The organism is Candidatus Accumulibacter sp. ACC005 (genome assembly GCF_907163215.1).
GTDB lineage: Bacteria > Pseudomonadota > Gammaproteobacteria > Burkholderiales > Rhodocyclaceae > Accumulibacter > Accumulibacter regalis.
In genome coordinates, this window is record NZ_CAJQUB010000004.1 from 340308 (window position 1) to 397978 (window position 57671).

General features: G+C 62.4%; 53 protein-coding genes, 1 tRNA gene and 1 pseudogene (2 of these 55 cut by a window edge). 35 read left to right on the top strand and 20 right to left on the bottom strand.

Annotation, left to right across the window (positions count from 1 at the left end):
• The 17 genes from rpsB to QZ613_RS04565 form a co-directional block, all read left to right on the top strand.
• Positions 1-678, top strand: partial view of a 30S ribosomal protein S2 gene (gene rpsB, locus QZ613_RS04485; protein WP_043565399.1) — the 3' portion only. The gene continues 66 nt to the left of window position 1, outside the view; the window shows 678 of its 744 coding nt (coding positions 67-744); its start codon lies beyond the left edge, outside the window; its stop codon occupies positions 676-678.
• 111 nt (positions 679-789) lie between these two features.
• Positions 790-1683, top strand: a complete 894-nt coding sequence (tsf, locus tag QZ613_RS04490) for a translation elongation factor Ts (RefSeq protein ID WP_043565401.1) — start codon at positions 790-792, stop codon at positions 1681-1683.
• Between the two features lie 41 nt (positions 1684-1724).
• Positions 1725-2447 carry a UMP kinase gene (gene pyrH / locus QZ613_RS04495; RefSeq protein ID WP_291867886.1) on the top strand — a complete coding sequence of 241 codons (723 nt, stop codon included), beginning with the start codon at positions 1725-1727 and terminating at the stop codon, positions 2445-2447.
• Between the two features lie 11 nt (positions 2448-2458).
• A complete protein-coding gene (gene frr / locus QZ613_RS04500) occupies positions 2459-3019 on the top strand; it encodes a ribosome recycling factor (RefSeq protein WP_043565501.1) in 561 nt (186 codons plus the stop codon).
• Positions 3020-3041: 22 nt separating this feature from the next.
• The gene (gene uppS / locus QZ613_RS04505) at positions 3042-3839 is read left to right on the top strand and encodes a polyprenyl diphosphate synthase (RefSeq protein WP_043565403.1); all 798 of its coding nucleotides are present in this window, start codon (positions 3042-3044) and stop codon (positions 3837-3839) included.
• A complete protein-coding gene (locus QZ613_RS04510; RefSeq protein WP_043565404.1) occupies positions 3832-4671 on the top strand; it encodes a phosphatidate cytidylyltransferase in 840 nt (279 codons plus the stop codon). The genes uppS and QZ613_RS04510 overlap by 8 nt, the downstream gene beginning before the upstream one ends.
• Positions 4668-5873, top strand: coding sequence for a 1-deoxy-D-xylulose-5-phosphate reductoisomerase (ispC, locus tag QZ613_RS04515; RefSeq protein ID WP_291981627.1), 1206 nt, complete (start codon positions 4668-4670; stop codon positions 5871-5873). Before QZ613_RS04510 ends, ispC begins: the two co-directional genes overlap by 4 nt.
• Positions 5870-7237 carry an RIP metalloprotease RseP gene (rseP, locus tag QZ613_RS04520; protein WP_291867895.1) on the top strand — a complete coding sequence of 456 codons (1368 nt, stop codon included), beginning with the start codon at positions 5870-5872 and terminating at the stop codon, positions 7235-7237. Before ispC ends, rseP begins: the two co-directional genes overlap by 4 nt.
• Positions 7238-7241: 4 nt before the next feature.
• A complete protein-coding gene (gene bamA / locus QZ613_RS04525) occupies positions 7242-9524 on the top strand; it encodes an outer membrane protein assembly factor BamA (protein ID WP_291867897.1) in 2283 nt (760 codons plus the stop codon).
• 51 nt (positions 9525-9575) lie between these two features.
• Positions 9576-10058, top strand: coding sequence for an OmpH family outer membrane protein (locus QZ613_RS04530; protein ID WP_043565502.1), 483 nt, complete (start codon positions 9576-9578; stop codon positions 10056-10058).
• Between the two features lie 29 nt (positions 10059-10087).
• Positions 10088-11119, top strand: a complete 1032-nt coding sequence (gene lpxD / locus QZ613_RS04535) for a UDP-3-O-(3-hydroxymyristoyl)glucosamine N-acyltransferase (protein WP_043565411.1) — start codon at positions 10088-10090, stop codon at positions 11117-11119.
• A 5-nt stretch (positions 11120-11124) separates the two neighbouring features.
• Positions 11125-11574: a 3-hydroxyacyl-ACP dehydratase FabZ gene (gene fabZ / locus QZ613_RS04540; protein WP_043565413.1), complete on the top strand. Its 450-nt coding sequence runs from the start codon at positions 11125-11127 to the stop codon at positions 11572-11574.
• 8 nt (positions 11575-11582) lie between these two features.
• Positions 11583-12353 (top strand): acyl-ACP--UDP-N-acetylglucosamine O-acyltransferase, encoded by a 771-nt coding sequence (lpxA, locus tag QZ613_RS04545; protein ID WP_043565504.1) that lies wholly within the window; start codon positions 11583-11585, stop codon positions 12351-12353.
• Entirely contained in the window at positions 12350-13537 is a 1188-nt protein-coding gene (lpxB, locus tag QZ613_RS04550) for a lipid-A-disaccharide synthase (RefSeq protein ID WP_043565414.1), read from the top strand. Before lpxA ends, lpxB begins: the two co-directional genes overlap by 4 nt.
• Positions 13515-14117 (top strand): ribonuclease HII, encoded by a 603-nt coding sequence (gene rnhB, locus QZ613_RS04555; protein ID WP_291867905.1) that lies wholly within the window; start codon positions 13515-13517, stop codon positions 14115-14117. Before lpxB ends, rnhB begins: the two co-directional genes overlap by 23 nt.
• Positions 14114-14902, top strand: a complete 789-nt coding sequence (locus QZ613_RS04560) for an RNA methyltransferase (protein ID WP_043565416.1) — start codon at positions 14114-14116, stop codon at positions 14900-14902. The genes rnhB and QZ613_RS04560 overlap by 4 nt, the downstream gene beginning before the upstream one ends.
• 98 nt (positions 14903-15000) lie before the next feature.
• Positions 15001-15091 (top strand) — tRNA-Ser (locus QZ613_RS04565).
• 109 nt (positions 15092-15200) lie between these two features.
• On the opposite strand, the gene QZ613_RS04570 is transcribed toward QZ613_RS04565, so the two are convergent.
• The 7 genes from QZ613_RS04570 to QZ613_RS04600 form a co-directional block, all read right to left on the bottom strand.
• A complete protein-coding gene (locus QZ613_RS04570; RefSeq protein ID WP_291981630.1) occupies positions 15201-17996 on the bottom strand; it encodes a PilC/PilY family type IV pilus protein in 2796 nt (931 codons plus the stop codon).
• Positions 17997-19103: 1107 nt separating this feature from the next.
• Positions 19104-20978, bottom strand: coding sequence for a hypothetical protein (locus tag QZ613_RS04575; protein WP_291981632.1), 1875 nt, complete (start codon positions 20976-20978; stop codon positions 19104-19106).
• A gap of 30 nt (positions 20979-21008) precedes the next feature.
• Positions 21009-21677, bottom strand: coding sequence for a hypothetical protein (locus QZ613_RS04580; RefSeq protein ID WP_291981633.1), 669 nt, complete (start codon positions 21675-21677; stop codon positions 21009-21011).
• The gene (locus QZ613_RS04585; protein ID WP_291981635.1) at positions 21668-22687 is read right to left on the bottom strand and encodes a PilW family protein; all 1020 of its coding nucleotides are present in this window, start codon (positions 22685-22687) and stop codon (positions 21668-21670) included. Before QZ613_RS04585 ends, QZ613_RS04580 begins: the two co-directional genes overlap by 10 nt.
• A 39-nt stretch (positions 22688-22726) precedes the next feature.
• Positions 22727-23176 (bottom strand): type IV pilus modification protein PilV, encoded by a 450-nt coding sequence (gene pilV / locus QZ613_RS04590; protein WP_291981637.1) that lies wholly within the window; start codon positions 23174-23176, stop codon positions 22727-22729.
• Positions 23176-23751 (bottom strand): GspH/FimT family pseudopilin, encoded by a 576-nt coding sequence (locus QZ613_RS04595; RefSeq protein ID WP_291864520.1) that lies wholly within the window; start codon positions 23749-23751, stop codon positions 23176-23178. The genes pilV and QZ613_RS04595 overlap by 1 nt, the downstream gene beginning before the upstream one ends.
• A 5-nt stretch (positions 23752-23756) precedes the next feature.
• Entirely contained in the window at positions 23757-24203 is a 447-nt protein-coding gene (locus QZ613_RS04600) for a type IV pilin protein (protein ID WP_291864508.1), read from the bottom strand.
• A gap of 196 nt (positions 24204-24399) precedes the next feature.
• Between QZ613_RS04600 and QZ613_RS04605 the strand changes: the two genes are divergently transcribed.
• On the top strand, positions 24400-25239 hold the full coding sequence (locus QZ613_RS04605; protein ID WP_291981639.1) for a TonB family protein: 840 nt from the start codon (positions 24400-24402) through the stop codon (positions 25237-25239).
• Positions 25240-25281: 42 nt separating this feature from the next.
• Here the strand turns inward: QZ613_RS04605 and ispH are convergent, their stop codons facing one another.
• From ispH to QZ613_RS04630, 5 genes are read right to left on the bottom strand one after another with little or no spacing between them, the layout of a single operon-like run.
• Positions 25282-26205 carry a 4-hydroxy-3-methylbut-2-enyl diphosphate reductase gene (gene ispH / locus QZ613_RS04610; protein WP_291981641.1) on the bottom strand — a complete coding sequence of 308 codons (924 nt, stop codon included), beginning with the start codon at positions 26203-26205 and terminating at the stop codon, positions 25282-25284.
• Between the two features lie 8 nt (positions 26206-26213).
• On the bottom strand, positions 26214-26675 hold the full coding sequence (locus tag QZ613_RS04615) for an FKBP-type peptidyl-prolyl cis-trans isomerase (RefSeq protein ID WP_043565425.1): 462 nt from the start codon (positions 26673-26675) through the stop codon (positions 26214-26216).
• A 46-nt stretch (positions 26676-26721) separates the two neighbouring features.
• Positions 26722-27237, bottom strand: a complete 516-nt coding sequence (gene lspA, locus QZ613_RS04620; protein ID WP_043565427.1) for a signal peptidase II — start codon at positions 27235-27237, stop codon at positions 26722-26724.
• Entirely contained in the window at positions 27224-30088 is a 2865-nt protein-coding gene (ileS, locus tag QZ613_RS04625) for an isoleucine--tRNA ligase (RefSeq protein WP_291981643.1), read from the bottom strand. The genes lspA and ileS overlap by 14 nt, the downstream gene beginning before the upstream one ends.
• A gap of 8 nt (positions 30089-30096) precedes the next feature.
• A complete protein-coding gene (locus QZ613_RS04630; protein ID WP_043565430.1) occupies positions 30097-31020 on the bottom strand; it encodes a bifunctional riboflavin kinase/FAD synthetase in 924 nt (307 codons plus the stop codon).
• A 305-nt stretch (positions 31021-31325) separates the two neighbouring features.
• Here QZ613_RS04630 and QZ613_RS04635 point away from each other — a divergent pair, with 305 nt between their 5' ends.
• The 10 genes from QZ613_RS04635 to QZ613_RS04680 all read left to right on the top strand — a co-directional run bounded on the left by QZ613_RS04635 (position 31326) and on the right by QZ613_RS04680 (position 40935).
• Positions 31326-33803 (top strand): heavy metal translocating P-type ATPase, encoded by a 2478-nt coding sequence (locus QZ613_RS04635; protein WP_291864493.1) that lies wholly within the window; start codon positions 31326-31328, stop codon positions 33801-33803.
• A 6-nt stretch (positions 33804-33809) separates the two neighbouring features.
• Complete coding sequence (ccoS, locus tag QZ613_RS04640; RefSeq protein WP_291864490.1) at positions 33810-34052, top strand: cbb3-type cytochrome oxidase assembly protein CcoS; 243 nt, start codon at positions 33810-33812, stop codon at positions 34050-34052.
• Positions 34053-34348: 296 nt separating this feature from the next.
• Positions 34349-35776, top strand: coding sequence for a cytochrome-c oxidase, cbb3-type subunit I (gene ccoN, locus QZ613_RS04645; RefSeq protein WP_291864487.1), 1428 nt, complete (start codon positions 34349-34351; stop codon positions 35774-35776).
• A 12-nt stretch (positions 35777-35788) separates the two neighbouring features.
• Complete coding sequence (gene ccoO, locus QZ613_RS04650; RefSeq protein WP_043565435.1) at positions 35789-36403, top strand: cytochrome-c oxidase, cbb3-type subunit II; 615 nt, start codon at positions 35789-35791, stop codon at positions 36401-36403.
• A gap of 4 nt (positions 36404-36407) precedes the next feature.
• Positions 36408-36602 carry a CcoQ/FixQ family Cbb3-type cytochrome c oxidase assembly chaperone gene (locus QZ613_RS04655; protein ID WP_043565437.1) on the top strand — a complete coding sequence of 65 codons (195 nt, stop codon included), beginning with the start codon at positions 36408-36410 and terminating at the stop codon, positions 36600-36602.
• Complete coding sequence (gene ccoP / locus QZ613_RS04660; RefSeq protein ID WP_291981646.1) at positions 36599-37507, top strand: cytochrome-c oxidase, cbb3-type subunit III; 909 nt, start codon at positions 36599-36601, stop codon at positions 37505-37507. Before QZ613_RS04655 ends, ccoP begins: the two co-directional genes overlap by 4 nt.
• 150 nt (positions 37508-37657) lie before the next feature.
• On the top strand, positions 37658-38479 hold the full coding sequence (locus QZ613_RS04665; protein WP_043565441.1) for a DUF3313 domain-containing protein: 822 nt from the start codon (positions 37658-37660) through the stop codon (positions 38477-38479).
• A 338-nt stretch (positions 38480-38817) separates the two neighbouring features.
• Positions 38818-40233, top strand: coding sequence for a cytochrome c oxidase accessory protein CcoG (gene ccoG / locus QZ613_RS04670; RefSeq protein ID WP_291981709.1), 1416 nt, complete (start codon positions 38818-38820; stop codon positions 40231-40233).
• Positions 40230-40787 carry a FixH family protein gene (locus tag QZ613_RS04675; protein ID WP_043565443.1) on the top strand — a complete coding sequence of 186 codons (558 nt, stop codon included), beginning with the start codon at positions 40230-40232 and terminating at the stop codon, positions 40785-40787. Before ccoG ends, QZ613_RS04675 begins: the two co-directional genes overlap by 4 nt.
• A 7-nt stretch (positions 40788-40794) precedes the next feature.
• Complete coding sequence (locus tag QZ613_RS04680; protein ID WP_291981648.1) at positions 40795-40935, top strand: DUF3149 domain-containing protein; 141 nt, start codon at positions 40795-40797, stop codon at positions 40933-40935.
• Between the two features lie 39 nt (positions 40936-40974).
• On the opposite strand, the gene QZ613_RS04685 is transcribed toward QZ613_RS04680, so the two are convergent.
• A complete protein-coding gene (locus tag QZ613_RS04685) occupies positions 40975-41544 on the bottom strand; it encodes an NUDIX hydrolase (RefSeq protein WP_291981650.1) in 570 nt (189 codons plus the stop codon).
• Positions 41545-41838: 294 nt separating this feature from the next.
• Between QZ613_RS04685 and motA the strand changes: the two genes are divergently transcribed.
• From motA to QZ613_RS04705, 4 genes and pseudogenes are all read left to right on the top strand, one after another.
• Positions 41839-42696 (top strand): flagellar motor stator protein MotA, encoded by an 858-nt coding sequence (gene motA / locus QZ613_RS04690; protein ID WP_043565446.1) that lies wholly within the window; start codon positions 41839-41841, stop codon positions 42694-42696.
• A gap of 32 nt (positions 42697-42728) precedes the next feature.
• Positions 42729-43691 (top strand): flagellar motor protein MotB, encoded by a 963-nt coding sequence (motB, locus tag QZ613_RS04695; RefSeq protein ID WP_043565448.1) that lies wholly within the window; start codon positions 42729-42731, stop codon positions 43689-43691.
• Positions 43692-43762: 71 nt separating this feature from the next.
• Positions 43763-44194 (top strand): annotated as a pseudogene (locus QZ613_RS04700) (hypothetical protein); the annotation flags it as partial.
• A gap of 319 nt (positions 44195-44513) precedes the next feature.
• Positions 44514-46058 (top strand): alpha-amylase family glycosyl hydrolase, encoded by a 1545-nt coding sequence (locus tag QZ613_RS04705; protein ID WP_291981652.1) that lies wholly within the window; start codon positions 44514-44516, stop codon positions 46056-46058.
• Positions 46059-46169: 111 nt separating this feature from the next.
• On the opposite strand, the gene QZ613_RS04710 is transcribed toward QZ613_RS04705, so the two are convergent.
• Positions 46170-46778, bottom strand: a complete 609-nt coding sequence (locus tag QZ613_RS04710) for a glutathione S-transferase (protein WP_291864467.1) — start codon at positions 46776-46778, stop codon at positions 46170-46172.
• A gap of 123 nt (positions 46779-46901) precedes the next feature.
• On the opposite strand from QZ613_RS04710, the gene purB reads away from it, so the two are divergent.
• The 3 genes from purB to QZ613_RS04725 are packed head-to-tail and all read left to right on the top strand — an operon-like array spanning position 46902 to position 48921.
• Positions 46902-48272, top strand: a complete 1371-nt coding sequence (gene purB / locus QZ613_RS04715) for an adenylosuccinate lyase (protein ID WP_043565451.1) — start codon at positions 46902-46904, stop codon at positions 48270-48272.
• Positions 48272-48598: a hypothetical protein gene (locus tag QZ613_RS04720; protein ID WP_043565453.1), complete on the top strand. Its 327-nt coding sequence runs from the start codon at positions 48272-48274 to the stop codon at positions 48596-48598. Before purB ends, QZ613_RS04720 begins: the two co-directional genes overlap by 1 nt.
• 2 nt (positions 48599-48600) lie before the next feature.
• Positions 48601-48921, top strand: coding sequence for a DUF2322 family protein (locus QZ613_RS04725; RefSeq protein WP_043565455.1), 321 nt, complete (start codon positions 48601-48603; stop codon positions 48919-48921).
• 60 nt (positions 48922-48981) lie between these two features.
• On the opposite strand, the gene secF is transcribed toward QZ613_RS04725, so the two are convergent.
• From secF to QZ613_RS04755, 6 genes are all read right to left on the bottom strand, one after another.
• Positions 48982-49926: a protein translocase subunit SecF gene (gene secF / locus QZ613_RS04730; protein ID WP_043565457.1), complete on the bottom strand. Its 945-nt coding sequence runs from the start codon at positions 49924-49926 to the stop codon at positions 48982-48984.
• 12 nt (positions 49927-49938) lie between these two features.
• The gene (gene secD, locus QZ613_RS04735) at positions 49939-51816 is read right to left on the bottom strand and encodes a protein translocase subunit SecD (protein WP_043565458.1); all 1878 of its coding nucleotides are present in this window, start codon (positions 51814-51816) and stop codon (positions 49939-49941) included.
• A 63-nt stretch (positions 51817-51879) separates the two neighbouring features.
• Complete coding sequence (gene yajC, locus QZ613_RS04740; RefSeq protein ID WP_043565460.1) at positions 51880-52206, bottom strand: preprotein translocase subunit YajC; 327 nt, start codon at positions 52204-52206, stop codon at positions 51880-51882.
• Positions 52207-52257: 51 nt separating this feature from the next.
• A complete protein-coding gene (gene tgt / locus QZ613_RS04745; RefSeq protein ID WP_291981655.1) occupies positions 52258-53370 on the bottom strand; it encodes a tRNA guanosine(34) transglycosylase Tgt in 1113 nt (370 codons plus the stop codon).
• Positions 53371-53648: 278 nt separating this feature from the next.
• A complete protein-coding gene (gene ppdK / locus QZ613_RS04750; protein ID WP_043565463.1) occupies positions 53649-56381 on the bottom strand; it encodes a pyruvate, phosphate dikinase in 2733 nt (910 codons plus the stop codon).
• Positions 56382-56542: 161 nt separating this feature from the next.
• Positions 56543-57671, bottom strand: partial view of an NAD(P)-binding protein gene (locus tag QZ613_RS04755; RefSeq protein ID WP_043565465.1) — the 3' portion only. 494 nt of this gene lie beyond the right edge of the window; the window shows 1129 of its 1623 coding nt (coding positions 495-1623); the start codon falls outside the window, past its right edge; its stop codon occupies positions 56543-56545.

Here is a 57671-nt window from a genome sequence, read left to right on the forward strand (position 1 = left end):
AACCCCAAGATGGCGCCCTACATATTTGGCGCCCGCAACAAGATCCATATCGTCAACCTGGAAAGGACGCTGGCCAAGTACAACGAAGCCATGACTTTCGTTCGCAAGCTGTCCGCGAACAAGGGCAACATTCTGTTTGTCGGGACCAAGCGCCAGGCGCGCGAAATTATGGCCGAGGAAGCCTCTCGTTGCACTTCGCCGTACGTTGACCAGCGATGGTTGGGTGGAATGCTGACCAACTTCAAGACGATCAAGCAGTCGATCAAGCGCCTCAAAGAGATGGAAGGCATGGTCGAAGATGGTTCTCTGGAGCGCCTGGGCAAGAAAGAGGCACTGATGACCACGCGCGAACTGGACAAGATGCTCAAGTCCATCGGTGGTATCAAGGATATGGCGACCTTGCCCGATGCGCTGTTCGTGATTGACGTCGGCTACCACAAGATCGCCATAACCGAGGCCAGCAAGCTGGGTATTCCGGTGGTGGCGGTTGTCGATACCAACCATTCGCCGGACGGTGTCGACTACGTCATCCCGGGTAACGATGATTCTTCGCGCGCCATCCGTCTGTACGCGCGCGGTGTCGCCGATGCCGTTCTTGAGGGGCGCAGCCAGTTTGTCGAGGAGATCATCGAAGCGGTTTCTGGCGATGAGTTCATTGAAGAGGCCAGCGACGACTGATCGTCGCCTGCTGCGGCCGTGCGGCGTGCTGTCGCCCCCGGCCTGTTTGTCCTGAACTGTTCAGTGAGGCGCGGCCGGCACTTCCGGCCGTGTCCACAAGTGGAGATTGCAATGGCGGAAATTACCGCAAGTATGGTGAAAGAGTTGCGCGAGAGAACCGACGCGCCGATGATGGAGTGCAAACGGGCGCTGACCGAGGCTGCTGGTGACCTTGGCAAGGCTGAAGAAATTCTGCGCGTCAAGCTTGGTTCGAAAGCGAGCAAGGCCGCAAGTCGAATTACCGCCGAGGGTGTGGTGGCAGTTTATCTGTCGGACGACGGCAAGGTTGGTGTTCTGATCGAAGTCAATTCTGAGACCGATTTCGTCGCCAAGAACGACGAGTTTCTGAAACTCGCCAGCGATAGTGCGGCGCTGGTCGCCAGCCACGACCCGGCCGACGTGGCTGCCTTGTCGGCCTTGCCGCTGGGTGACGGGACCGTCGAGTCGACGCGTACTGCCTTGGTCGGAAAAATTGGCGAAAACATGTCGATTCGGCGCTTCGTGCGCATGCAGGCCAAGGGCAGGCTCGCTACCTACATTCATGGTGGCGCCAAGATCGGCGTCCTGCTCGATTTTCAGGGTGGTGACGAGCAACTGGGCAAGGATCTGGCCATGCAGATCGCTGCCGGCAAGCCGAAGGCGCTGGATTCGACGGGGGTCGCCGCTGATCTGATCGAGAGCGAGCGGCGCATCGCTATCGAAAAAGCAAAAGAAGCCGGCAAGCCGGAAGCGATGCTGGAAAAAATTGCCGAGGGCACGGTGCAGAAATTCCTCAATGAGGTGACCCTGCTTGGCCAGGTCTTTGTCAAGGCCGAAGACGGCAAGCAGACGATCGCCCAGTTACTCAAGGCCAAAGGGGCATCGGTTGAGGGTTTCACGCTGTTTGTCGTTGGCGAAGGCATTGCCAAGAGGAGCAACGATTTCGCGGCCGAGGTGGCTGCCCAGGCCGCTGCGGCCCAGAAGTAAGCGAAGACCCGTCGCCACACCGACCATGGAGCTAGACGCCAATGTCCAATAAATCGCCAAGATACAAGCGCATCCTGCTCAAACTCTCCGGTGAGGCCCTCATGGGCTCTGATGCTTACGGCATCAACCGGCAGACGATTTCCGGAATCGTTGCTGAAATCAAGGTGATCGTCGACATGGGCGTTCAGGTCGGCGTGGTGATCGGCGGGGGCAACATCTTTCGCGGTGTTGCCCCCGCCGCGTCGGGCATGGACCGGGCTCAGGCAGACTACATGGGGATGCTGGCGACGGTGATGAACGGCTTGGCCCTGCACGATGCCATGCGCTCAGCCGGAATGGCCTCGCGCGTTCAGTCGGCACTGAACATTGAGCAGGTCGTCGAGCCGTACATCCGTGCCAAGGCCATTCGCTACCTGGAACAGGGTCGGACGGTGATCTTTTCCGGTGGGACGGGAAACCCCTTCTTCACGACCGATACGGCCGCCGCCTTGCGTGGTGCAGAAATCGGTGCTGAAATCGTGCTTAAGGCGACCAAGGTAGATGGCATCTACTCGGCAGACCCGAAGAAGGATCCCCTGGCCATTCGCTACGACCGGATCAGCTTCGACGAGGCGATTGCCCAGAATCTGGCGGTGATGGATGCCACTGCTTTCGCGCTCTGTCGAGACCAGAAGTTGCCGATCAACGTCTTCTCGATTTTCAAGAAGGGCGCTTTGCAGCGGGTTACGATGGGCGAGCATGAAGGCACCCTGGTGTATTGCTGACGGAGACCAAGATGTCCATAGCAGATGTAAAAAAGGCTACAGAGAAGAAGATGCAGAAGTCCCTGGACGCGCTCCGGGTGGACCTCGCCAAGGTGCGCACCGGGCGTGCTCATATTGGGCTACTCGACCACGTCCAGGTCGAATACTATGGTTCGATGGTGCCGATCAATACTGTCGCCAACGTGACCTTGATCGATGCCCGTGCGCTAGGGGTTCAGGCCTGGGAGAAAGGCATGGCGGCGAAGGTCGAGAAGGCCATTCGTGACTGTGACCTGGGGCTCAATCCGTCGTCGCAAGGGGATCTGATCCGGGTGCCGATGCCGGCGCTGACCGAGGATCGGCGGCGCGACTTGATCAAGGTGGTGAAAGCCGAGGCCGAAGGTGCCAAGGTGGCGATTCGCAATTTGCGGCGGGACGCCATTGCAACACTGAAAGAAATGCTCAAGAACAAGGAGTGCTCCGAAGATGAAGAGCACCGCGCTCAGGACGACATTCAGAAACTCACCGACCGTCACGTTGCGGAAATCGATCAGCAACTCAGCCACAAGGAAACCGAGTTGATGGCTATCTAGGGCTAGGGGACCAGTTATAGCAATGGCACTTTTCGCCAGTTCCACTCGCGGAGTTCCGGCAACTTCGGCGGTGCCGCGGCATGTGGCGATCATCATGGACGGCAATGGGCGATGGGCCAGGAAGCGTCTGTTGCCGCGCTTTGCGGGCCATCATCGTGGCGTCGAAACCGTGCGTGCGACGGTCAAGACCTGTCTTGAGCGGGGTGTCGAGTTTCTGACCCTATTTGCATTCAGCTCGGAGAACTGGCGTCGTCCGCAAGAGGAAGTTTCCCTCTTGATGCAGCTCTTCGTAAGGGCGCTGAAGGATGAAGTCAGCAAGCTGCATCGCAACGGGGTTCGCCTGCGGGTGGTCGGCGATCTGTCACGCTTCGATGTGGACCTGCAGGCGCTAATCCGCAGCTCCGAGGAGCGGACGGCAGGCAACACTCGGCTGATCCTGACCGTGGCTGCGAACTACGGTGGGCGCTGGGACATTCTTCAGGCCGTCAACCGCATGGTGCTTAGTGAGCCGGAAAAGATTGGCGAGTGGGCCGAGAGCGATCTCGCGCCACACCTGGCGATGAGCTACGCGCCGGAGCCCGATCTGTTCATCCGCACGGGTGGCGAACAGCGGATCAGCAATTTCCTGCTCTGGCAGCTGGCCTATTCCGAGTTCTACTTCACCGAAATGCTCTGGCCGGAGTTTGATGCAGCCGCTTTCGATGCCGCGCTGGCGTCTTTTCAGAAGCGCGAACGCCGTTTCGGACGAACCAGCGAGCAACTGGTTGACGGTTCTCCGGCGACCAGTGCAGCAGCGACGGGCCGGCGTATAGATGCTTAGGACGCGGGTAATCACCGCGGTCGTCCTGTTCGCCGCTTTCTTTACCGCCCTTTTCTACCTGCCGCCCGCGGGTTGGCTGGTCTTCGTCACGGCGATAGCCGCCGTCGCCGCCTGGGAGTGGGGGGCGTTGATGCGCCTTGCTGCGGTCGCACGGATCGCGCTTGGGGTTCTGGTCGTCGCGCTGTGCGCCTTGCTGAGTGCCGTCGAACCGGCTGCTGTCGGGCTTGGCGCGGGTTTTTCGCAGCCGGCAGCGTGGCGCCTGGGTGCCTTCCTCTATTTGCCCGCGGCCGCTTTCTGGCTCCTCGCGGTACCGATCTGGCTGGGCCGCCGTTGGCTTTTGTCGAACGCGCTGCTTGGCCTGCTGACCGGCATGGTCTTGATCCTGCCGACGTGGCTGGCCCTGGTGCAGCTAAGGCAAGCGGGGGCGCTGGCCTTGCTGGCGATCATGGTCGTCGTCTGGCTGGCGGACATTGGTGCCTACTTTGCCGGTCGCCGTTTCGGGAAACACAAGCTGGCGCCCAATATCAGCCCGGGAAAAACCTGGGAGGGGGCCGTTGGCGGTGGCATCGCAGTCCTCGCGTATGGCTTTCTGTTGTCGTCGAAACTGCCGGTGGCGCTGGCCGAGAAGCCATTTCTGCTGCTCGTGGTACTGGTCGCTCTGACCTCGATCAGCGTCGTCGGCGATCTCTTTGAGTCCTTGCTCAAACGCCAGGCAGGCCTGAAAGATAGCAGTAACGTCTTGCCCGGGCATGGGGGGGTTCTTGATCGTATCGACAGTCTCACTTCGACGCTGCCACTGGTTGCCCTGGTCTGGCTGGTGACTTTTCCATGAATGCGGGCAGCGCCGTGCAACGCTTGACGATCCTCGGATCGACCGGGTCGATCGGGGTCAATACCCTGGACGTCGTTCGTCGCCATCCGCAGCGCTATCAAATGGTGGCCCTGTGTGCGCATCGGCAGATCGATCGCCTGTTCGAGCAGTGCGTCGAGTTTGAGCCGCGCCATGCCGTTGTCGGCGAGGCCGCCCTGGCTGCCGAACTCGCGGCGCGCTTGCTCGCCGTCGGCTCCAGGACCGAGGTTGGCTACGGCCCTGATGCGCTGTTGCGCATGGCGGCGCTGCCCGAGATTGACACCGTCATGGCGGCCATCGTCGGTGCGGCCGGCTTGCCGCCGACCTTGGCAGCGGCCGTCGCCGGCAAGAAGATTCTGCTCGCCAACAAGGAAGCATTGGTCATGGCTGGCGCGGTTTTCATGCGCGCCATTCGTCAGAGTGCCTCCATCCTGTTGCCGATCGATAGCGAGCACAATGCGATCTTTCAGTCGTTGCCGAGTGGTTATTCGGGTGATCCTGACGACGGCGGGGTGCTGGGTCTGTATCTCACGGCCTCGGGCGGTCCGTTTCGTCTGACGCCGGTCGCTGACCTTGCTTCGGTCAGTCCGGAGCAGGCCTGTGCGCATCCGAACTGGGTGATGGGACGGAAGATTTCGGTGGACTCGGCGACGATGATGAACAAGGGTCTCGAGGTGATCGAGGCGCATTGGCTGTTCAACGTCCCGGCCGAGCGCATCGAAGTGGTGATCCACCCGGAAAGCATTGTCCATTCGCTGGTTCAGTATGCTGACGGCTCGGTGATTGCCGAACTGGGCAATCCGGACATGCGTACGCCGATCGCGCATGCGCTGGCCTACCCGCAGCGTATTTCTGCCGGTGTCGAACCGCTGGACCTGTTCAAGGTGGCGGCGCTGCATTTCGAGCGCCCCGACTTGCAGCGCTTTCCCTGCCTTGCCCTTGCCTATCGTGCTCTCAAGGAGGGCGGTTGCGCGCCAACGACGCTGAATGCGGCCAACGAAGTAGCAGTCGAGGCTTTCCTCGACGGGCGCATCGGCTTCACGGCAATTCCCCGGGTGATTGCCGGCGCCATGGACGAGTTGCCGGCAAGCTGCGTGCCAGGCTCGCTGGCCGAAGTCCTGGCCGCCGATCGAATGGCACGCATCGCCGCCGAGCAGTTGGTCGTCGTGCTAGGCCGTCAATGAGTGGCTTTCTGTACTACCTGGCGGCGTTTGCCCTGGTCCTCGGAATTCTGGTCGTGGTGCATGAGTTCGGCCACTATCTCGTCGCCCGTTGGGTCGGCGTCAAGGTGCTGCGTTTCTCGGTCGGTTTCGGCCGGCCGCTGTGGTCGAAGCGCTTGGGGGCGGACGGCACCGAGTGGGCGATTGCCGCCTTTCCCCTGGGCGGTTATGTCAAGATGGTCGACGAGCGCGAAGGCGAGGTTGCTGTCGAAGACTTGCCGCGCAGCTTCAACCGGCAGCCGGTGCTGTCGCGAATTCTCGTCGTTGCAGCGGGACCCGCAGCCAACTTCCTGCTCGCTATCGTGCTCTATTGGGGGCTCTTCTGGCACGGTACCGAGGAGTTCAAGCCACTGCTGGGAGCGCCGGTGGCGGCCAGTGCTGCCGCTGCAGCCGGACTGGAAGACGGCGAGTTGGTGCTCAAGGTCGCCGGGGAAAAGGTTCAGACCTGGCAGGACATGCGTTGGTTGTTGCTGCAGCGGGCGGTCGATCAGGACCTGATCGACCTTGAAGTGATCAATGCCCGCAACGAGATCAGCATCCGTCGTCTCGACGTGTCGCCCGTCCGGCAATCGGGCTGGGACGGTGACGCCCTGGCACGCCTCGGTTTGGGCCTCTACCGTCCGCAACTGCCCGCGGTTTTCGGCACGATCAGTGGCAACAGCGCTGCAGCCGACGCCGGTTTGCGTTCCGGAGACACGGTGCTGGGTGTTGATGGCCAGGCCATCGACAGCTGGGCAGACTTCGTGCGCATCGTGCGCCGCTCGCCGGGGAAGCCTCTTGCGCTCGATCTTCTGCGTGACGGCAAGCAAATGGCGATCACCGTGACTCCGGTCGCGGTCGACGAACAGGGGAAGGAGATCGGCCGCATTGGCGTCGCCGTCAGCGATGGCGACCGGTCGCACGCCGCGTTGATGGTCACCATCAGCTACGGCCCTCTCGTGGCATTGACCAAGGCGGTCGTGGAGACTTGGGAGAAGTCGACCTTCACCCTGTTGATGATCGGCAAGATGATCACTGGCGAAGTATCGTGGCGAAATATCAGCGGCCCGGTGACCATTGCTGACTACGCCGGCCGATCGGCGAGGCTGGGGCTGGACTACTACATCAAGTTCCTGGCGCTGGTCAGCATCAGCCTCGGCGTCCTGAATCTCTTGCCAATCCCGATTCTGGATGGGGGCCATTTGTTGTATTATCTCGTCGAAATCATCAAGCGTGGGCCAGTTTCCGAGCGCAGCATGGAAGTCGGTCAGAAGATCGGCATGGCGCTCCTGTTCATGTTGATGGCTTTCGCTTTCTACAACGATATCAATCGACTGTTTTCCGGCTGAGCTCATGAACAAATCCCTGCTTGCAGGTCTGGTTGCCACCTTGTTTGCGACTGGCGCCACGGCCATGCAACCGTTTACGGTCAAGGACGTTCGTGTCGAAGGCATTCAACGCGTCGAAGCCGGCACCGTCTTCAGCTACCTGCCGGTCAAGGTCGGCGAAACAATGAACGACGACAAAGCGGCGCAGGTCATCAAGACCCTGTTTGCGACCGGATTTTTCAACGACGTCCGCATAGAAGTCGATGGTGACGTGCTCATCGTCGTCGTTCAGGAGCGACCGGCAATTGCGCAGATCGACTTCGTCGGCCTGAAGGAGTTCGATAAGGAGCAGTTGCTCAAGGGCCTTAAGGAAGTCGGCATCGCCGTATCACGCACCTTCGATCGAGCGACACTCGAGAAAGCCGAGCAGGAACTGAAACGCCAGTATCTGTCGCGTGGCAGGTATGCGGTGACCATAACCACGACCATCACGCCGCTGGACCGCAATCGCGTGGCAATCAACTTCGATGTCGACGAAGGTGACGCCGCCAAGATCAGACAGATCAACATTGTCGGCGCGCATGCCCTCAAGGAAAAGGATCTTCTCGGCGTGCTGGAGCTGAAAACGCCAAGCTGGATCAGTTGGTACACCAAGAGCGACCAGTACTCGAAGCAGAAGCTTGCCGCCGATCTCGAAACGCTGCGTTCCTACTACCTCGACCGTGGCTTTCTCGAGTTCAACGTCGAGTCCACCCAGGTTTCGATCAGTCCCGACAAGCAGGACATCTACATCACGATCAGCATCAACGAGGGGGATCGTTATCTTGTCTCATCGGTGAAGCTGGCCGGTGACCTGACCCTGCCGGAAGAAGAGTTCCGGGCGTCGGTCAAGATCAAGCCGGGCGACGTTTTCTCCCGCGAAAAGCTCAACGAGAGTACCAAATCGATCAGCGACAAACTCGGTGCGCAAGGCTACGCGTTTGCCAACGTCAACGCGGCGCCGGATGTCGACAAGGAAAAGCATCTGGTTGCCTTCACGATTTTCGTCGATCCCGGCAAGCGTGCCTACGTCCGGCGGATCAACGTTACGGGAAACACCAAGACGCGCGACGAGGTCGTTCGGCAGGAAGTGCGCCAGATGGAAGGCGCCTGGTACGACGCAAGCCGGGTTGTTGCATCCCGTGAAAGAATCGATCGGACCGGTTACTTCAGCGAGGTTAACGTCGAGACGCCGCCCGTACCTGGCACCATTGATCAGGTTGACGTCAACATCAATGTGGCCGAGAAGTCGACCGGCAATATCTCCCTCGGAGCCGGCTACTCGAGTGCGGAGAAAGTGATTCTCTCGGGCTCGATCTCGCAATCAAATATTTTTGGTAGCGGCAAGTTCCTTGCCCTGCAACTGAACACCGGCAAGTTGAACCGAACTCTCGGAATCAACTACACCAATCCTTACTTTACCGTCGACGGTATCAGTCAGGGTTTCGATCTCTATTACCGCACGCTCAACCCGACCTCTCTCGGCTACGCATTTCAGTCAACGTCATACGGAGGCGGCGTCCGCTTTGGTTATCCGATCAATGAAAAGGAAACGATCAATTTAGGCCTGGCGGTCGATCAAACGACGATCGACATTACGCCGATTACCGCTGCAACGCCGATCCAGTATATCCAGTTCCAGGCCGAGCACGGCGACTCCAATGTCACGTTGCCGGCGACGGTGGCCTGGGTCAGCGACACTCGGGACAGCGCCATCTATCCGACCAAAGGGGGAACCCAACGCGCCGGAATAGAGGTGGCAATTCCCGGGGCAGACCTGACTTTCTACCGAGCAACCTATCAGCATCAGCGCTACTTCCAGATCGTCAAGGATATGGTGCTGATGGTCAATTTCGACTTCGGCTACGGGGGCGGTCTCTCGGGCCAGACCCTGCCGTTCTACAAGAACTACTTTGCCGGTGGCGTCAGTTCGGTACGTGGCTACGATACAGCCAGCCTCGGCCCGGTCGATCCGCAATATCCGGATACACGCCTTGGCGGTACGCGCAAGGCGGTGTTCAATACGGAGATCCTGATGCCGTTTCCGGGCGTCGACAAGTCATTCCGCTTCGGTCCATTTTTTGACGCCGGCAACGTTTTTACCGACAACTATACCTATGCCGAAGAAGGATTACGGAGTTCGGTCGGGCTGGCTGCAGCCTGGATTTCGCCCCTCGGGCCGCTGAAATTCAGCTACGGTCAGCCGATCAACGAGCAAAGTAGTGATAAACTCCAAAAGTTCCAGTTCCAGTTTGGAACGACTTTTTAACTCAGGAGAATAAGCTTGAAGAAGACGATTGCCAGACTGCTGGTTGCGTTGATGGCTTCGCTGCCGGTGTCCTACGCGTCGGCGGTGGAACAACTCAAGGTCGGGTACGTCAATACCCAGCGTCTTTTCCGTGATGCACCGGCAGCGGTGCGAGCGGCCAAAAAGATCGAGCAGGAATTCTCCAAGCGCGACCAGGATTTGCAGCGTCTGGCGAAGCAGGTGCAGGGCTTGCAGGAGACCCTCGAGAAAAATGGTGTGACCATGGCCGAACCTGATCGTCGCGCAAAGGAGAAGGACCTTGGCGAGTTGTCGAGGGAGTTCCAGCGCAAGCAACGCGAGTTCCGTGAAGATCTGAACCTGCGCCAGAACGAGGAGAACGCGGCGATCATTGAAAAGGCCAACAAGGCGATCAAGCAGCTTGCCGAGAATGAGAAATACGACCTGATCGTTCAGGACGTCGTCTGGGTCAGCCCGCGACTCGACATCACCGACAAGGTGATCAAGGCCTTGTCCGATCCCAAGGACGGGAAGTAAGCCTAAGCTCGCCGAGCCACGGAGTTGAGGTGTCAGGAGGCCTGCGGCTAGACGAGATCGTTGCCTGTCTCGGCGGCGTCCTTGTAGGCGATGGCTCGGTCGTCGTCTCGCAGGTTGGTAGCCTGCTTTCGGCAGGCGAGGGGCGCATCGCCTTTCTCGCCAATTCCAGATACCGCCAGCAACTGAAAGCAACGCGCGCGGCGGCGGTGATCGTGCCGCCGCAGTTCTCGCAAGAGACCTCGCTACCGCGAATCGTTCATCCCAATGCCTACGCCTACTACGCGCGCGTTGTTGCCCTGCTCAATCCGATCCGGCAACGTTGCCCGGGCGTCCATCGCGGCGCCGTGGTCAAATCGGACCTGCCGCCATCGTCGAGTGTTGGCGAGAACGTCGTCATCGGCGAGCGCGTTCGCCTTGGCGACAATGTGACCCTCTACCCCGGTTGTGTGATCGGTGATGATGCCGCGATCGGCGACGATTCCGTGCTCTACCCGAACGTCGTGCTCTATGACGCCTGCGTGATTGGCAAGCGGGCGATTATCCACGCCGGCGCGGTTCTCGGTGGCGATGGCTTTGGCTTTGCCAAGGAGGGTGAGCGCTGGGTCAAAATCCCGCAGATCGGTCGGGTCGTGATTGGTGACGATGTCGAAATCGGGGTCAATACTTCAATCGACCGTGGTGCGCTGGACGATACGGTCATCGGCGACGGCGTCAAACTCGACAACCAGATTCAGATTGGCCACAACGTCAGTATCGGCGAGCATGTGGCGATGGCAGGCTGTGTCGGGATCGCCGGCAGCACCCGAATAGGGCGTCGCTGCACGGTCGGTGGGGCGGGCATGATCATCGGTCATCTCGAACTCGCCGACGATGTGCACATCTCGGCGGGTAGTATGGTGACCAAGAGCCTGTCTAGAGCGGGACAATACACCAGCATATTTCCGCTCGAAGGGCACCAGGAATGGTTGCACAATGCAGCACAGATCAGGCGTCTGGCAAGACTCGCCGAGCGGGTCGCCGACCTTGAAAAGAAACTCGAACTGAGGGAGAACGCGCCTTGAACACAATGGATATACACGAAATCCTCGAGCATCTGCCGCATCGCTATCCCTTTCTCCTGGTCGACCGCGTGCTCGATTTCGAGCTCGGCAAGTCTATCCATGCTTACAAGAACGTGACGGTCAACGAACCGTTTTTTGTCGGTCACTTTCCGCATCACCCGGTGATGCCGGGCGTGTTGATCATGGAGGCTCTGGCGCAGGCGGCCGGAATCCTGTCTTTCAAGACCATGGGCGCCAAGCCGGACGCCAATTCCGTCTTCTATTTCGTCGGCATCGACGGCGCACGCTTCAAGAAACCGGTGACAGCGGGTGACCAGTTGCACTTGCACGTACTCATTCAACGTCAAATGCGCGGCATCTGGAAATACAAGGCGGAAGCCCGCGTCGACGGTGAAATCGTCGCCGAGGCCGAGCTCATGTGCGCCAAGCGCGATGTCGGCGGAGTCGGCGGATGACGGGTGCCATGATTCATCAAAGTGCACTCGTCGAGCGCGGCGCGCAACTGGGCAGCAAGGTTTCTATCGGCGCGTATTCAATCATCGGCGAGCATGTTGAAATTGGCGACAACACGGTGATCGGTCCGCATGTGGTGATTTCCGGGAGGACGCGCATTGGTCGGGATAACCGCATCTTTCAGTTCAATTCGCTCGGCGAGGTACCGCAGGACAAGAAATACGATGGCGAGCCGACGCGACTCGAGATTGGCGACCGCAACACGATTCGTGAATTCTGCACTTTCAACCTCGGCACTGCCCAGGATGTCGGCATCACCCGCATTGGCAACGACAACTGGATTATGGCCTACGTCCATGTTGCGCACGATTGCCAAGTGGGCAGCCATACCGTATTCGCCAACAATGCACAGCTGGCCGGCCATGTGCACATCGACGACTGGGCAATTCTCGGCGGCTACACCGGGGTGCATCAGTTCTGCCGGGTCGGCGCGCACACCATGACCGCCGTCGGGACGGTGGTTCTGCAGGACATCCCGCCTTTCGTGATGGCGGCTGGCAACACGGCCAGTCCCTTTGGGATTAACGCCGAGGGACTCAAGCGGCGAGGCTTTTCTCCCGAGGCGCTACTGGCCTTGAAGCGTGCCTACCGGACGCTCTACAAATCCGGGCTGATGCTTGACGAAGCGCGCGCCAAACTGGCTGAAGAGGTGCTCGTTCATCCAGAGATCCAGCCGCTGCTGGATTTCCTCGCGGCATCGAAGCGCGGCATCATACGATGAGCGTAGCAGCGCCGCTGCGGATCGCCATGGTCGCTGGCGAGGCCTCGGGCGACCTCCTCGCCGGTCAGTTGATCCAGGCCTTGCAGGCGAGACTTCCTGGGGCCGTGTTTTTTGGTGTCGGTGGCCCGAAGATGCTTGCCATGGGGTTCCAGGCCTGGCATCCGCTCGAGAAGCTGGCCGTCCGCGGTTATGTCGAAGTGCTCAGGCACTATCGCGAGATTGCCGGTATCCGCCGCGATCTCAAGCGCCGCTTGCTCGCCGATCCACCGGACGTGTTCATCGGCGTAGACGCGCCGGACTTCAACCTGTCCCTGGAAAAGGCCCTCAAGCGGCACGGCGTTGCCAGCATTCATTATGTCAGCCCGTCGATCTGGGCCTGGCGCGGCGAACGCATCCACGCCATCGGTGCAGCCGTTTCGCGGGTGCTGACGCTTTTTCCTTTCGAGACGGCGCTCTACGAGGCGCAGCGCATTCCGGTGACCTATGTTGGCCATCCGCTCGCCGACATGCTGCCTCTTGAGGACGGCCGCAATACGGCGCGGGCGCTGCTCGGCATTTCGCCAAGCGTACCGGTCTTCGCGCTCTTGCCCGGCAGTCGCCAGTCGGAACTGCAGTACATGGCGGAGACCTTTATCGAAACCGCCCGCCGGATGCACGAGCAGATTCCCGAGGCGCTTTTCCTCGCCCCGCTGACGACGCGCGAGACGCGCGTACTGTTCGAAGCCGCGTTGCATCGCCGGGGCGCGAAGCAGTTGCCTATTCGATTGCTGTTTGGGCACGCGCATCAAGCGATGACGGCTGCCGATGCGGTGCTGGTCGCCAGCGGCACTGCTACCCTTGAGGCGGCACTGCTCAAGAGACCGATGGCCATTGTCTACAAGATGGCGCCGCTCTCCTACCGGATGATGCGTCGCATGGGTTACCTGCCCTATGTCGGTCTGCCGAACGTGCTCGCCGGAAGATTCGTCGTTCCGGAGTTCATCCAGGATGAAGCGACCCCCGAGAACCTGGCGCAGGCACTGCTCAATCTCTATGCCGACAAGGCGGCGTGCGAACGGATCAAGGCCGTGTTCACGGATATCCATCGGCAGCTGCGACAGAATGCTGCCGAAAAGGCGGCGGTAGCAATCATTGCCTGCTTGCCAACGGTACTGCGCGGCGATGCCGTTCCTGCTGCCGGCTGAGGGTCTCGTCTGCGGCGTCGACGAGGCTGGCCGCGGGCCGCTGGCGGGGCCGGTGGTCGCCGCCGCAGTGATTCTCGATCCCGGCCGGCCGATCGCCGGCCTGAACGACTCGAAAAAACTTTCGGCCCGCAAACGGGAAGCGCTCGCCGAGCAGATTCGCGGCACGGCGCTGGCCTGGGGCGTCGCCGAAGCAACCGCCGCCGAGATCGATCAGATCAATATCCTGCAAGCCAGCCTGCTGGCCATGCAGCGGGCTGTCGCGGCGCTCACTGGCGCGCAGGGTCGTGTGTCGCCGAGCCGTGTCCTGGTAGACGGCACACATTGTCCCTCGCTGTCGTGTCCTGTCGAAGCCATTCTCGGCGGCGACGGCAAGGTCGCATCAATCGCTGCCGCGTCGATTCTCGCCAAGACATTCCGCGACGCTGGCATGCTCGTGTTGCATGCCAGCCATCCACAGTATGGCTTCGATCGCCACAAGGGCTACCCGACCGCGATGCACCTGCAGGCACTGCGCGAATACGGTGCAAGCGTGCAGCACCGCCGCAGTTACGCGCCGGTGGCGCGGCTCGGCCAGCCATGAGACGGATCGCCTCGCGCGACAATGCCCATTACAAAGCGCTGCTGAAACTTGCGCGCAGCAGCCGTGAGCGGCGCAAGAGCGGGCGCGTGCTGCTCGACGGCATGCACCTGATCGCGGCCTACGAGCAGCACTACGGGACCCCTGAAGAGGTGCTGGTCAGCGAAAGCGGCGCCGAGCGGACAGAAAACGCCCGCTATCTCGAGAGCCGGGCGTCGCTTGCCGTTACCCGAATGGGCGACGCGCTGTTCGACGCCCTGGCCGTGGTGGACACACCGAGCGGGATCATGGCCATCGTCGCCCCGCCGCAGCCGGCCTGCAGTCTTGATCATGATCGGGATGCGGTCCTCCTCGACGGCATTCAGGATCCGGGCAATCTTGGTTCGATTCTGCGCAGCGCCGCCGCCGCCGGTTTCCGCCAGATCCTGCTGTCGGATGATTGCGCGCAGGTTTGGTCGCCGAAAACCTTGCGGGCAGCGATGGGCGCTCATTTCCAGCTTGAACTCCATGAGCACGGCGATCTGCCGGGTTTCCTCACTGCCTTTCGCGGCCAGTCAGTCGCCACCGTGCTCGCCGGATCGAGCAGCCTTTATTCGGCCGCTCTTCGACAACCGCTGGCCTGGGTGTTTGGTAGCGAGGGGCTCGGCGTGAGGCCGGCAGTCGCCGCTGCAGCCGATCTACGATTGTGCATCCCGATGCCCGGTAGCAGTGAATCGCTGAATGTTGCCGCAGCTGCTGCGGTCTGCCTGTTCGAGACGCTGCGCCGCCGCCAGGCCGCTCAGCCATGAGCGGAGGAAAGCCGACCCAAAACAGCATTTCCTGTTGTCCGACCGAGCACGACGCGTTTGGTGTTGGCGTTGCCTTCTGCTAGAATTCGCGGTCTTCCGGAGAGATGGATGAGTGGTTTAAGTCGCACGCCTGGAAAGCGTGTTTAGGATAATATCCTAACGCGGGTTCGAATCCCGCTCTCTCCGCCAGTGAAAAAACCGCAGGCCCTGCTTCCCAGGGCCTGCGGTTTTTTTTTGCCTGATGTGTCCGCTTCGTAGCCGCTTCGCTGCTTTTCCGCTCTTTCAACCCCCTGTCGGACTACTGCTCGGTGACCAGTTCGCGCCAGGACACGCGACGGGTATCGAGTGGGGTCGCCGCTGTTGGTACGGGCGTGCTGACCGTGCTCGGCGCGTCGGTGCGGACCAGGGCCCTGATTGTGCCGTCCAGCAGGCGGACGATGCTTGGCGAGGCGCTGAGGTAGTCGCCAAGGCGCCGAGCCGCCATGCCATCCGTTCCTTCGACGGCTGCCCCGCTGCGGTAGTCAAGGTAGTAGGCGAAGCTCACGCCGACCGGTCTGCAGGCCCCTACGGTTGGCGTGTTGGTGTTGAACGCCAGGGTGCCAAGCTGCAGGCGCATTTCGGTATTCACGCGTTCGCCGAACACCGGAAAGTCGATGTACCAGCCGTCGTGAGTGTTGAAGTCAACGGCGTTGTTCGAGCTGGTCACGATTGAATCGCCACTGGTGCAGTAGGCGTTGCCTTCCGGACAGGTGCCTGAGGTCAGGGTTTGGGCAACGAAAGTTCCCGGCGTGGGTATCGTCTGGGCAGGCGTCAGGGGCCGTGGGCTGCCATAGTCACTATCCAGGAGCCGGTCCTTGATCGCGTACATCGACTGCTTCTGGGTGGTCCCCAAATCATCCGAGCCGAGAAGCTGTCCGGTGGCGACAAACACGACCGGGTGGCTACTGACCTTGCCCAGTTCCGGTTTGGTGGTGATCGGCTGCGCTACGCCGTCCGCATCCTTCAGCGTAGCCAATCGCTGGGCGTCGTAGACCGGTGGGTCGGCGACCAGCGGTATGTCGCCATTCACATCAAAGCGCCACAGGTTGCCGAACTGGTCGCCACCATAGATACGCTGGGTCGTGTTGTTGTTGTCCGGGAAGTTGGCCCAGGCGCTGATTCGCGACAAGCCGCTCGGCGTCGTCGTATCGCCGACACCGGTGCTGATCGTGCGGATCAAGGCGCCGGTACTGGCGTTCAGAACGAACAAATGTCCGCCGCCGTCGCCGGGGGAGATGTTGTTGTACCCGGAGGTCACCATGACTACCCAGGTTCCATCCTTGAGCTTGCTGATCACCGGGTTGCCATAGCTGTAGCCGAGGTTCTCGTTGCTATCCTGGGTGAACTCCCACAGGGCTTTTGGCGCGACCGGATCGGTGACGTCCAGGGCGTAGTAGCCACGGCCACCATTGTTCAGGCCGCCGACCAGGATCGTCTTCCACACTGCGCTCGAGGTCCCACAGTCGCTGATGCAGATATCGCCCATCACCGGCGTGCCATCGACGGTAAATTGGTGCGCGCCCTCGAGGTGGTAGCTCTTGTCGGCAAGTTTGGCAAGCCTGGGGATGACCACGGCAGGGATGTACGCCCATTCTTCGGCACCGCTTGTGGCATTGAAGGCGTGCAGCATGCCGTCGTTGGCGCCGATATAGATCATCCCCGTCCGCGTGTGGTTGGCGGTCCGGAAGGCACCGTACTGCGCGTCGGCGTAGTTCCACGGCGAAGCCTGCACGTACGCGGCCTCGGAGCCGACGATGTCGCCGAGAATGTGCGTTCGCTGCCGGTAGTAAGCGGACGTGTCGATAGCGGATCCCTGGTTGCTGGTGTCGCCACGCAGGAAGTTCACCAGAGGTTCACCGCTGGCAGCGGTTTGTGTCGTCGCCGTCAGGCAGATCGTGCCGGTCGAACAGAACTGCGACAGGTTGCCGGCCAGCGCGTCGGTCGCAAAGTAGGCCCGTTGCGCAGTAGTGAGGTTGGCCCAGGTGAAGAATTTCAAGTTGTTGGCCGCGTCGGCGACGCTTTCGCCACCCGGATTGTAGGTGTAGATCTTGCGGCTGGCATAGCCGTCGGTGGCCACCTTGTTATCCAGCCTTTCCCTGGCAGACCAGCCCGGAGAGACGTGAGCTTCTCCTTCTGCGGGGAGCGCCGAGAGGGCGCCGGTGCTGCCGTTGATCGTTCTCTTGACCACGTCTCCGGACCACTCCCCGACCTTGAATGACACCTCGAAGAAGCCATTGGCGTCGGCGACGAGGTTGGGGCTGACGACCGCAACGGCGGCCAGCGCACCGGCCTGGATTTCGATGTTGGACAGGGCGTCGCTGATCCCGGCGGCCAGAGTCGAAGGGTCGGAGGCACTGAAGTAAATGCCTCGACCATTGACGGCGGCGTGCCACAGGTCGTCGATGTTGGTCTGCTTGTCGCTCTCCGGCTTTGGCCAGTTGCAGGGGCCACTTCGTTGCCACGGGCAGACGCCGGTGCTGGGGTCGGCGGTAAGTCCTTCCCGGATGCTGTAGAAGTCACCCGATGTTTCAGCCCGCGACAGGTAGTTCGGGTTGTACTGCATCAGCCCGGAGGCGCCCAGGCCCAGCGTATAGGTGGTCATGTGCTGGCCGGTCGGTTGTGCGTCGGGATCGTTGTAGCAGACGTCGTTGTAGGTGGTCACCCCACCCGCGACGACGGGCCCGCCGGAGCAGCTGCCGGGGATCGTGACGCTATCGCGCAAGTCGGTTTTCCAGTAGTACTCGGCGACGTCGGCGAGCGTGTCCGGGGTGGGACCCAGCGATGCCACATCGCAGGCGATCTGCAGGTAGTTGTTGCCGGCAACGGGATCCTGGCGGGTGCATTGCGCAACGTTGGTGGGACCGCTCCTCTCGGTGTGGCAGGTAACGCCGACGCCGCCGTTGGTTGCCGCGTCAGGCAGCTCTTCAACGCAGGTGTCGGGCGGGACGAAGTCCACCTGCGGGGGGGGAACGGTGAGGGCGCCGCAAAGGGTGATCAGGCCGGTGTTGCTGGTGCCTGGCGTACATCCGTTGGTGTCCGTCCAGTTGCTGATCAATCGCGTTGAACACTGGACCGCGACAGCGGGCCGACCCGACCGCGGAGCCTCGGTGCAGGAATTCGCATCGGCATAGGCGCTCCAAGCGGTGTATTGACACTGCCTGGCATTCGGGACCAAAGGCGAAGCAGGAGTCGTGGCCGTGCAGCTGGAGGTGGCCGTCCAGTCCGTAAAGACGTACTGACAGAGCGTCGTGGCGCTGGGGACGCAGGTCGCGGCGTTGTTGTAGCCGGTCCAGACCTGCTGACACTCCCTGGCAACCCCTTGCCCGGCTGATTGAGGGACCGGCGTGCACGAGCCGACCTCGGTCCAGGGACCCCAGTCGGTGTAGGAACACTGCGTCTGGATTGCGCCGCTGCTCACCGGGGTGCAAGAGGAAACCGTTTGCAGGGTGCCGTTGACCTGGCACTCCACGGGGGCCGGGGTGGCTGAGGAGACGTCTCCGGTGGGTGCCGCCACGGGGACGCAGGAAGGGTTATCGGTCCACGCGGTCCAGGCGCCGAATTGACATTGGACCGAGTTTGCGACCGGGGTGCAGCCCGAAGCGTCGGCGGCCTGCCAGGCCTGGGCCCAGCTCGTCTGGCAATTCCGGGCGACGACCTGGGTGAAGCTTGGCCCGGTCGATTGTGGCTGGTCCGTACAGCTTCCGGGTCCGGCCCACGGTGTCCACCCGCTCCAACTGCTATACCAGCAGATCTCGGTGGCCGATTCGTTGCACGTGGTTGTCGCGTCCTGCCCCTGGGACCAAACCATCGGGCAGGTAACGAGGTTGCCGGTGTAGTTCGGGCCGCTGGACGCCGTCCCGCTGGCGGTGCAGCTAGTCACGTTGGTGGTAGACGGTGAACTGTAGCGACACTGTGAATCGGTGGTATAGGTGGTCGTCTGGCTATCCGTTCCGGGGTTGTTGATGCGCGTGCCGCCGCTGATCGTCGAGCAGGCGGATACGGCCGTCCAGCCGGTCTGGGCCAGCGTCTGGCAATCGACGCGGTTGGTGCCCGTTGGTGACGGGTGTACAGGAAGCGACATCGCTCCACGCGCCGAACGAGGTTCCGCCATTGCTCGAGGTACGTTGCTGGACCTGCGTCAGCTGCTGCTGGAGGAGGGAGGTCACCATCTGGAGCTGGCCTGTCGCGCGCCGAAGCTGCGAGGTCTGCACCTCGACCCGGTCCCTGCGGATGATTTCGAGAGTCCTCGTTCTGCTCTGTAGCGGACCGGTCCTGCGCTGCAGAAGGGAGGTCCTTTCCTGCCAGACGTAGTTGTTGGCTTGCAGGATGCTGTTGGTGCGCGTCTGCAGTTCGGAGGTCCGCGCGCGCGTCTGCTCGATTCTGGTGTGTGACTGGGTGGCCAGGGTTGGCGTCCGGGTCCGCGTCGTCTGCGTTCTCGTTTCCTGATCCTGCGGACCGCCACCAGTCGAGTTGCGGTCGCTCCTCGAGTCCCGGGCCGTCCTGGTCGCCGATCGCGGAAGCCCCGTCCCAGCGGAAGCCGGCACCCTCGTTCCAGTAGCCGTCGGTTGACAGGATGGTGACGTTCTTCTGACAGTAGTACTGAACCGGATCGACCACGCTCACCCCGTTGAACGTGCTGCCGTTCAGCTGCCCCGAATAGAGGCGGCCTGCGTTCGACAAGGCGACGCGCAGAGGCGTGTTGCGGTTGGGAACGGCGGCAAACAACTTGTCGTACCAAGGCCTTTTTCTGGGCGGCGGTGAACGATTCGACGTTCTGAAAGTCCGAACCGGTATTGTTGTTGATCGACATGTAGCCGATGCGCTGCCGCTGGTCGGTGGGCTCAAAGGACAGGCTGGTGGCCGTTTTCATCGTTTGCATGCGCGTGCGGTAATACGCCCACCAGTTCGCGTAGTTGGTCATTTCTTCCGCATAGGTGCAGGTGGTGTCCCCCGCGCAGTCGGTGCGCTTGTCGCCCTTGGGATAGCTGGTGACGGTCGGGTAGATGATCGTCAGCAGGTTTTCGCCGGGTGCCAGATTGCTGCCGGGTCGGGCAAAACTGGTGGTCGTGAACGACATCGCGTTCGCGTTACTCTGGGTAATTACCGGTGCTGTGCTGTTGTTCAGGGGCGAGGTGACGGTTACGACCCTGCCCGCGGAGACTGCGCGGTAGCCCGCGACTTGACAGGCGCCACTGAGCGCGAAGGAGCAGTCGTTGATTCTGCTCGCGATGTTGGCGGCCATCGTCGTCGAGTTGCTGGTCGCCGTGATTGGCGCCGAGAGGATGATCTGGCCGTCGACGGTGATGTTGCTGATCGATGTGGCGCTGCTGCCGCTGGTGGTGATCGTGCTCGTGCGCGGCGACGGCATGCGCGGGAAATCGTACGAGACATTGGTCGCCGTCGCCGGCGGCGGCGGGCTGGGTTCGATCTGCGTTGCCTGGCACGTGCCGTCAGCGGGAGCGGCGGCGACGGCATCGGCGGCGGTCCGGCACCAGCGAAGCCGCGCCGGAAACGGATAGGCGTCGCTCGCCGCGCTGGCGGCGACGCACACCCTGAGGCTTCGATTGGTGCAGTATTCACCGACCACGGTGGTGAAGTAGTAGGCGTTACCGATCAGGTTGACCATGGCGGCGCTTTGCACGCCGTAGCCATCGTCCTTGACGGCTGTCCAGGCGCTGCTTTGCGCCGAGGTCTGGCTGGGGTAGGTGGTGGTGTCGGCTGCTCCGTCGACGGCGAAATACTTCGGCGGTATGTAACGGACGGCGGGATTGTAGGCGATGCCGTTGAAACCTGGGTTGCGGGTCCAGGAGAGAGGGAGGGGGCGTGCCGCGGTGGGCTCGGCCCAGTCCGGAAGATATTCCTTGGTCATGCTCAGCGAGTCATCGAGGACGAACAGGATGTTGGTCGAGATCTCGATCGACGAGGCGCTGGACATCGGCGCATTGGCGAGTTGAGTGGGCTGGGCCTGCGCGCCGCAGGCAAGGATCAGCAGCGCTGCAGCGGCTATCGCACGCCATTTCAGTGAGTCGGATCGCATGGCAAACTCCTCGTGGGATCTCTGGTAGACCTACAGCGCAACGATCGTCTGGATGTAGGCGACGGTGTTGCGCGGCCCGCGAACGCGGGTGGTGATTCGGTAATAGACCTGGTTGTTGGTGATTGCGGTGACACTGCCGGCGCCGAAGCTGCCGCCGCTGTTGATCGCCGACGGTTGCGTCGCGCAGTTGGCCAGGTGCGGGGCGGCCGGAAGGGTAAGCGGGTCGCAAAGCCGATGAATCACATAACAGACGGTGTTGCCGGCAGCATCGGCGTTGACGTCGGTTGGCTGTGGGTCGGCTGGGCAGGCGACTCCCGGGGTGACTACTGCTTGCGCTTCCAGGGTGGCAATCCAGAAAGCGTCCCATGAGACGCCGGGTGCGGGATCTTCGCGCCTGGCGCGGTAACCGTTGGCCGCGCTGTGGTCGTGCAGATCCGTGTCCCCCAAGCCGTTGTTTCCTTGCAGCCAGTTGTTGAGCGCAATTTCTGTGCTTCGCTCGCCGGCATGCACGGCCGCTTGATGAAAGGACTGGTTGCCGGCAATCAGGTTGGCCGTATCGACCGAGCGAATGAGTGCCACTCCGGCCAGGGTCAGGGCGACCAGGATGATCAGCGCGACGAGCAGAACGACACCGCGCTGGCGGCTGAGGGGGGCGCCGGCGCAGGCTTGGCGGAGGTGGGGGCTTGGCCTTAGGTACATGTTCCCATCCAGGGCAGGTTGCGAATCGGAATGATGGTTTCAAAGACCTTGTAGCGGTAGTTCTGCCAGTTCCCGGCTGCGCTCAGATCGATCGCCGCACCCGCGCTACCTACCCAAGTCGGCGCCGCGGCGGTGATCTGGTCGCGATCGACCTGGCTGTTGCGGGCGACGATGGCGATACGCAGCGCTGAAGTTCTCGCCCAGAGACAGGCCAGAGTCGCCTGGTTGGCGTTCGCCGGGGTCGTTTGATCCCACGAATCGACACCGCTCACCGCCGTCGAGGCGTGCCCGTACTGCGCGCGCAGGCTGACGATGTTGTTGGCGATGGCCACGTAGTTGGTCGCCACGCTGCAATTGGCGGCGAGGTAATCACAGACCGTAAGGTTGCCGCCGCGTACGGCGTAGGCGAGGAATCTCGGGTTGGCGCCGAGATTGAACAGCGTGCCGCCATCGACGGCACCGCTCGCGTCGGTGACCGTGACGTTGGGCGCTGTGACGGCACCCACCGCCGCCAGGGTGAAGGTGCAGCCCGCCGTGGGAGCTGACGGCGCAGCCAGCACGCGCTGCCCGACGGCGTAATTCAAGGCCGTCTGTACCGCCAGTTGCAGGCCGTTGACCGCGGTGATCACGTCGCCCTCCGGCGGGCCCTCGTTGCTTCCGTAGGCGATCAGCAAGGTATCCGTGTTGGCGTCGCCCGCCGGGACGTCGGCGGTCGGCGGATTGACGATGACCGGCGCCAGTTGCCCAAGCGTACGGCTGGCCGGAGCCGGCAGGACGAGAGGACAGCCGAAGGCGTTGACCGCGTTGAAGCCGTAGCCGCCCTGGCGTATGTCGCGCTGTAGCGCATAGAGCGCCATGGCGCCATTGCTTTGCGCGTCACCGCTACCGGTCGTGGCGCGCCGCTGGCCCTCGGCTGCGGCGAAGACCTGCATCATGATGATCAGGCCGAGCATGCCGATGACCATGGCGACCATCACTTCAACCAGTGTGAAGCCTTGCTCGCGCGGCATTGTCGTGGGCGGGAGAGGTGATTGCGCTTTCATGATCGGCTAGGGGTTCCTGACGACTTGCGAAACGACGACGTGACGGTGCCCGGGTACGTCGGTGGCCATCTCCGGGGTGCGCCAGAAGAGAGTGATCTCGACCACTCCGGCACCGTCGACGGTTACCGTCGGCAGGGTCGAAACGACGCCCGACGATGCGCCGACCACGCCGGGCAGGCCTTCGTCGTCGGAGACCTCGGCAAGCCAGGCGTTGTAGGCTGCGCCATCGGTCGCGAAAACGCTCAAGTCGCCATTGCTCACCCACATGCGCCCGATCAGGCGGTTGGCCAGCAGGGCTGCGTCGGTACGGTACTTTGCGTCGCCAGTGAGCTTGATCGACGTGGCCTGCAGGGCGACCAGCGACAGGATGCCCAGCGAGAAGACCAGGATCGCAATCAAGGCTTCAAGCAGCATCACGCCTGCCTGTTCCCGGGGAAGTTTCGAGTGTTTGTTCATCAGCATGCCTGAGCGTCGCCAGCGGGCAAGGCCGGATCGCACATGCGTATCTGGCCGCCGATCGAGACCTCGACGCGCAGGCAGCGCACGGGACCTCCGGCAGCGGCGCAGGCTTCGCCGGCAGCGCTGGTGAAATTGATGGCAATGTTGCCGCCGGGCAGGGGAGTGGGACGACCGAGGCCATTGAAAACCACCGAAGACTGCCCTGCGGCCACCGTCGTCGCTGCGCCGCCGCTTTCAGCGCCCCGACGCAACTGGATGATGCGTGGTGCGGTGGCGTCGGACGGATCGACGTTGCACTGGCCGACCGGTGAGTCGACACTGACGATCCAGTTGGGGCCGGCGGTGCTCAGCGCGCAGGCGCCGGTGGTGGTATCCACCAGATAGAAACCGACCGTCGTATTGCGGCGCACGGCCTCGGCGCGGGCCAGCTGAAGGCCGTTCAGCGCCGATTCGGCCGTCGTGCGTACCCTGGCGTTGCGCATCCAGTCGCTGAACGCCGGAATTCCGAGACTCATCAGTATGCCGAGAATGGCCATGCCGACGATCAGTTCGATCAGGCTGAAACCGCGCATGGCGTTCAACAGCCACCTCTACCGGTGACCCAACAGGCCAACGGAGCCGTTCCCCAGCCGCTCTGGACGGCGGTCGTCGCCTTGACGTTGGCGTGAGTGAGTGTGTAGGTGAAGCCGGTCATCGAACTCTTGCCGGTAGCAGTCAAGGTGTAGGTCGAGGCGGTGAGCGTCGGGCAGGAGAAGTCGAAATAGCGGCTGGAGGTGCTGTCGTTGCTGCATGCGGGCGAACTGACCTCCGGGTCGGAACCGGACGCGGCGCGGAAATACGTATGATTGTCCTGAAAGAACTGCTCCATGCGTACCCGCTTTTCGGACAGCCCGGAGGTGGCCTGGGTGATCCGCGAGCGGGTCAGGTAATCGGCGTAGTTGGGAATGGCGATGGCAGCCAGGATGCCGATGATGATCACGACGATCATGATCTCGATCAGGGTGAAGCCAGCGTGTCTTTTCACAGCGTTTTCTTTCCTCAAGGACGGCAAGATCGGGCGGGCGGAACGCAAAGGCAACTGCTGCCATGATAGTCGAGGGTCAGCGAGGTGCCAATGCGGGGCGATATACGGCGTCTGGCAGCGGACGAGTGGCAGCGCTGGTCTCGCGTCGGGCGCCTAGAATCCTGCTGCTGCCAGCTTCGGCATCCTCTTGCAGAGAGTGGATTTCTTGACATCGGTCTTCTCAGACAGCCTGGCAGGGTGGCCAGGACGGCGCCAGCTGCCGCTGGCGCTGGGCGCGTCCCTGCTCCTTCATTTGGGCGCGCTGGCGGTCCTGCAACGCACGCTCGGTCCGGCAGCCGACGTGGCGCCGGTGTTGGGCAGTGCAGCGGCGGTGACGAGCGGCGTGCTGGTCACCCTGCGCGGGTCGGCAAAGCAGGGCACGCAGGACATCGCTGGAGCGCCTGACGGCAGCCCAGGCAACGAAGCGACCGAAGCCGGCGCCACCCGTGCAGCGGGCGAAGAAGGAACGATGGCCGGTGAGGGCAGCGAGCAGCCGGCGGCGACGCAGTCGGTCGAGTCGCCGGTCGCCGCGTCCGCAGCACGGCTCGTGGCGCGGGGCCAGCGCCGGCTGGCCGAGTCCTTGCCGCCGTACCCTGCGCAGCCGTTCGTGCCGGCGTCGCCAACCGGTCCTGCGTATTTCCGAGCTTCCGAACTGACGGTTGCGGCGGCACTGCTTGACGAGCCCTTGATCAATCCCCCCGCTGACGGCGCTGGCGATGCGCTTCTTGGCGGCACGGTGGTGCTGAGCGTCTTCCTTGCTGCCGATGGCGCGGTGGCGCGCGTGGAAGTGGCGAGCAGCAGCCTGCCGCCGGCCTATGGCGACGCGGCGGTCGCCGCTTTTTCCCGCCTGCGCTTTCGCCCGGGTGAAATTCAAGGGGTTGCGGTCAGCAGCGAGAGCCGCTACGAGGTCGAGTTCAAAGGTGGCGAAGCCGGCAGCAGCCATGCCAGCGACCGCAAGGCCATCCCTTCGTCGGCTATTGCGGCGAAGCCTCAGTAGCGGCTGGGTGCCCGTCCGCCTATCACGGCGCGCAGGCCAGGCTCACTCCTGCAGCTCGCGCGGCAGCGCGAAAGTGACATTTTCCTCGGCGCCGTCAAGTTGTTCGAGCCTGCTGCTAGCGCCCGCGGAGAGTCGATCGACGACGCTTTGCACCAACACTTCCGGTGCCGACGCGCCAGCGGTGACGCCGACACGGTTGGCGCCACTGAGCCAGGCGTCGTCGATCTGTTCGGCGTGGTCGACCAGGTAGGCACGACTGCCGATCAGTTCCGCCACTTCGCGCAGGCGGTTCGAGTTGGAACTCGACTCGCTGCCGACGACGACCACCACGTCGCTCTCCCGGGCCAGTTGCTTGACGGCGTCCTGGCGGTTTTGCGTGGCGTAACAGATGTCGTCTTTCTTCGGGCCGATGATCGCCGGGAAGCGTTCCCTGAGCGCGGCGATGACCTGTGCGGCGTCGTCGATCGAGAGGGTGGTCTGGGTGACATAGGCGAGCCGGGCAGGCGTTCTTACCTGCAGTTGCCGCGCGTCGGCGACGGTTTCCACGAGGTACATGCCGTCACCGCTTTGCCCCATCGTTCCTTCGACTTCGGGGTGTCCCTTGTGGCCGATCATGACGATTTCCCGGCCATCGTTGCGCATCCGCGCGACTTCCAGGTGCACCTTGGTGACCAGCGGACAGGTGGCGTCGAAAACCTTGAGGCCACGCCCTTCCGCCTCCTCGCGAACCGCCTTGGAGACGCCGTGAGCGCTGAAAATCACCGTGCTGCCGCTGGGTACGTCGGCCAGCTCGTCGACGAACACGGCGCCCTTGCTGCGCAGATCGTCGCAGACGAACTTGTTGTGTACCACTTCGTGGCGAACGTAAATCGGCGCACCAAATTTTTCGAGGGCGCGCTCGACAATGGCGATGGCGCGGTCCACTCCGGCGCAGAAGCCGCGGGGATTGGCGAGAATGATCTGCATGCTGGGCCTCACATGATGGCGATAATCAGGACTTCGAAGCGCACCGGTTTGCCGGCCAGCGGATGGTTGAAGTCGAAGATCGCGCTGCTGTCGGTGAGTTCGCGCAGGAAGCCGGCAAAGTCGCCGGCGCCGTCGGGCGAGCTGAACTCGATCAGCGAGTTTACCTTGAGTTCGACCTCGGGAGGCAGCGCGCTGCGCGCGATACGTTCGATAAGGCGTGGATTATGGGGGCCGAAAGCGCCTTCCGCAGGCAGCTCGAATACCCGGCGCTCGCCCGCTGCCAGGCCGATCAGACAGTTCTCGAGGGTCTCGGCAAGCTGGCCGCTGCCCATCTGCAGGGTCGCCGGCGAGAGATCGAAAGTGCTCACGTAATCGGTGTTTTCCAGGTCGGAGAGGCGGTAGTGCAGCGTCAGATAGCTGTCGTGGCCGACGCTGAGCGCACTTTCCGGCGCGATTGGCGAGTGTTTCATGGGCTTCCTGTCGTCGTTGCGGCAGCGCCGCGGTCACGGTCGTGCCTCAAGTGCGTTTGCCGTGTCCTGATCGCGCGGCACGGTCGTCACTGTCGTGCTTGCCGAACAGCTGGTCGATAATCATCAACACGGCGCCGATGCTGATCGCCGCATCGGCGATGTTGAAGGCCGGCCAGTAGAAGCCGGCGGCGTGCCATTGAACGAAGTCGACGACCGCGCCGAAGCGCAGCCGGTCGATGACGTTGCCGAGCGCACCGCCAAGGATCAGGGTGAGGGCCAGCGAAATCCTGAACTCACCGCTGTGGCGTGGCAGGATGCTGACGATCCATGCCGAGATGGCCAGCGCCATGAGCGTGAAGAACCAGCGCTGCCAGCCGCCGGCATCGGAGAGGAAACTGAACGCCGCGCCGGCGTTGAAGGTCAGCACCCAGTTGAAGAACGGTGCGACGTAGATCGAATCGCCAGGCTGCATCCGGGCCAGGACCAGCCACTTGCTGAGCTGATCGAGGACGATGATGACGCCGGCCAGCCATAGCCAGCGGTCGACGTTACGCGAAGGCACGTACTTCACCCTCGCCGTCAAGGTTGCTGACGCAGCGGCCGCAGAGGCCGGGCCGCTCGGTGTGGCTCCCGACGTCGTCGCGGACGTGCCAGCAGCGTTCGCATTTGGCGGCCGCCAGTGGGGCGCAATGCAAGCCCTCGTCGGCGCTGTCGCTGACCTCGATCGCCGTGGCCTGCGAACAGATCAGGACAAAGCGCAGGTCGTCGCCGAGCGAGGCGAGGATCTCGTACTTCTCGCCGGCGCAGTGCAGGCGTACCTCGGCCTGCAGCGACGAGCCGATCTTTCCGGCGCTGCGCAGCTCCTCGAGGGCGCGCATGACGTCAGCGCGATAGGCACGGATTTTCCGCCACTTGTCGAGTAGCTCGCCTTCGTCCGCCGGCTCCGGCAGCGCTTCCCAGGTCTGCAGCATCACCGACTGCGCGGCGTCACCGGTCTGAATCTGCCAGATCTCTTCGGCGGTGAAGGAGAGAACCGGGGCCATCAATTTGACGAAGCTTTGCAGGATATGCCAGAGAGCGCTTTGCGCTGAGCGCCGCGCCGGCGAACTGGCGGCGGTCGTGTACAGACGGTCCTTGAGGATGTCGAGGTAGAAGCCGCCAAGATCTTCGGAACAGAAGGTCTGCAGCGACTGGACGACGCGGTGGAACTCGAAGCGAGCGTAATCGGCTTCGCATTGCGCCTGCATTTCGCGCGTCATGGCCAGCGCGTAGCGGTCGATTTCGAGCCACTGTTCGACCGGCAGCAGGTCGCGCGGGGCGTCGAAGTCGGCGGTGTTGGCGAGCAGGAAGCGCAGCGTGTTGCGGATTCGCCGGTAGGACTCGACGACCCGTTTGAGAATCTCGTCGGAGATCGACAACTCGCCAGAGTAGTCTGTGGCGGCGACCCACAGGCGGAGGATTTCGGTGCCCAGGGTGTCGGCGATCTTCTGCGGGGCAATCACGTTGCCTTTCGACTTGGACATTTTCAGGCCCTTGCCGTCGACCACGAAGCCGTGCGTGAGCAGGGCGTCGTAGGGTGCACGGCCGTCCATCGCACAGCCGATGAGGAGCGAACTCTGGAACCAGCCGCGATGCTGATCGGACCCTTCGAGGTAGAGATCGGCGGGGTAGGCGAGTTGCGTACGATGCGACCCGCGCAGGACGCTGGAGTGCGTCGCGCCGGAGTCGAACCAGACGTCGAGGGTGTCGCTCATCTTGCGATAGTGATCGGCTTCGGCGCCAAGCAGTTCGTTCGCGTCGAGCGCGAACCAGGCTTCGATGCCGGATTCCTCGACGCGCAGGGCGACGGCTTCGACCAGTTCGGCGGTGCGCGGATGCGGTGCGCCGGTTTCGCGATGCAGGAAAAAGGGGATCGGAACTCCCCAGTTGCGCTGCCGCGAAACGCACCAGTCGGGGCGTGTCTTGATCATCGCTTCGAGGCGCGCTCGGCCCCAGCTCGGGAAGAACTGTGTTTCGTCGACGGCGCGCTCGGCGCGCCAGCGCAAGCTCGCTTCCTCTTCGTTGGCTGCGCCATGTGAGCCATGGGCGCCATCCGCCGTCGGCGAAGCGTCGCCTGAGTTTGCCCGCTGCTCCATGCCGACGAACCATTGCGTCGTAGCCCGGAATATGATCGGCGTCTTGTGGCGCCAGCAGTGCGGGTAACTGTGCTGAATCGTTTCCGAGCACAGCAGGTGGCCGCTGGTGGCGAGTTCATTGAGGACCAGCGGGTTGGCTTCCCAGACGCTTCTGCCGACCAGTTCGCCGACCGACAGCGCCGGGGTTCCGGCCACGAAGCGGCCGTCGTCTCCGACCGGGTTGTTCACCGGCAGGCCATAGACCTTGCCGATCAGGTAATCGTCGGTGCCGTGCGCCGGCGCCGTGTGCACCAGTCCGGTTCCGGCTTCGACGGTGACGTGCCGACCGCAGATGATCGCCACGTCGCGCGTTTGGAAAGGGTGACGCAGGAGTACCTGTTCGAGCGCCGCGCCCTTGGCGGAACCCAGCACCGTACCGCTCAGCGCATAGCGTTGCAGGCAGGCGTCGGCGAGTTCGCGAACCAGAATCAGCGCCCCTTTCGGAGTGTCGATCAGCTGGTAGTCGAAGTCCGGGTGCGCGCTGACCGCCTCGTTGGCCGGCAGGGTCCAGGGAGTGGTCGTCCAGATGACGGCGAAAGCGGGGCCGCGCAGGTGCGTCAGGCCGAACGCCCTGGCCACCTTGTCGGCGTGATTGGGGTGTACCTCGAAGGCGACGTCGATCGCCGCCGAGCTCTTGTCCTCATACTCGACTTCGGCTTCGGCCAGTGCCGAGCCACAGTCGAGACACCAGTTGACCGGTTTCAGACCCTGGTAGAGGAAGCCTTTTTCCAGGATCGCCCCGAGCGCGCGGATTTCGTCGGCCTCGGTCTTGAAGTCCATGGTCAGGTATGGATTGTTCCACTCGCCGAGAATGCCGAGGCGGATGAAGTCCTTCTTTTGCCGTTCGACCTGCTCGCCGGCGAAGGCGCGGCAGAGGGCGCGCACCTGGTCGGCAGGAACGTGTTTGCCGTGTAGCTTTTCGATCTGATGCTCGATCGGCAGGCCGTGGCAGTCCCAGCCCGGCACGTAGGGGGCATCGAAGCCGGCCAGCGTCTTGGATCGAACGATGATGTCCTTGAGGATCTTGTTGACCGCGTGACCGATGTGGATGTCGCCGTTGGCGTAGGGTGGGCCATCGTGCAGAACGAAGCGTGGCCGTCCCTGCGCCAGCTCTCGGATGCGCTCGTAGAGCCTGCTCTCCTGCCAGGCGGCGACCCACTGCGGTTCGCGGCTGGGGAGGTTGCCACGCATCGGAAACGGCGTGTCGGTCAGGTTGAGGGTTTGCTTGTAGTCAGCCATGGCGGTTCTCAGAACTGGAAGTAGGCTTTCGCGGTTTCGACGTCGTTGGCGATTTGCCCTTTCAGGGCGTTGAAGTCGGGAAATTTCATTTCGTCGCGCAGCTTGTGCAGGAAACGAACGTTCAGGTGCGCGCCGTAGATGTCCGCGCAGAAATCGAAGAGGTGCACTTCCAGCAGCGGTCGCGTTACCCGGTTGGCGCTCGGGCGGTAGCCAAGATTGGCCGCACCGCGGTGCGGGCCGCCAGGAAGTCCCTTCACCTCGACCGCGAAGACGCCTTGCAGCGGCGGTTTCTGGTGTTTGATGCGGATATTCGCGGTGGCGAAGCCCAGTTGCCGGCCGATCTTGTCGCCATGCACCACCCGCCCGTCGATCGAATAGGGGCGGCCGAGCAGGCGCGCGGCGTGCTCCAGCCGCCCGTCCTCCAGTGCATTGCGGACCGCCGAACTGGAGGCGCGTTCGCCTTCGAGGGTGACGCTGGGCATGGATTCGACCTGAAAGCCGAGGCGCGCGCCGGCCTCGCGTAGCAGCGCGAAGTCACCGCTGCGGCGAGCGCCAAAACGGAAGTCGTCGCCGACGATCAGATGGCGGACACGCAGCGCGTCAACCAGTACCGTGGCAATGAAGTCGTCGGCGCTCAAAGCGGCGAAGCCGCCGTTGAAATGGCAGACGTAGGTCAGGTCGACGCCGTCGTCGGCGAGCAGTTCGAGCTTCTCGCGCAGCGTGGACAGTCGCGACGGCGCCGATTGCGGCGCGAAGAACTCGCGCGGGTGCGGCTCGAAGGTGAGCACTGCCGCCGGCAGGCCGGCGTCCGCCGCCACGGCCGTCAGGCGGGCGAGAAGCGCACGATGACCAAGGTGCACGCCATCGAAGTTGCCAATGGTCAGTACAGTGGCGCTGTGCGCTTTGCGAGAGTAACCGCGATAGACGAGCATCGGCAGCAGGCGGGGACGAAAAAACGTGCAATTATAACCAGTTTCATGCACCGTCAGCGCCTATCGAGCGGCATGCGACGGTGGGTAGTGCGGCTGTGCGGGCGTTCTGGCAGTGCCTCGCGGTGAATCGTTCGTCGCTTGCCCGCAGCCTTCGCGTGCCGGCCGTTGTCCGTGCTGCGGCGCGATTGGCGGTAAGATGCCGGCAGTTTCCGGGCTGCGCCCTGGATGCACAGGCTGCCTGCGAGGCAGCGATCCTTCGCTTCATGCGGGCGCCGGGCGGCGTCCTTTTCTTGTCCCTGGCGGTGATGAACAACAGCAATTGCTACCATTGCGGCCAGCCTGTGCCGGTCGGCGTTGATCTGGAGGTCGGCATCGACGGTCAGCCGCGCGCGATGTGCTGTGGCGGCTGCCAGGCGGTGGCGCAGGCGATCGTCGGCAACGGGCTCGCCGAGTACTACCGCAACCGCGACCAGCTGCCCGATTCGCCGCGCGAGGCGCTGCCGAGCGTCGTCGATGGCCTGCAGATTTACGATCACCCTGATTTCCAGAAAGGCTTCGTGCGCGTTCTCGCCGCGGCGGGCGAAGCCGGTCGCGACGGTGTCGGAGGCAGCGAGCGGGAAGCGTCGCTGATCCTCGAAGGGATCACCTGTTCGGCGTGTATCTGGCTTAACGAGCAGCATCTTTCGCGCCTTGCCGGGGTCACCGCGGTGGACATCAACTACGCCACGCGACGTGCCCGAATCCGTTGGGATGATCAACGCATCAAGCTCTCCGACATTCTGGCGGCGATCGCCGCGATCGGTTATCACGCGCATCCGTACGATCCGGCGAAGAGCGAGGAGCTGGCGGGCAAGGAGCGGCGCAGTGCGTTGTGGCGGGTGTTCGTCGCCGGCTTCGGCATGATGCAGGTGATGATGTACGCGCTGCCACTGTATCTGGCCGGCGACGGCGAGATGACCGCGGACATAGAGCAACTGCTGCGCTGGGCGAGCCTGCTGCTGACCACGCCGGTGGTCTTCTATTCGGCTGCCCCGTTCTTCCGCAACTCGTGGCGCGACCTGCGTTTGCGGCGGGTCGGCATGGACGTGCCGGTTGCCCTCGGCGTCGGCGCCGCCTTTGCGGCCAGCGTCTGGGCAACGCTGACGGCGAGCGGCGAGGTCTATTTCGACTCGGTGACGATGTTCGTCTTCTTTCTGCTCAGCGGGCGTTTCCTGGAGATGAGCGCGCGGCAACGCGCGGTGAGCGTCACCGAAGCACTGGCCAGGCTGATGCCGGCGGTGGCTGGCCGCATTGCCGGCTATCCGGAGAAGCGCGAGGTGGAGCAGGTGATGGCCGCCGACCTGCAGCCCGGTGACGTCATCCTGGTCCGGCCCGGCGAGACGATTCCCGCCGACGGGCGGGTGATCGAAGGCGCGAGCAGTACCGACGAGGCGCTGCTCACCGGCGAAAGTGCGCCGGTGCGAAAAGGGCCAGGACTGGTCGTGACCGGCGGTGCGGTCAATGTCGAGAGCCCTTTGCTGGTCGAGGTGCTGCAGGTTGGCGAGGGAACGCGGCTATCGGCGATCGTCCGCCTTATGGAGCGGGCAGCAGCCGAGAAGCCGCGCATCGTCGAGTTGGCCGACCGGATTGCCAGTCGCTTCATCGTCAGCCTGCTGCTCGTGGCGGCGGCGGTCGCCGCCGTCTGGTGGACCATCGACCCGGCGCAGGTGCTGTGGATTACGGTGTCGGTACTGGTCGTCACTTGCCCCTGCGCGCTGTCGCTGGCGACGCCGGTGGCTCTGACCGTGGCCAGCGGGGCGATGGCTCGGGCTGGCCTGCTGGTGACGCGCAGCCACGCGGTCGAGACCCTGGCTCGCGCCAGCCATTTCGTTTTCGACAAGACCGGGACGCTGACCAGCGGGCGCATGCGTTTGCTTGAAGTCATGCCGCTGAACGACCGTTCGTCGGCATTCTGCCTGGCTCTCGCCGCGGCGCTGGAGCAGGCGTCCGAGCACCCGATCGGCGCCGCCTTGCGCGCGGCAAGCAGCGGCCAGGCCGTGCCGGTTGTCGACGCACCGAGCAACGAGCCGGGGCGGGGAATCAGCGCCCGCTACGCTGGCTGCCGAGTGCGTCTGGGCCAACCGGACTACGTTCTCGCCTTGCACGGAGAGCCTCTGCCGCCGTCGGCCGACGCCTTGCTGGCCGGGGGAGATACGGTCGTCGCTCTCGGTGACGAGAGTGGCTGGATGGCGCTCTTCCGTCTCGGTGACGAGCTGCGGCCCGAAGCGGCGGCGATGGTCGCCGCCTTGCAGGCGCAGGGCCGGCAGGTGATCCTGCTCAGCGGCGACGCGGCACCGGCGGTTCAGCGAGTGGCGCAGGCCCTGGCCATCGACGAGGTGGTGGCGGGGGCGTCACCGCAGGCAAAACACGACTTCGTTCGGCAATTGCAGGACAGTGGTGCGGTGGTGGCGATGATTGGTGACGGTGTCAACGATGCGCCGGTGCTGGCCCAGGCGCAGGTTTCGGTGGCCATGGGCGGGGGCGCGCAGCTGGCGCGCACGCAGGCCGACCTGGTGCTGCTCTCCGAGAATCTGGATCACCTGCGTCGTGGCGTGCTTGTTGCGCGTCGTTCGCTGGCGGTGATCCGGCAGAATCTGCTATGGTCTTTCGCTTACAACGCGGTTGCCTTGCCGCTGGCGATGGGCGGTTACATCACTCCGTGGATGGCCGGTATCGGCATGTCGGGGAGTTCGCTGCTGGTGGTCTTGAATTCTATGCGGCTGCAGCAAGTCGCCGCGAGATGAGCGCTGATGGAAACGCTATACCTGCTGATTCCGATATCTGTCGTCCTGGTCTTCCTGATCGCCATCGCTTTTTGGTGGTCATTGCGCAACGGTCAGTTTGATGACCTCGAAGGCCCGGCCTACCGCATCCTTATGGACGACGATAAGGCCACCAGACCCGTTGCGAGCGACCCCGATTCGTCGCCAGGCGATGCTGGGCGCGCGCCCAGTCGAGAGAAATCGTCGGCGGCCAATCTCCACCACTCTTGACACAAATCAAGACGACCGCGTTTGCGGTCACGATAATTGATCTCATGACGGGTGCCAATGCGCTGGCATTGTGCGCTGCAGGATGCGAAGGGCTTTTTCTCTGTTGGGGTTCGGGTGCGTTTCGGCGCACCCTTTTTTTGTATATTAGGCTTTGATGATCGAGCGGCTGGAGTTTGAGCGGTGTCAAGTTGCGCCGCAAGAGGTTAGAATAGCATCCGGAAAGCTAGTGCCCATGCGGCTGGTGAGGGCATTAAGGGCGGTGAGAACCGGTTTACAGTCATAAACGAGGTGAGTCCATGTCGGAAGCTCAGTCAACATACAACTACAAGGTGGTGCGGCAGTTTGCCGTGATGACCGTCGTCTGGGGCATTGTCGGGATGCTGGTCGGGGTGATCATCGCCGCTCAGCTGGTCTGGCCTGACCTTAACATGGGCTTTCTGCATTTCGGTCGTCTGCGTCCGCTGCACACCAACGCGGTGATCTTCGCGTTCGGCGGCAGCGCACTTTTCGCCACCTCGTATTACGTCGTTCAACGTACCTGCCACACGCGAATCTTCTCGGATGGGCTGGCGGCCTTCACTTTCTGGGGCTGGCAAGCAGTGATCGTTCTGGCGGCTATCACCCTGCCGCTGGGGATGACCCAGGGGAAAGAGTATGCCGAACTCGAGTGGCCGATCGATATCCTGATCGCGCTGGTCTGGGTCGCCTACGCGGTCGTTTTTTTCGGCACCATCGCGAAGCGCAAGGTCAGCCACATTTACGTCGCCAACTGGTTCTATGGCGGCTTCATCCTTGCCGTGGCCTTGCTGCACATTGTCAACAGCGCTGCCATTCCGGTTTCGCTGACCAAGTCCTACTCGGCCTACGCGGGCGTGCAGGACGCGATGGTGCAGTGGTGGTACGGCCACAACGCGGTCGGCTTTTTCCTGACCGCCGGCTTCCTCGGGATGATGTACTACTTCGTCCCCAAGCAGGCCGGTCGCCCGGTGTATTCGTATCGCCTGTCGGTGGTGCACTTCTGGGCGCTGATCTTCACCTACATGTGGGCCGGTCCGCACCATCTGCATTACACGGCGCTTCCCGACTGGACACAATCGGTAGGCATGCTCTTCTCGCTGATTCTCCTGGCACCGTCCTGGGGCGGCATGATCAACGGCGTGATGACCCTCTCGGGGGCCTGGCACAAGCTGCGCGACGATCCCATTCTCAAGTTCCTGATCACCTCCCTGTCGTTCTACGGGATGTCCACTTTCGAAGGCCCGATGATGGCCATCAAGACGGTCAACGCGCTGTCGCACTACACGGACTGGACGGTCGGGCATGTGCACTCCGGCGCGCTTGGCTGGGTGGCGATGATCTCGATTGGTTCGATCTACTACCTGTTGCCGCGTTTGTACGGCAAGCCGGAAATGTTCAGCGTCAGATTGATCACCGTACATTTCTGGGTGGCAACGATCGGCGTCGTGTTGTACATCGCTTCCATGTGGATCGCCGGCGTAATGCAGGGCTTGATGTGGCGCGCGGTCAATGCGGACGGTACCCTGACCTACAGCTTTGTCGAATCGGTCAAAGCCTCGTATCCGTTCTGGGCGATCCGCTTTGTCGGTGGCGTTCTCTTCCTTTCCGGCATGCTGATCATGGCCTACAACATGGTCAAGACTATGGCTGGCGGGCGCACGGTGGACGATGCGCTGGTTCTGCAACCGGCTGCCCAGCACGCCTAAGAGAGGATCGAAATGAAACTTACGCATGACAGTATCGAACGTAATGTCTGGCTGATGGTGGTGCTGACCATCCTCGTGGTCAGTGTCGGTGGCCTGGTCGAAATCGTGCCGCTCTTTTTCCAGAAGTCGACCACCGAGCCCGTGGCCGGGCTGAAGCCTTACGATCCGCTGCGCCTGACCGGGCGCGATGTCTATATCCGCGAGGGCTGCTTCCTCTGTCACTCGCAGATGATTCGTCCGTTCCGGGCTGAAACTGAGCGCTATGGCCACTATTCGGTCGCCGGCGAGTTTGTCTACGACCATCCCTTCCAGTGGGGCTCGAAGCGTACCGGCCCGGATCTGCATCGGGTCGGCGGGCGCTATTCGGACGAGTGGCACCGTGCGCACCTGATCAATCCGCGCGACGTGGTCCCCGAGTCGAACATGCCTGCCTTCGCTTTCCTCGAAGGTGCGCCCGCCGATGCTGCACTGATCGAGACCAAGATGCGTGCCTTGCGCAAGGTGGGGGTTCCCTACAGCGATGAGGAAATTGCCGGCGCCAAGGCACAACTTGAGGGCAAGAGCGAGTTGGACGCCGTCATCGCCTATCTGCAGGGAATGGGCCTCGAACTGAAGAACGCGAAGTAAGCGCATGGACATCAACGACTTACGAGCCATCGTCACCGTCGTCTCGCTGCTGACCTTCCTTGGAATAGTGTGGTGGGCGTACGGCGTGAAGGGCAACAAGAAGCGCTTCGAGGAAGCGGCCATGCTGCCGTTCATCGATGAGGAAGCGGATTGGGCCGAGCTCGGCCTGGATCGCCACGGAAAAAGGAAAGCATCATGAGTGATTTTGTCAATCAGTTCTGGAACTGGTACGTCATTCTCCTGACGGCCGTCAGTATCATTGCCTGTAGCGTCGTGCTCTGGTCGCAGAACATCACGCCGGTTTCCGGCAAGGCGGATACTACCGGTCACGTCTGGGACGAGACGCTCGAGGAGTACAACAACCCGCTGCCGAAGTGGTGGATGTGGCTTTTCCACATTACCGTGGTTTTTTCGCTGGTTTACTGTGTTCTCTATCCGACGCTGGGCAGTTTTCAGGGTGTATTGGGGTGGTCGTCCGACGGGCAGTACGCCAAGGAAGTGGCCAAGGCCGACGCCGAGACCAAGCCACTCTACGACAAGTACCTGGCGATGGATCTGCCGGCCCTGGCAGCCGACAAGGAGGGCGTCGAAACCGGCAAGCGCTTGTACCTGACCTACTGCATGCAGTGTCACGGTGCCGACGCGCGCGGCGGGAAGGGCTTCCCGAACCTCGCCGACAACGATTGGCAGTGGGGCGGCGAACCGGCCGAGATCGTCGAGACGATCAGCAATGGTCGGATGGGAGTGATGCCCGCGCACGCTCAACTGGGTGCCGAAACGATCAAGGACCTCGCGAACTATGTGCGTTCGCTGTCCGGTCTGCCGGCCGATTCGCTGCGCGCTGCCAAAGGCCAGGAGGCTTTCAACAGCGTCGGTTGCTCGGGCTGTCACGGGCCCGATGCGAAGGGAATGCATGCCCTGGGGGCGCCCAACCTGACCGACTCCATCTGGCTGTACGGCGGTTCGGAGCCGACGATCATCGAGACCATCACCAAGGGCCGCAACAACCAGATGCCGGCCTGGCAGCAGTTTCTCGGCGATGCCAAGGTGCACGTTTTGTCCGCCTACGTGCTGAGCCTCAACAAGGGCACCGAAAGCAAGTAGCTCGAGTGCTGCCTGGCCTCGCGAGAGCGGCCCCTTGGCCGCTCTTTTTTGATGGCTGGCCGAGATTCGTCGCCAGTCGTCGCTCCGCTGTCGCAATGGATGCGCTGGCAACGCGAATGCGTCATACTCACGTCCTTTCAGGGGAACACGATGAAGAAATCCACAGCCGTTGTACCTGTATTTCGTCAGCGCAGCATTGCGCTTGCCGGACTTGCCGCCGTCCTCCTTCTGGCTGGCTGCGCGAGCGATACCGCCATCATGGGAAGCGGCGCGACGGTCACCGCCAGCGACAAGACGCGCATGACACGAAGCGGTTTCCTGTCCGACTACGCGCGCCTGAAGCCAGCCCCCGGAGCTGAGGGGGTCGAGTGCTGGCGGGATACCAAGCTCGACGCCAGGAAGTACGACAAGGTGCTTATCTCGCGCATCGTCGTCTCGCTCGTCCCCCCCAAGGACCAGAGCGAGCCGCCGACCATCGATCCTAGTGACCTCAAGACGCTCACCGACTACTTCCACAATTCGCTGGTCACGGCCTTGAAGCCTCAAATGCAGGTGGTCGATAAAGCCGGCCCCGGGGTGCTCGTGATGCGCATCGCACTCACCGATCTGGTGCCGACCAAGGTCAGCGACAGCGTCGCCGGGACTCTGATTCCTTACGGTTTTGTCGTCGAAGCGGGTTCCGGTGCGGCGACCGGAAGGCCGGCGGGTTCAACGCCCTACATGGGCGAGACGGGCATGGAAATGCAGTTCCGTGATGGGGGAACGGGCACCGTCGTCGGCGAGTGCAGAGACACCGAGATCGGACGCAAATACGCGGCGGACGTCGACGGGAGCACGGTCGGCGCAGCACAAACCTGGGCCAGCGGCTATCTGAACTCCTTCCAGGCCTGGTCGTACGCCAAGAACGCTTTCGACAAATGGTCGCTGCTGGTGGCCAAGCGTCTCGGCGAACTGCGCGGCGTCAGTCCGTAAGCGAGCCAAGGCGCTGTCGCGCAGCCGGCGAGCGGCGACAGCGAGCGCCGCGATTCGTTGGCGTGCATTGGCGGCAGTCGCTTTCGGAAGGTTTCGTTCAGCCAGCTTCCGGTCCTGCCTAACGGGCCTGCCGTGCCAGCCGCAGGGCGGCTGCGCCGCTTTTCCGGTACGCGGACGCTGGCCTCCGGGTCCAGAGAAGAGTCACGAGCGCTGCCTCGGCGCCCCCTGTGCCGAGCGCCCGAATCGCTGGCGGCGCTGATGCATATCAAACCCACTTCGGCCGCCGATCGGTAATATTAGCGTTTGGTGTAATTCTGAAATTGATCGGAGCTCAGATGATGAATGAGGCGGCCAGCGGAAAGGCCAAGGCCATTCCCATCAACGTCGAAGGTTTGTACGAGAAGCACAGGACGGTTCACGCCCGCACGGTGACCGGGACGTTCAACAACTGGCGCTGGGCGATGGTTTTCTTTACCCAGGCCTTGTTCTACGGGCTGTGCTGGTTCGAATGGAATGGCCGGCAGGCGGTACTTTTCCACATCGTCGAACGCAAGTTTTACATTTTCGGCATGGTTTTCTGGCCGCAGGACGTGATCTACTTGGCGATTCTGCTGGTGATTTCGGCCTATGGGCTGTTCCTCGTCACTGCCGTCGGGGGGCGCCTGTTCTGCGGCTACGCGTGTCCACAAACCGTATACACGGAAATCCTGACGTGGATTGAACGCAAGATCGAAGGCGAACGTCCGGCGCGAATCAAGCTCGATGCACAGCCGATGAATCCGCGCAAGTTCCGGCTCAAGTTCATCAAGCATTCACTGTGGCTGTTGGTTGCGCTATGGACGGGGATTACCTTTGTCGGCTATTTCACGCCGATCAAGGAGCTGCTCGCCGAAATGGCGTCGTTCCGGATCGGGCCATGGGAAGGTTTCTGGGTGTTCTTCTACGCCTTTTTCCTGTACATGATGGCCGGTTTCCTGCGCGAACAGGTGTGCAAGTACATGTGCCCGTACGCACGCTTCCAGGGCGTGATGTTCGACCCGGACACCTTGATCATCAGTTACGATCCCGAGCGCGGCGAGCCGCGCGGGCTGCGCAAGAAGAAGGGGGGGGCGGATACGCCGCCATTGGGTGACTGTGTCGACTGCAGCATCTGTGTGCAGGTGTGCCCGACCGGTATCGATATTCGCAATGGTCTGCAGCTCGAGTGTATCGCCTGTGCGGCCTGTATCGATGCCTGCGATCAGGTGATGGACAAGGTTGGCTCGCCACGCGGGCTGATTCGCTACTCGACAGAGAATGCTCTGGCCCAACACTATACGGCGCGCGAGATCCTCGCCCACCTGTGGCGCTTCAGGACGCTGCTGTATACCGGCATCCTGCTGGCCATTGTCGTGGCCGCGGCGTGGAGTCTCAGCCAGCGCGTGCCGCTGAAGCTGGACGTGCTGCGCGATCGCTCGAGCTTGTCACGCGAGGCCACCGACGGACGTATCGAGAACGTGTTTACCCTGCGCATTTCGAATACCGACGAGGCGGCGCACCGCTATGTGATCAGCGTCAGTGGCATCGACGGTATCGATATCGTCGGCGAGCGCTTCGTTGACCTTCCGGCCGCGTCATCGGATACCGTTTCTCTCTCGGCGCGGGTCGAGCCGGGGCGCGCGAAGAAGGGCTCCAACCAGATCTTCTTCGAGGTTCGCTCCGAGACTGACGATCAAGTCTCGGTTCGTGAAAAAGCAAGTTTCTTCATGCCATGAAGAGTACGCGCGCGACCGATAGCGGCCCATGGTACCGCGAGCCCTGGCCCTGGCTAATCATGCTCGGACCGGCGGTGGTCATTGTCGCTGGTGTCGCGACGGCCTATCTGGCGGTGATCAGCAATGACGGCCTGGTGGCCGACGACTACTACAAGCAGGGACTGGCGATCAATCAACGTGGCGAGCGTGACCAGCGCGCGGCTGAATTGGGGTTGCAGGCCGAGCTGATTCTAGGCGGCAATGGCGATCGCCTGCGGGTCCTGCTGCGCGCCAACGACGGTACGGCATTGCCGGCGACGCTCGCCTTGCGCATCACGCACCCGACACGGCCGGGGTTCGATCAGAGCGTTTCATTGCGCTCCGAAGGGGGCGGCGTCTATGGAGCTGAGCTGGCGCCGATACATGGTCGCTGGCGCCTCGTTCTTGAGGACGAGCGGCAGGAATGGTTGCTGGCGGGCGACTGGGAGAGCGATAAGCAGCCCACGCTGAGGCTGACGCCGTCGGCGCGAGCGGCGGCGCCGGAAGAAAAGAATTCAGCACACAACGAAAGGTAAGTAAGCAATGGCTTGGGATCTGCTGTTTTCGAGCGACTTCGGTCTGTTCAGTGTTTTTGTGATTGTCTTCCTCCTCGGTATGTCGGTCTGGTTCCCCTATTTCTTCCGCAAGAAGATGCGCGAGGACGAACAAAGGAAGGTGCAATAGACATCGCGTAGCGTAGTCACTCTTGCCGGCCCGTACGAGTTAGGCCTTTGTCTGCGCAGGGACAGGCGCCTGCCCCGCCGCTGGCTGCAGATCGTCGTCGTGGAGAACGAAGCGACCAGCCTTGCGGTCCGCAAAATAGGCCCGCAAGCATAGGGTGACGCTCTGGAAAGCAAGTTCCTGCCACGGTACGGTGTGCTCGGCGAAGAGTGCCGTGTCGAGGGTTTCGAGGCCGGCTGCGAAGCCGGTATCGAGCAGTCGGGCACGGTAGAAGAGGTGCACCTGGTTGATGTGCGGAATGTTGACCAGTGAGAATAGCCCGCCGAGCTCGACGCGGGCACAGGCTTCTTCAAGCGTCTCGCGTGTGGCCGCCTGGCGGGTCGTTTCGCCGTTCTCCATGAAGCCCGCGGGCAGCGTCCACAAGCCATAGCGCGGGGCGATAGAACGCCGGCAAAGGAGGATTTGATCCTGCCATTCGGCGATGCAGCCGACAACCAGCTTCGGGTTTTGGTAATGGATCGCGCCACAGCACTGGCATACGTGCCGTGGCAGGTTGTCTCCTTCCGGAATCACCAGACTGACCGTCTTGCCGCATTGACTGCAGAAATTCATTTCTCGGAGTCCCCGCGCTGCTTTCGCTGACGCCGCAAGTTTATACGATTCCGGTAGGCGGGACCTTGCCTGCGGCGAAGGCAGCGATCTTGCCCGTACGGGGAGGGGAGGCGCGCGTTGCGCGCGGCGCGAGCGGGCATTGGTCGCGATGCCCGAAACGCGGCAATCTTTCGCCGAATAGGGGCGGCCTTGCCGCGCGAGACGTGTCTGCAACGTGCAATCTGGCTACAATGCGCGACAATGCTGTGTTAAGTCAGCGACGCGCTTTGAAGCGCGATGACAAAGGGGGGCTGGATGTTTCTGATTGTTGGCTACGTAATCATTCTGGTGTCAGCGCTAGGGACCTACGCGGTTCACGGCAGCCTGGCGGCACTGTGGGTGCCCCTTGAGTATATTGCGATCGTTGGCTTGACGATCGGTGGCTTTGTCGCCAGCAACGATCTGAAGATCATCAAATCGACGATTGGCGCCTTGCCGGGAATCTTCAAGGGTTCGAAGTTCACCAAGGTTCTCTACGTCGACCTGCTGGCAATGCTCTTCGAGGTCTTGGCAAAGGTGCGCAAGGAAGGGCTGATGTCGATCGAAAACGACGTCGAGAACCCGCACGACAGCCCGATCTTCAGCAAGTATCCAACGCTCGCCAAGGATCATCATGTGATGGAGTTTATCACCGACTATTTGCGCATGATGGTCGGTGGCAACCTCAACGCCATCGAGATCGAGAATCTGATGGATATCGAGATCGAAACCCACCACCACGAGGTGGAGACGCCGGGACACGTCGTCTCCAAGGTGGCCGACGCGGTTCCGGCGTTTGGTATCATCGTCGCCGTGATGGGCGTGGTGAACGTCATGGGCTCGGTTGGCGAGCCGCCGGCAGTGCTCGGAAAAATGATCGGTGGCGCGCTGGTCGGCACCTTTCTCGGTATTCTCATCGCGTACGGTTTCGTTTCGCCAGTGGCCAGTCTGCTGGAGCAGAAGGCACAGGATGGTTCGAAGATCTATCAGGTGATCAAGGTCGTCCTGCTGGCGTCGATGTCCGGCTACGCGCCGCAGGTGGCCGTCGAGTTCGGTCGCAAGACCCTGGCCTCCGGGGTACGTCCGACGTTTGGCGAGCTTGAGGAAGAACTCAAGAACCGCAAAGGCAAATAGGGCATGCCGATGCGGCTGACGGGAGGCGATGAATGACTGACGATGTACGCCCGATAGTCATCAAGCGGATCAAGAAGGTGGCTGGCGGTCACCATGGCGGCGCCTGGAAGATCGCCTACGCCGACTTCGTTACGGCGATGATGGCGTTTTTCCTGCTCATGTGGCTCCTTGGCTCGACGGCCAGCGGCGATCTGCAGGGAATCGCCGACTATTTCCAGAACCCACTGAAGATCGCTTCGCAGGGAGGCTCGGGGACAGGCGACAGTTCGAGCGTTCTCAAGGGTGGCGGGCAGGACTTGACACGCAGCGCCGGCCAGGTCAAGAAGGGCGACATCGACGCCAAGAGCAAGACCATCAACCTCAAGGAAACCAACGCCGAACACGCGCGCAAGGTCTTCGAAGAGCGCGAGGCGCAGATGCTGGGGAAGCTCAAGGAGAACATCGAAAAGCTGATTGAAAGCAATCCCGCGCTCAGGCAGTTCAAGAGCCAGCTGTTGATCGACATTACCAGCGAGGGTTTGCGCATCCAAATCGTCGATGAGCAGAATCGCCCGATGTTCGATACCAGCAGCGCCGAGCTGAAGAGTTATACGCGCACAATTCTGCATGAAATCGGCAAGGCGCTGAATGCCGTACCGAACAAGTTGAGCCTCTCCGGGCACACCGACGCCGCGCAGTTCAGTGGCGGCGACAGGGGTTTCTCGAACTGGGAGTTATCGGCCAATCGTGCCAACGCGTCCCGGCGCGAGCTGATCGCCGGTGGCATGGATGAACACAAGGTGTTGCGCGTTGTCGGTCTTGCGTCCACGGTGCTCTTTGACAAGAACGATCCGCTCAGCTCGATCAATCGCCGGATCAGTATCATCGTCCTCAACAGGCGGGCGGAAGAATCCCTGTTGCAGGAAGACGGCAAGGCGGATGCGGTCGAGGTCGGTGGCGAGGGAATCGATGCCGGTGCCATCGCGGCGCCGCCGGGGAGTGGGCGCGGGGGGTAGCGTCCTAGAGCGGCCGATGGCTTGAGCGGTCGCTCACGAAAAGCACGGTCACTCTCGTGAGGAGGACTCGAATGAGAAGGCGTGAACTCCGCAACGGTGTGCTGACCGTTGCACTGCTGGCAGCGAGTGCGGCTTTTTCCTGGGCGGGTGAGGAATTCGCGGCGGTCGCTGCGGAGAATTCGCCGAAGGTGTCAAGTGCGCCGAGCGCGGCGAGCGGCCAGGAAGCTCGCTACGGTGCGCATGTGGGCGCTGACGGATGGGTGGATTTCGTCGTCCATGCGCCTGCGGCGACGGCGGTAGACCTCCTGCTGTACGACGATCCAAGGGCGCGCACGCCGCAGCGGCGGGTGGCCATGACCCCTGCCGGTGACGACTGGAAGGCCCGGGTTCGCGGCAGCAGGCACGGGCCTGCCCTGTTCTATATGTATCAGGCCAGTGGTCCGCGTGAGGTCTCGCCAGAACGGCCCTTCGGCGCCTTGTTCAACCCCGCGTACGTGCTCAACGACCCGTACGCGTATCGCACCGAAAACGTCAACTACGACGCCTTCTTCGCCACTGTCCCGTTCACGGACATGACCACCCCGGTCTATGCCGGCGGTGGCAAGAGCGTGGTCTACGACCATTCCGGCGACGGTTTTCCGGGGCACGTGCGCATTGCACCCGAGGATCTGATCGTCTACGAACTGCACGTGCAGGACTACACCGCCACCCTCGAAGGACTTCCGGCGGCGCGGCGCGGGACCTATCTCGGGCTGGCTCGCGGCTGGACTCAAGACCCCGGGCGGCCTTGCCGCTGGGATCGATCATCTGGTCGAACTGGGCGTGAACGCGGTCGAACTGATGCCGGTCATGGAGTACGACGAGCAGAGCGGCAACCAGAGCGGCCGCCTCAATCACTGGGGCTACATGACCAGCAATTTCTTTGCTCCGGAGGCGCGTTATGCGGCTTCTCCGGGTCGCCAGGTCGTCGAGCTCAAGCAGCTGGTGAGGGCTTTGCATCAACGCGGCATCGCGGTGTTCTTGGACGTGGTCTATAACCATACGGCCGAGCAATCCCCCTGGGTCAGCGACGGCCGCCTGGCGGCCAAGTGCTTCAACCTGATGTGCCTGGCGGCGGATCGCGTTTACCGTCCGACGTCGGACGGGCGTTATTACCTGAACAACACCGGTACCGGCAACGACGTCGATTTCTCCGGCGGCAAGCGCTACAGCAAGCAGCTGGTTCGCGATTCTCTCGCCATGTGGCACCAGATCTACGGGATCGACGGTTTCCGCTTCGATCTGGCGAGGATTCTCGCCGAGGGTTCGCACGACGCTGCGGATTGGGTGGACAACGATCCTCGCTATGCGACCGCGCATCTGCATGCCGAACCATGGGACATGGGTGGGCAGTGGTGGGACTTCATGGACAGCGACGGCTGGAGTGCCGACAACAACCGCTGGGCGAAATGGCTCGGTCACTACCGCGACAAGGTCCGGCGCTTCTCGCAATCCAGCCTGAATGACCCGGACGCTTTCAAGCAGCTCATCGAAGGGCGTGGCTCGGTGAGCCGTGGCGCTGGACCGGCAGCGTCGAGCAGGCCATGGCGGTCCATTAACCTGCTCGCCGTTCATGACGGCTATACGTTGCGCGATTGCACCTGGTTCAACGATTCCGATGGCTCGCAGAATTGCTGGGACAGCAACCAGGACGAGGATCTGCGCCGCCAGCGCGAGAAGCTGTTGCTCGGCATTCTGCTCACTTCGCAGGGAGTGCCGGTAATTCTCCAGGGTGACGAATTCGGGCGTAGCAAGGCGGGAGCCGCTGCGCAGGAGGGCGCGCGCAATAGCTATAACTACGAGTCCAGTACCGGCGACCTGGCGGTGAACCGGGTGAACTGGATCGACTGGCGGCTGAAGGACGGCGACAACAGCGCTTCGCCCACTGGACCAGCGTACGGCAAGGAGCTGTTCGAGTGGACTCGCGGCCTGATCACTCTGCGCAAGAAGTGGAGTCATTTCCGCCGCCACGACTTTGCGCGCTACGTGCATGCGGCCACTGACGACCGCGCCGGGCCGATCAACGATGGTGGGTTCAGCTACGTCTGGGAGGGTCCCCGCAGCGGCGAGCCGACGCAACTGGCTGTCGTCTGGTGGGGCAAGGCCGGCGAACCTGACCTGATGGTCATCTACAACGAGGGTTGGGAACCGTTCAAGGTCGACAACCTGTCGCACTGGTCGCGGGGAAACTGGAAAATCCTCGCGCGTTCATGGCACGGTCCCGGCCAGGACATGTGTCGTGGCAAGTGGAAGCAATGCCCCGCCGCGGGCAGCGCGGTGACTGTCGCCGGGCGCTCTATGGCGATCCTCGTCAGCGACAATGACTGATGCCATGAGCGGCGACCGATTGCCAGCGTTCTGCCGCCGGCCGAAAGGCGCGTGCAGACAGCAAGGAGGCCGCTCTGCGGCGGCCTCTCCGGCGTTCAAAAGGCGGCGCCTTCAGTCGTGCGGAACGGTCTCGGCGAAGGCGGAGCGCGCCAGCAGTTTGTCGTAGAGGCGGCCCAGCTTGGGGTGCTGTTCCTGCCATGTGATGTCCGGGAAGCGGAAGGCAAGGTAGCCAAGGGCACAGCCCACGGCGACGTCGGCGAGCGAAAAATGCATGCCCATGCAGAACGCCTTGTCACCGAGCTCGCCGGCCATGAACTCCAGGCTGCGGGCGATCTTCTCTTCCTGGCGGCTAATCCAGTCGGCGCCCTGCTGAGCGGCCGGGCGCTTCTTTTCGAGGAAGGTCAGCGCGGCGGCATCGCAGACGCCGTCAGCCAGCGCCTCCCAGCGCTTGACTTCAATGCGTTCACGATTCTGGCTCGGCATTAATTTGTTGTTCGGGGCGACATTGTCGAGGTACTCGACAATCACTCGCGAATCGAACAGGCTGGTGTTGTCGTCGAGGAGAAGGACCGGAATCTTGCCCAGTGGGTTGACGTTGGTTACCTGGGTTGCCGGAGTCCACGGCGAGTCGAGCTCAAACTCATAGTCGATTTTCTTTTCTGCCAGAACGACGCGCGCCTTGCGGACGTAGGGGCTGGTCAGTGATCCGATGAGTTTCATTTGCTTCCTGATGGTAAATATTTGCGCACAATTATAGCATCGCAGCCGTATCCCGATGACGAGCGCCTGCCGCGGACAGGTAAAATAGCGGGCTACCCTGCATACGCCTCAAGGACGCCCGCCATGCCCGCCGATTCCGCACTTGTTTCCCTTTCGCCGCTTGACGGCCGCTACGCGGGCAAGCTCGATTCGCTGCGCCCCCAATTTTCCGAATACGGCCTGATCCATCGTCGTTTGCAGGTCGAGATCGAGTGGTTGAAGGCCTTGGCTGCCGAGCCACACTTCGCCGAGATTCCGCCCTTTTCGCCGGGAACGCTGCACGTGCTTGACTCTCTGATCAGCGATTTCGATCCGCAGCAGGCGGGCGAGGTGAAAGCGATCGAGGCGGTGACCAATCACGATGTCAAGGCGCTCGAGTACTGGATCAAGAAGCGCCTGGCGGGCAACGCGGAAGTGATGGCCGTCGCCGAGTTCATTCATTTCGCGTGTACTTCCGAGGACATCAACAACCTGGCGCACGCGCTGATGTTGCAGACGGCGCGTGACGAAACGCTGTTGCCGATGCTCGACCGGATTGTCGCGCGGCTTCGCCATCTGGCGCACGAATTTGCCGAATTGCCGATGATGTCGCGTACGCACGGCCAGCCGGCGACGCCGACGACGCTGGGCAAGGAAATGGCCAACGTCGTCCATCGCCTCGCCCGTGCCCGCGCCGGGATCGCCCGGGTTTCGCTGCTCGGCAAGATCAACGGTGCGGTGGGCAACTACAACGCCCATCTTGCGGCTTACCCGGATTTCGACTGGGAGAATCTGGCGCGCGGCTTCGTCGAATCACTGGGTCTGGAGTTCAATCCCTACACCATTCAGATCGAGCCGCACGACGCCATGTCGGAGCTGTTCGATGCCTTTGCGCGCGCCAACCTGATTCTTGTCGATCTCAACCGCGATATCTGGGGCTATATCTCGCTCGGCTTCTTCAGGCAGAAGCTCAAGGCTGGCGAGATTGGTTCGTCGACGATGCCGCACAAGGTCAACCCGATCGATTTCGAGAACTCGGAAGGAAACCTCGGCCTCGCCAATGCGCTACTGCGCCATCTTGCCGAGAAGCTGCCGATCTCGCGCTGGCAGCGCGACCTTACCGATTCGACAGTGTTGCGCAATATGGGCGTGGCGCTTGGCTATACGCTGCTCGCCTACGACTCGCTGCTGCGCGGCCTGAACAAGCTCGAAGCCGACGCGGCGCGGCTACACGCAGATCTCGACGCCAACTGGGAACTGCTCGCCGAGCCGGTACAGACGGTAATGCGGCGCTATGCGGTCGCCAATCCCTACGAAAAGCTCAAGGAACTGACCCGCGGCAAACGCGTTTCGCGGCAGGCGATGCACGACTTCGTCGAGTCGCTGGAGATTCCGCCGGCAGCCAAGGCCGAACTGCTTGCGCTGACGCCCTGGGACTACACCGGCAAGGCCGCCGAACTGGCGAGGAGAATCTGATGCGCCCCGATGCCAACGCCGCACCTGCGCCGACGACCCCCGGCGAAGCGCTCGAGCCGATCGTTTGCGGGAGCTGCCAGCGGACGCTGCCAGGCGACTCACGCTACTGCCCCCACTGCTGCGGCCTGGACGGTCGGCGTGGAGCAACCGAAGCGGGAATCTTTCTCGGCGCCGTGCTGGGTGTGCTCGCCGGCGGTCTGATCACTGCCGTCTGGTCTTCTGTCGTCGGCACTGAACAAACACGCTGGAGCCACGTGCTGGCGACACTCGCGACGTGCATCATCGTCGGCGTGGTGATCGGTGTCGTGCGCACGCGCAAGCGCTGAAGATGGCGCAATTTGCCGAGAATCTGAAAAAGCTGCCGGGAGTGTCGCATGTCGCGGCGATCAAGCTCCTCGACGCTGCCGGCGAAGTGCTGGCAGTGATCGAGAACAAGCCCGGCAGTCAGGGCTCACTGGCGGTCTACAACCACCTCGCCCAGACCTATGGGGCGATCACCCCGGAGGCGGCGAGGAAGGGCCTGGAGATGTTTGCCGAGCACACCGAGGACGCGCGTGCGAACCCGGGAAAGCATGCCAATATCGATCGTCTGTTGGCGCTCGTCGAGGAGCGCAAGACTTTGCGCACCAAGCACATTTTCGCCGTCTGATTGAGACCGGGCAGTGTGCGCGCAGCCGCGCGCAAGCAAAACTTTCCGAGTTCGGAAAGTTCACACCACGGCGCCGTCCTCGTTGGCGCCTTCGATCTTCTTCTTCGGCCTGACGAACTGCTCGCGTGAGACACCGAGCCACATCACCAGCGGGCTGGCGACCAGTACCGACGAGTAGATGCCGAAACAGATGCCGATGGTCAGAGCCAGGGCGAAGTAATAGAGCGTCTCGCCGCCGAAGATGAGCATCGAGAGAACCATTATCTGGGTCGATCCGTGGGTGATCATGGTGCGCGAGATGGTGCTGGTGATCGCGTGGTCGAGAACCTGTGGCGTGGTCAGGCCGCGAGTTTTCTTGAAGGTCTCGCGGACACGGTCGAAGACCACGACTGACTCGTTGACCGAGTAGCCAAGGACGGCGAGCACCGCCGCCAGGACTGACAGCGAGAACTCCCACTGGAAGAAGGCGAAGAAACCCAGGATGATGACCACGTCGTGCAGGTTGGCAATGATCGCCGATATCGAGAATCGCCATTCAAAACGAAACGACAGGTAGAGGACGATACCGATGATCACCACCAGCAGCGCCAGGGCACCGTTCTCTGCCAGTTCTCTACCGACCTGCGGGCCAACGAATTCGACGCGGCGCAGGGTGGCGCCGGGCGCCTCGACGGCGAGGGCCTCGATCACCGCTTCACCGATCCTGGCCGTGTTCTGATCGGCCCTCAGTGGCAGGCGAACCAGAACGTCCTGGCTGGAGCCGAAATGCTGTACCGAGAGGTCGGTATAGCCCGCTTTGCCGAGTCCGTCACGGACTTTTTCCAGGTCGGCTGTCTGCGTGTAGTGAAGCTCGACGAGCGTTCCGCCAGTGAACTCGACGGAGAGATGCAGACCGCGGGTGAACAGGAAGGCCACCGCCAGCAGGAAGGTGAGCAACGAAATGACGTTGAACACCAGCGCATGGCGCATGAACGGGATGTCTTTGCTGATCCGGAAGAATTCCATCGTGGTGCGTCCCTAGTTGACGGCGGCCGAGCCGGCGTTGGCCGGTTTCCACACCTGGCCGATGGCCAGTGCTTCGAGCTTGCGGCGCCGGCCGTAGATCAGGTTGATCAGGGCGCGCGAGACGACCACCGCCGAGAACAGCGAAGTCATGATGCCCAGACAGTGCACCACCGCGAAGCCGCGTACCGGGCCCGAGCCGAACATCAGCAAGGCCAGGCCGGCAATCAGCGTCGTGATGTTGGAGTCAAGAATGGTGCCGAAGGCTCGTTCGTAACCGGTGTGGATCGCCGCTTGCGGCGATGAGCCATTGCGCAGCTCTTCGCGGATACGTTCGTTGATCAGCACGTTGGCGTCGATGGCCATGCCCAGGGTCAGTGCGATGGCGGCGATACCCGGCAAGGTCAGCGTCGCCTGCAGCATCGAGAGCAGGGCAACCAGGAACAGCAGGTTGGACGCCAGGGCGATCACCGACACGACGCCGAACAACAGGTAGTAGGCGATCATGAAGACGGCGATGGCGACAAAACCCCACATCGTCGACTGGAAGCCCTTCTTGATATTTTCGGCACCGAGGCTTGGGCCGATGGTGCGCTCTTCGATGATCTCCATGGGCGCGGCCAACGAACCAGCGCGGAGCAGCAGCGCGGTGTCGTTGGCTTCTGTGGTGGTCATGCGCCCGGAGATCTGTACACGACCACCGCCAATCTCTGCCCGAATGACCGGCGCGGTGACCACCTCGCCCTTGTTTTTCTCGATCAGCAGGATGGCCATTCTCTTGCCGACGTTATCGCGGGTGATGTCCTTGAAAATGCGTGCGCCCGGCGAATCGAGCGTCAGGTGCACGGCCGGTTCTCTGGTCTGGCTGTCGAAGCCCGGTTGTGCGTCGGTCAGTCGATCGCCAGTCAGTACCACCTGCTTCTTGACCAGCAGTGGTGCACCACCCCGTTCGACATACAACTCGCTGCCGAAGGGTACCTGGCCGGCGAGTGCCGCTTCGACTGCGCCGGGGTTTTCCTCGACCATGCGGATTTCCAGCGTCGCGGTGCGTCCTAGGATGTCCTTGGCTTTGGCGGTGTCCTGCACGCCCGGCAACTGCACGACGATGCGATCGGCACCCTGCTGGGCGATGACCGGCTCGGCAACACCGAGTTCGTTGATGCGGTTGTTCAGGGTGGTGATGTTCTGCTTGAGCGCGAAGTCCTGAATGCGCTTGATGGCCTCCGGCCGTAGCGTGGCGACCAGCTTGAGGTCGCTGCCTTCGCCCTGTTCGACGAGGAGCAGGTCGGGCTGGTTCTCTTCGAGCGTCAGGCGTCCCTTGCTGAGCTTTTCCTGGTCACGAAAACGGATCACCACGCGCTCGCCTTCGCGGTCGATACCGGCGTGGCGGACGTTGTTGTCGCGCAACAGGGTACGCAGGTCAGCGCCGATCGAGTCCAGACGTTTGGTCAGTGCGCCCGGCATGTCCACCTGCAGCAGGAAATGCACGCCGCCACGCAGGTCGAGTCCGAGGTACATCGGTAGCGCGTGCAGCTTGGTCAGCCATTGCGGCGAACTCGACAGGAGATTCAGGGCAATTACGTACTGCGGGTCACTGCTGTCCGGGTTGAATTTCTTTTCCAGGATATCCTTGGCCTGCAGTTGGGTATCGTTGGTCAGCAGGCGAACCTTGACGCCATTGCTGTCGAGAAAGATGCCGCTGTTGGCTATCCCGGCTGCCTGCAGCGTGCTGGCAACGCGTTCACGAGTGCTGGCGTCGATCTTCAGCGTCGCCTTGGCGCTCGAAACCTGCACGGCAGGTGATTCGCCAAAGAAGTTCGGCAAGGTGTAAACCAGGCCGAACAGCAATGCCAGGCCGACGAGGACGTACTTCCAGAGCGGATAGCGATTCATGAATGCTTTTCGTGCCGTCAGAGGACGCGGATGCCGCCCGTAGGGCAGGCACCCGGCAGGGGGTTAGAGTGTCTTCAGCGTGCCTTTTGGCAGAAGCAGCGTGACGGCCTGCTTCTGAACCTGGATTTCGACGGCCGTGGCAACCTCGATGGCGACAAAATTCTCGCTGACCTTGGTGATGCGGCCGGCAATGCCGCCGCCGGTAACCACTTCATCGCCTTTGGCAAGGGCTTCGATCAGCGCCTTGTGCTCCTTGGTCCGCTTCATTTGTGGCCGGATCATCAGGAAGTAGAGGACGACGAACATCAGAATGATCGGCAGGAGCTGCATGAAGCCACCCGTCGGGTCGGCAGAAGCAGCGGTTTGGGCGTGGGCGGTACTGATCAACACATCAGTCTCCTAGAATAGAAGGTTTAAATTGAACCCGAAATTATAGCACTATCATTCGGGCTGCTGACAGCGGGCACTGTGGAAGCGGCGCACGCTTTCGGCGAGCGCGCCAGCGGCAATCGCCGTGCGCAGTTCGTGCATCAGCCGGTGGTAGTAATGCAGGTTGTGCAGGGTGCCGAGCTGTGAGCCGAGGATTTCGCCAACGCGGTGCAGGTGGTGGAGATAGGCGCGCGAAAAGTTCTGGCAGGTATAGCAGTCGCAGCTGTCGTCGAGTGGCCGGGGGTCGGTCTTGTGCTTCGCGTTCCTGATGCGAACGTCGCCGTGACGGGTAAAGAAGTGGCCGTTGCGAGCGTTGCGCGTCGGCATGACGCAGTCAAACATGTCGATGCCGGCGTGCACCGCGGCCACCAGATCCTCGGGCGTGCCGACGCCCATCAGGTAGCGTGGCTTGTCCTGCGGCAGACGCGGCGCAGTGTGGGCGAGGATTCTCGCCATGTCGTCCTTCGGCTCGCCGACCGACAATCCGCCGATGGCGAAGCCGTCGAAGCCGATCTCGGCCAGTGCGGCAAGCGACTCGTCGCGCAGGTCCTCGTACATGCCGCCCTGGACGATTCCGAACAGCGCATTGGGGTTGTCGAGCTTGTCGTGTGTCGCGCGCGAGCGCTGCGCCCAGCGCAGCGAGAGGCGCATGGACGCGGCCGCATCGGCGTGGCTGGCGGGGTGGGGCGTGCATTCGTCGAGAATCATGACTATGTCCGAGTCGAGCACGTGCTGGATACGCATTGACTCTTCCGGCGTCAGAAAAAGTCGGTCGCCGTTGATCGGCGACTGGAATTTGACCCCTTCTTCGGTGATCTTGCGCAGTGCCCCGAGCGAAAACACCTGAAAACCACCCGAATCGGTGAGGATCGGGCCATCCCAGGACATGAAGCGGTGCAATCCGCCATGTGCGGCAATGACTTCCAGACCCGGTCGCAGCCAAAGGTGGAAAGTGTTGCCGAGGCAGATCTGTGCGCCGCTTTCGATCAGGTCGCGCGGCGTCATCGCCTTCACGGTGCCGTAGGTGCCGACAGGCATGAAAGCGGGCGTTTCGACTATGCCGTGGGCAAGGCTGATGCGGCCTCGCCGGGCGGCGCCATCGCTGGCGAGGAGTTCGAACTTCATCTTTGGCGCAAGACCTGCGGGCGGGCTTGACGACTCTCGCCGGCGCTAAGGCGCGCAAGGCGACTGGTCGCCTGGCGTGAGCGGGAGAATGGGGAGAAATCGTGCTGTTTCTTGTCGATTCCCCGAAAGAAAACACCGCCGGGTTCCGGCGGTGTATTTCCCTGGTCAGGCGGTCTGTTTCGGCCTGACCGAAAGCCGGCCCCGTCCCCGGCATTCCTGGCGCTGCGCAGGAGTCGTCCGGGAACGAAAGCCGTCTCGTGAGCTAGCTGCAAAGACGCTCAGCTTCCCGCGTCAAGGGCCGCCTGCGCCGCTGCCAGGCGCGCGATCGGCACGCGGAATGGCGAGCAGCTGACGTAGTCGAGGCCGGTGCGATGGAAGAAGCCGATCGAGGCGGGGTCGCCACCGTGCTCTCCACAGACACCCAGCTTGATTCCCGGGCGCGCCGCACGACCTTTCTCGACGGCCATCTGGACCAGGAGTCCAACGCCTTTCTGATCGATCGACTCGAACGGATCGCGCTCGTACATACCGTCTTTCAGATAGCTGGGCAGGAACTTGCCGGCGTCGTCGCGCGAGAAACCCATTGCCATCTGCGTCAGGTCGTTGGTTCCGAACGAGAAGAATTCGGCCTGCTGACCGATACTGTCGGCGATCAAGGCGGCACGCGGCGTCTCGATCATCGTCCCGACCATGTAGTCGATCTTCTCGCCGCGCTCAGCGAATACGGCATCCGCAGTCTTGCGAATGACCTTGGCCTGGGCATTGAACTCACGGACAGTACCCACCAGCGGCACCATGATCTCGGCCTTGACGTCGACCCCCTTGGCTTTCATGTTCAGCGCAGCCTCGATGATCGCACGCGTCTGCATCTCGGTGATTTCCGGATAGGTAATGCCGAGGCGGCAGCCGCGGTGGCCCATCATCGGGTTGAACTCATGCAGGTCGTCGACCCGCATCTTGATCACCCCCAGCGGAACATTCATCTCGTGGGCCATGATCTTCTGGTTGGCTTCGTCGTGCGGGACGAACTCGTGCAGTGGCGGGTCGAGGAGGCGGATGGTCACCGCCAGTCCGCTCATTTCGCGGAACAGGCCCTCGAAGTCGCCGCGCTGCATCGGCAGCAGTTTGGCCAGTGCCTTGCGGCGTCCGGTTTCGTCCTCGGAGAGGATCATCTCGCGGACGGCCTTGATGCGGTCGCCTTCGAAGAACATGTGCTCGGTACGGCACAGGCCGATTCCCTTGGCACCGAACGTACGCGCAACCTTGGCGTCGTCCGGCGTGTCCGCATTGGCGCGGATGCCCAGCCGCTTGTACTTGTCGGTGAGCTCCATCAAGGCGCCGAAGTCGCCGGTCAGTTCGGCTTCCTTGGTTGGCACCTGGCCTTCAAAGACATCGCCGGTCGAGCCGTCGAGGGAGATCCAGTCGCCTTCCTTGTACGTCTCGCCACCGACCGACATGGTACGGGCATGGTAATCGACACGCACCGCGCCGGCACCCGAGATACAGCACTTGCCCATGCCCCGCGCGACGACTGCCGCGTGCGAGGTCATGCCGCCACGCGCGGTCAGAATACCGGTGGCGACGCTCATTCCGCGCAGGTCCTCGGGCGAGGTTTCCTGACGCACCAGGATGACCGCCTTGCCCTTCCTGACCCATTCTTCGGCTTCGTCGGCGAAGAAGACGATCTGGCCGGTGGCGGCGCCCGGCGAAGCCGGAAGGCCGTGGGCGATCGAACGTGCCTTCTTGATCGCTGCCGGGTCGAAGACCGGGTGCAGGAGTTCGTTGAGGCGATCCGGACCGACTCGCCGCAGGGCTTCCTTCTCATCGATCATGCCCTGGCGCAGCATTTCCATCGCGATGCGGACCATTGCCGCGCCGGTACGCTTGCCGCCGCGCGTCTGGAGCATCCACAGGCGGCCTTCCTGGATGGTGAACTCGACGTCCTGCATGTCCTTGTAGTGATTCTCGAGCTTGGTCTCGGCCTCCAGCAGCTGGCGGTAGATGTCGGGCATCAGCTCTTCGAGCGACGGGAAGCGGCTGCGGCGATCTTCTTCGCTGACCATCGCCAGCTGTGCCCAACGCTGGGAACCTTCAAGGGTGATCTGTTGCGGCGTACGCGTGCCGGCGACGACGTCTTCGCCCTGGGCATTGATCAGGAACTCGCCGTTGAACAGATCTTCTCCGGTACCTGCATCGCGCGTGAAGGCGACGCCGGTGCCGCTGTTGTCGCCAAGGTTGCCGAAGACCATGGCCTGAACGTTCACGGCCGTTCCCCAGGCGTCGGGGATGTCGTTCAGTTCGCGGTATACCTTGGCTCGGTCATTGTTCCAGCTCTGGAAAACGGCCATCACCGAACCCCACAGCTGCTCCCACGGATCGGTCGGGAACTCGCGGCCGATGCGGGCACGAATCAGTCCCTTGAAGCGCTGTACCAGTTCTTTCAGATCGTCGGTCGTGAGGTCGGTATCGAGCTCGACGCCTTTCTTTTCCTTGAGCATGTCGATGACCACTTCGAAGGGATCATGCTCCTCCTTCGACACCGGCTTGAGGCCCATCACCACGTCGCCGTACATCTGGATGAAGCGGCGGTACGAGTCCCAGGCGAATCGTTCGTTGTTGGCCTTGATGGCCAGACCGGCAACCGCCTCGTCGTTGAGGCCGAGGTTCAGAATGGTGTCCATCATGCCCGGCATGGAAGCGCGCGACCCCGAGCGTACGGAGAGCAGCAGGGGATCGGACGAGTCGCCGAATTTCTTGCCCATTTCCTTTTCGATGAACGCGACGCTCTCCCGCACTTCCGCCTCGATCAGCTTGGCGACGGCGTCCTGGCCTTGCTCGGTGTAGACCGTGCAGACTTCGGTACTGATGGTCAAACCGGGTGGAACGACGATTCCCAGGCGGCACATTTCGGCCAGGTTGGCGCCCTTGCCACCGAGAAGGTTCTTCATCGTGGCATCACCGTCAGTGCGGCTGGCACCAAATACGTACACGTTCTTTGTTTTGTTTGACATAAATACCTCGCGTAAAGGGGAAGAAGGAAAGGCGCTTCGAGCCGCGTGCCCGAAGGGTACCCAGAGTGCATGACTGCGGCAGCTTGCGCGCGGTCACTGAATTGCAGTGCTCCCGGTCCTTGAGGGGAGCGGGAGCGGTAGAGCGGGTGCTGCGCAAGCGATCAGATTTCTTCTGCCTCCATCTTGATCGCGCCGCATGGACATTCGGCGACACACATGCCACAGCCCTTGCAATAGTCATAGTTGAATTCAAAGCGCTTGCCCGGACCGAGCTTGATCACCGCATTGTCCGGGCAGACCCCGTAGCAGTTGTCGCACTCGAAGCAGTTGCCGCAGGAAAGGCATCGACGCGCCTCGAAGAGGGCGGTGCTTTCGTCGAGGCCGCCCTGGACTTCGTCGAAGGTCGACTGGCGACGGATGATGTCCAGCATTGGCCGCACCGTTTTCGGCGCATCGGCGTAGTACCAGGGGTTGAGCTTCTCGAAGACCGCGACCTCGTGCTGCGGTGCCGGAACGTGTTCCTCGCCACGCAGCCAGGCGTCGATATGCCGCGCCGCCTGCTTGCCGTGGCCGATGCCGACAGTGACATTACGCTCGGCGGGAACCATGTCGCCGCCGGCAAAGATTCCCGGATGGCCGGTCATCATGTTCGGCGCAACCTTGACCACGCCGTCGCTGACCTCGAGGCCGGGAACCCCTTCGAGGAGTCCGAGATCGACATCCTGTCCCAGCGCGAGCACCAGCGAATCGGCCTCGATGGTCTCGAACTCGCCGGTCGGCTGCGGGAAACCCTTGTCGTCGAGAGCCATCTTTTCGATGGTCAACGACGACTCCTCGGCCTGGGTGATGGTCGACAGCCACTTGACCATGATCCCTTCCTGAATCGCTTCCTCCATCTCGAAGTCATGCGCCGGCATCTTGTCGCGGGTGCGGCGGTAGACGATCAGCGGTTCAGCACCCATGCGCTTGGCGGTGCGCGCCACGTCGATGGCCGTATTGCCGCCGCCATAGACGACGACACGGCGGCCGAGCATCGGCTTCTCCTCGCCTTCCATGCTGCGCAGCACCGAGATGGCATCGACGATCTTCGCCGCGTCACCTGCGGGGATGCGCGCGCGCTTGCCGATGTGCGCTCCAACGGCCAGGAATGCGGCGTCGAACTTGCCCTCCTGCATAGTCGTCAGGATGTTGTCGACCTTGCTGTTCAGTTTCACGGTCACGCCGAGGTCGACTACGCGCTGCATTTCCGCTTCCAGGACGTCGCGCGGCAGGCGGTATTTCGGAATGCCA

Coding starts and splice junctions, on each gene's coding strand:
- tsf (WP_043565401.1), top strand. CDS start 790: ATGGCGGAAATTACCGCAAGTATGGTGAAAGAGTTGCGCGAGAGAACC.
- pyrH (WP_291867886.1), top strand. CDS start 1,725: ATGTCCAATAAATCGCCAAGATACAAGCGCATCCTGCTCAAACTCTCC.
- frr (WP_043565501.1), top strand. CDS start 2,459: ATGTCCATAGCAGATGTAAAAAAGGCTACAGAGAAGAAGATGCAGAAG.
- uppS (WP_043565403.1), top strand. CDS start 3,042: ATGGCACTTTTCGCCAGTTCCACTCGCGGAGTTCCGGCAACTTCGGCG.
- QZ613_RS04510 (WP_043565404.1), top strand. CDS start 3,832: ATGCTTAGGACGCGGGTAATCACCGCGGTCGTCCTGTTCGCCGCTTTC.
- ispC (WP_291981627.1), top strand. CDS start 4,668: ATGAATGCGGGCAGCGCCGTGCAACGCTTGACGATCCTCGGATCGACC.
- rseP (WP_291867895.1), top strand. CDS start 5,870: ATGAGTGGCTTTCTGTACTACCTGGCGGCGTTTGCCCTGGTCCTCGGA.
- bamA (WP_291867897.1), top strand. CDS start 7,242: ATGAACAAATCCCTGCTTGCAGGTCTGGTTGCCACCTTGTTTGCGACT.
- QZ613_RS04530 (WP_043565502.1), top strand. CDS start 9,576: ATGGCTTCGCTGCCGGTGTCCTACGCGTCGGCGGTGGAACAACTCAAG.
- fabZ (WP_043565413.1), top strand. CDS start 11,125: ATGGATATACACGAAATCCTCGAGCATCTGCCGCATCGCTATCCCTTT.
- lpxA (WP_043565504.1), top strand. CDS start 11,583: ATGATTCATCAAAGTGCACTCGTCGAGCGCGGCGCGCAACTGGGCAGC.
- lpxB (WP_043565414.1), top strand. CDS start 12,350: ATGAGCGTAGCAGCGCCGCTGCGGATCGCCATGGTCGCTGGCGAGGCC.
- rnhB (WP_291867905.1), top strand. CDS start 13,515: ATGCCGTTCCTGCTGCCGGCTGAGGGTCTCGTCTGCGGCGTCGACGAG.
- QZ613_RS04560 (WP_043565416.1), top strand. CDS start 14,114: ATGAGACGGATCGCCTCGCGCGACAATGCCCATTACAAAGCGCTGCTG.
- QZ613_RS04575 (WP_291981632.1), bottom strand. CDS start 20,978: ATGCGATCCGACTCACTGAAATGGCGTGCGATAGCCGCTGCAGCGCTG.
- QZ613_RS04580 (WP_291981633.1), bottom strand. CDS start 21,677: ATGTACCTAAGGCCAAGCCCCCACCTCCGCCAAGCCTGCGCCGGCGCC.
- QZ613_RS04585 (WP_291981635.1), bottom strand. CDS start 22,687: ATGCCGCGCGAGCAAGGCTTCACACTGGTTGAAGTGATGGTCGCCATG.
- pilV (WP_291981637.1), bottom strand. CDS start 23,176: ATGAACAAACACTCGAAACTTCCCCGGGAACAGGCAGGCGTGATGCTG.
- QZ613_RS04595 (WP_291864520.1), bottom strand. CDS start 23,751: ATGCGCGGTTTCAGCCTGATCGAACTGATCGTCGGCATGGCCATTCTC.
- ispH (WP_291981641.1), bottom strand. CDS start 26,205: ATGCAGATCATTCTCGCCAATCCCCGCGGCTTCTGCGCCGGAGTGGAC.
- QZ613_RS04615 (WP_043565425.1), bottom strand. CDS start 26,675: ATGAAACACTCGCCAATCGCGCCGGAAAGTGCGCTCAGCGTCGGCCAC.
- ileS (WP_291981643.1), bottom strand. CDS start 30,088: ATGGCTGACTACAAGCAAACCCTCAACCTGACCGACACGCCGTTTCCG.
- QZ613_RS04630 (WP_043565430.1), bottom strand. CDS start 31,020: ATGCTCGTCTATCGCGGTTACTCTCGCAAAGCGCACAGCGCCACTGTA.
- QZ613_RS04635 (WP_291864493.1), top strand. CDS start 31,326: ATGAACAACAGCAATTGCTACCATTGCGGCCAGCCTGTGCCGGTCGGC.
- ccoS (WP_291864490.1), top strand. CDS start 33,810: ATGGAAACGCTATACCTGCTGATTCCGATATCTGTCGTCCTGGTCTTC.
- ccoN (WP_291864487.1), top strand. CDS start 34,349: ATGTCGGAAGCTCAGTCAACATACAACTACAAGGTGGTGCGGCAGTTT.
- ccoO (WP_043565435.1), top strand. CDS start 35,789: ATGAAACTTACGCATGACAGTATCGAACGTAATGTCTGGCTGATGGTG.
- QZ613_RS04655 (WP_043565437.1), top strand. CDS start 36,408: ATGGACATCAACGACTTACGAGCCATCGTCACCGTCGTCTCGCTGCTG.
- ccoP (WP_291981646.1), top strand. CDS start 36,599: ATGAGTGATTTTGTCAATCAGTTCTGGAACTGGTACGTCATTCTCCTG.
- QZ613_RS04665 (WP_043565441.1), top strand. CDS start 37,658: ATGAAGAAATCCACAGCCGTTGTACCTGTATTTCGTCAGCGCAGCATT.
- ccoG (WP_291981709.1), top strand. CDS start 38,818: ATGAATGAGGCGGCCAGCGGAAAGGCCAAGGCCATTCCCATCAACGTC.
- QZ613_RS04675 (WP_043565443.1), top strand. CDS start 40,230: ATGAAGAGTACGCGCGCGACCGATAGCGGCCCATGGTACCGCGAGCCC.
- QZ613_RS04680 (WP_291981648.1), top strand. CDS start 40,795: ATGGCTTGGGATCTGCTGTTTTCGAGCGACTTCGGTCTGTTCAGTGTT.
- QZ613_RS04685 (WP_291981650.1), bottom strand. CDS start 41,544: ATGAATTTCTGCAGTCAATGCGGCAAGACGGTCAGTCTGGTGATTCCG.
- motA (WP_043565446.1), top strand. CDS start 41,839: ATGTTTCTGATTGTTGGCTACGTAATCATTCTGGTGTCAGCGCTAGGG.
- motB (WP_043565448.1), top strand. CDS start 42,729: ATGACTGACGATGTACGCCCGATAGTCATCAAGCGGATCAAGAAGGTG.
- QZ613_RS04710 (WP_291864467.1), bottom strand. CDS start 46,778: ATGAAACTCATCGGATCACTGACCAGCCCCTACGTCCGCAAGGCGCGC.
- purB (WP_043565451.1), top strand. CDS start 46,902: ATGCCCGCCGATTCCGCACTTGTTTCCCTTTCGCCGCTTGACGGCCGC.
- QZ613_RS04720 (WP_043565453.1), top strand. CDS start 48,272: ATGCGCCCCGATGCCAACGCCGCACCTGCGCCGACGACCCCCGGCGAA.
- QZ613_RS04725 (WP_043565455.1), top strand. CDS start 48,601: ATGGCGCAATTTGCCGAGAATCTGAAAAAGCTGCCGGGAGTGTCGCAT.
- secF (WP_043565457.1), bottom strand. CDS start 49,926: ATGGAATTCTTCCGGATCAGCAAAGACATCCCGTTCATGCGCCATGCG.
- secD (WP_043565458.1), bottom strand. CDS start 51,816: ATGAATCGCTATCCGCTCTGGAAGTACGTCCTCGTCGGCCTGGCATTG.
- tgt (WP_291981655.1), bottom strand. CDS start 53,370: ATGAAGTTCGAACTCCTCGCCAGCGATGGCGCCGCCCGGCGAGGCCGC.
- ppdK (WP_043565463.1), bottom strand. CDS start 56,381: ATGTCAAACAAAACAAAGAACGTGTACGTATTTGGTGCCAGCCGCACT.